Source organism: Emticicia sp. SJ17W-69 (assembly GCF_051209875.1).
GTDB lineage: Bacteria > Bacteroidota > Bacteroidia > Cytophagales > Spirosomataceae > Emticicia.
Map to the genome: position 1 here is coordinate 3,979,330 of NZ_JBNTQY010000001.1, position 57,671 is coordinate 4,037,000.

Genomic DNA, 57,671 nt, shown 5'->3' on the forward strand with positions numbered 1-57,671 from the left:
TTGAAACATTTATAATTGTTTTTAAAAAAAATTGTGTAGAGATGCGTTTAAACAAAGAAAGAATAGCAGCGATACTCATTCGTATGCGACTATTCACAAGAAGTTCTGTAATAGAGCTATAAATCCAATATTTATTCAACAAAGTCATTTCTTTGTCTTAATATTTATGTTTTATTAGTAGAAAGCAAAAACGTTACCGCTTAATAATTTTTACACTGCAATCATTATGCCAAAAAAGAAATATCGCTCGATAATTCTTTTTTAGGGCACATTTTTGAGCATTTATTACTTAGTTTTCACTATATTGGTAGGAGGTTCGCAGTAACTGACTGGGCAGACGCCACATTGTTTTACAATTGTTAAGGTTCTATCAATTGTACAATTTTCGGCATTTTTAATTCTTACGGTATAACTAATACTGGTACCTGGGTCTGAAATTCCAGTTAGAAGTTCTCCATTCGTCGGAATTGAAGTAAAAGCAGTGGCAGAACTTGAGTTATAAGTTGAGCCAACGTTATATGAAAATAAATCAGATCCTTCAAATTTATTGAGTAGCAATTTCCCATTACTAACTGACTGCATACCCAAGCAAGTAGGGTTGACACTTGATAATTCAGCTTGTGGAATAGGATTGATGGTTGCAACGCCATAATTTCGACTTGTACTAACACACCCATTTGAATTAGTACATGCGGCGAAATAAACAGTGCTATTTGCCAATGATGCTACACTAAAACTTGTACCTGAGGCTAACAACGTCGTGCCTGTTTGCGATGAATACCATTGAACTGTTCCGCCAGAACAGCCACTTGCTGAAAGTGTAACTGATCCTGTTCCACAATTACTGCCACCTGTAACAGTTGGTGCGGAAGGAATTACATAAACCGTAGCAATTACAGATGCACGTGAACTGGTACATCCAACCGCAGTACATTCAACATAATAAGTTGTAGAACTTGAGATACTTGGTGTAATAAAACTACTTCCAGTAGCAATGGATGCTCCTCCTGTAGAAACATTATACCATGTATAAGTACCTGTACATCCACTCGCTGAAAGCGTAACAGTTCCTGTACCACATCTATTTCCTGCATTGGGTGTAGGCGGAGCAAGTACTAAATCACAAGTACTATTATTTAAATCATAACACTTAAAATAAAGTGAATTTAAACGTCTTTCATCACTTAAAGTTGGGTTTGTATTATCTGCAAAACCAGATGTACTACCATTCCAATCTGCACCATAAGTGATTGTAATACTACTTGTATTGATGTAAGCATAAGAAATCATAGCATCATATGCCAGTTCATTGATTCCTGTATAAGTAGTTAACGGCCCTTTTGCTTTTAAAGAACCACTCAAAGTCAAAGATGTAGGGTTTTGCACTTCATGGCTTTGAAATCCTGACGACTGTATAAATTCTCTTACTTCAGTACCACTACCATCAATATCTAATCCTGTTGCAACAACATTTGGAATAACTTTAGGGGTGGTTGTTCCTGAAACCACAAAATCAATTTTAAAAGTAACTGATCTTTCACCCGAAGCATCAAACGTACCATTACTATTTATCCAGTTATAATCAATTATTGGCTGCATGGCAGCATCATAACCTCCATAAGTGGACGCAGGAATATCTAAATCTACCACTGTAATATCTGAATGTGTCCTACTTACGATCGTCACAATCGCATCAGTTCCACCTGTAACATTACTAAAGCGATATTGAGCATTATCTGCCCCAGCAGTGCCAGAAATAAGTGTAGGGTTTGTAAAAGAGAGTGTTGGAATCAAACTACAATCAATTCCACCAGGGTTATTGCTTGATGAAATTGTCATACTGGTAGTCGCTGTTGCGGTACATCCATTAACGGTTACTGTAACAGTATACGTTCCTTGCATTGAAGCAGTTACTGGAGCAATAGACTCCTCTTGCAAAGTAGAAGTGAAATTATTTGGTCCACTCCAAGAATAAGTATCACCACCAGTAGCAGATAGATTAAGTGTTCCTCCCAAAATTGGATAATTAGAAATAGCAGTCGCAGTTGGTATTATGTTAGCTGTTGCTGTAACAATATTACGTGAGGTACTTACACAACCATTTGTGGAACATTCTACATAGTAACTAACAGAACTTGGAGCCGTTAAAGAAGGTGTTGTATAACTTAAACCTGTTGCAAAAGCACTTCCACCAGTTGCTGAATTATACCAAGAAACAGTTCCACCCACACAGCCAGAAGTCGTTAAAACAACAGTACCAGTGCCACAACGATTAGCTGATGTTGTAACTGGTGCTGATGGAAAGGCATTAACAATTATTGTTGAAGCTGCACTTGTTACACTACCACAACCATTCCCTGTTTGGGTAATAATTACTTTATAATATGTTGTCGAACTTAATGATGAAGTTGTATAGCTTACAGAGGTTGCTCCTGAAATATTAGTAAAACTTACATTATCACTACTTGATTGCCATTGATAAGTCGTTGTACCTGTCCCACCTACTACAGTTGCTGTTAAGACCGAGGTACCACCTGCACAAATGGTTCCATTACTTGCTGTGACACTTACTGTTGGTGCTGCCACTACTGTTATCGTTGAAGCACTACTTGTTACACTACCACATCCATTCCCTGTTTGGGTAATAATTACTTTGTAATATGTCGTTGAACTTAATGTTGAAGTTGTATATGTTACTGAAGTTGCTCCTGAAATATTTGAAAAACTTACATTATCACTACTTGATTGCCATTGGTAAGTCGTTGTACCTGTACCTCCAACCACATTGGCTGTCAAAACTGAAGTACCACTTACACAAATCGTCCCATTACTTGCCGTTACACTTACTGTCGGATCTGGTAATACAGTTATCGTTGAAGCTGTACTTGTTACACTGCCACAACCATTCCCTGTTTGAGTAATAATTACTTTATAATATGTTGTCGAACTTAATGATGGTGTTGTGTATGTTACTGAAGTTGCTCCTGAAATATTAGTAAAACTTACATTATCATTACTTGATTGCCATTGGTAAGTCGTTGTACCTGTACCTCCAACCACATTGGCTGTCAAGACTGAGGTACCACCAATACAAATTGTTCCATTACTTGCTGAAACACTTACTGTTGGTGCTGCCACTACTGTTATCGTTGAAGCTGTACTTGTTACACTGCCACAACCATTCCCTGTTTGGGTAATAATTACTTTGTAATATGTCGTTGAACTTAATGTTGAAGTTGTATATGTTACTGAAGTTGCTCCTGAAATATTTGAAAAACTTATATTATCACTACTTGATTGCCATTGATAAGTCGTTGTACCTGTGCCTCCAACCACATTGGCTGTCAAGATTGAAGTACCACCTGTACAAATTGTTCCATTACTTGCTGTGACACTTACTGTTGGTGCTGCCACTACTGTTATCGTTGAAGCACTACTTGTTACACTGCCACAACCATTCCCTGTTTGGGTAATAATTACTTTATAATATGTTGTCGAACTTAATGATGGTGTTGTGTATGTTACTGAAGTTGCTCCTGAAATATTAGTAAAACTTACATTATCATTACTTGATTGCCATTGGTAAGTCGTTGTACCTGTACCTCCTACTACAGTTGCTGTTAAGACCGAGGTACCACCTGCACAAATGGTTCCATTACTTGCTGATACACTTACTGTTGGTGCTGCCACTACTGTTATCGTTGAAGCTGTACTTGTTACACTACCACATCCATTCCCTGTTTGGGTAATAATTACTTTGTAATATGTCGTTGAACTTAATGCTGAAGTTGTATATGTTACTGAGGTTGCTCCTGAAATATTTGAAAAACTTACATTATCACTACTTGATTGCCATTGATAAGTCGTTGTACCTGTCCCACCAACCACATTGGCTGTCAAAACTGAAGTACCACCTGCACAAATGGTCCCATTACTCGCTGATACACTTACTGTTGGTGCTGCCACTACTGTTATCGTTGAAGCTGTACTTGTTACACTACCACATCCATTCCCTGTTTGGGTAATAATTACTTTGTAATATGTCGTTGAACTTAATGTTGAAGTTGTATATGTTACTGAGGTTGCTCCTGAAATATTTGAAAAACTTACATTATCACTACTTGATTGCCATTGGTAAGTCGTTGTACCTGTCCCACCAACCACATTGGCTGTCAAGACTGAGGTACCACTTACACAAATCGTCCCATTACTTGCCGTTACACTTACTGTCGGATCTGGTAATACAGTTATCGTTGAAGCTGTACTTGTTACACTGCCACAACCATTCCCTGTTTGAGTAATAATTACTTTATAATATGTTGTCGAACTTAATGATGGTGTTGTGTATGTTACTGAAGTTGCTCCTGAAATATTAGTAAAACTTACATTATCATTACTTGATTGCCATTGGTAAGTCGTTGTACCTGTACCTCCAACCACATTGGCTGTCAAGATTGAAGTACCACCTGTACAAATGGTTCCATTGCTTACTGTGACACTTACTGTCGGGTCTGGTAATACTGTTATCGTTGAGGCACTGGATGTAACTGAACCACAACCGCTACCTGTTTGGGTAATAATAACTTTATAGTAAGTCGTCGAACTTAATACTGGGGTTATATATGTTACTGATGTCGCCCCTGATATATTTGAAAAACTTACATTATCACTACTTGATTGCCATTGATAAGTCGTTGTACCTGTCCCACCTACTACAGTTGCTGTTAAGACCGAGGTACCACCTGCACAAATGGTTCCATTACTTGCTGTGACACTTACTGTTGGTGCTGCCACTACTGTTATCGTTGAAGCACTACTTGTTACACTACCACATCCATTCCCTGTTTGGGTAATAATTACTTTGTAATATGTCGTTGAACTTAATGTTGAAGTTGTATATGTTACTGAAGTTGCTCCTGAAATATTTGAAAAACTTATATTATCACTACTTGATTGCCATTGATAAGTCGTTGTACCTGAACCACCAACTACATTGGCTGTCAAGATTGAAGTACCACCTGTACAAATGGTTCCATTGCTTACTGTGACACTTACTGTTGGTGCTGGTAATACAGTTATCGTTGAAGCTGCACTTGTTACACTGCCACAACCATTTCCTGTTTGAGTAATAATTACTTTATAATATGTCGTTGAACTTAATGCTGAAGTTGTATATGTTACAGATGTCGCCCCTGATATATTAGTAAAACTTACATTATCACTACTTGATTGCCATTGATAAGTCGTTGTACCTGAACCACCAACTACATTGGCTGTCAAGATTGAAGTACCACCAATACAAATCGTCCCATTACTTGCTGAAACACTCACTGTTGGTGGTGCCACTACAGTTATCGTTGACGCTGTACTTGTTACACTGCCACAACCATTCCCTGTTTGGGTAATAATTACTTTATAATATGTTGTCGAACTTAATGATGGTGTTGTATATGTTACTGAAGTTGCTCCTGAAATATTAGTAAAACTTATATTATCACTACTTAATTGCCATTGATAACTTGTCGTGCCTGTACCTCCAACCACATTGGCTGTCAAGATTGAGGTACCACCTGTACAAATTGCTCCATTACTTGCTGTGACACTTACTGTTGGTGCGGCTACTACGGTTATTGTTGAAGCACTACTTGTTACACTACCACATCCATTTCCTGTTTGAGTAATAATTACTTTATAATATGTCGTTGAACTTAATGCTGAAGTTGTATATGTTACTGAGGTTGCTCCTGAAATATTAGTAAAACTTATATTATCACTACTTAATTGCCATTGATAACTTGTCGTGCCTGTACCTCCAACCACATTGGCTGTCAAAACTGAAGTACCACCTGTACAAATCGTCCCATTACTCGCTGATACACTTACTGTTGGTGCTGCCACTACTGTTATAGTTGAAGCACTACTTGTTACACTGCCACAACCATTTCCTGTTTGAGTAATAATTACTTTATAATATGTCGTTGAACTTAATGCTGAAGTTGTATATGTTACTGAAGTCGCTCCTGATATATTTGAAAAATTTACATTATCACTACTTAATTGCCATTGATAACTTGTCGTGCCTGTGCCTCCAACCACATTGGCTGTCAAGATTGAAGTACCACCTGTACAAATGGTTCCATTGCTTGCTGATACACTTATTGTTGGTGCGGCTACTACGGTGATCGTTGAGGCTGTACTTGTTACACTGCCACAACCATTTCCTGTTTGGGTAATAATTACTTTATAATATGTCGTTGAACTTAATGCGGGAGTTGTATAGCTTACTGAGGTTGCTCCTGAAATATTAGTAAAACTTATATTATCACTACTTAATTGCCATTGATAACTTGTCGTGCCTGTACCTCCAACCACATTGGCTGTCAAGATTGAAGTACCGCCTGCACAAATCGTCCCATTACTTGCCGTTACACTTACTGTTGGTGCGGCAATGATATTAACTATTGCGACTGAACTTGTTACACTCGAGCAACCAGTGCTACTTGCACTAACTATAACTTTATAATAGTTTGTTCCTGCACTTGATGAAGATGGGACATAAACTGTTGATGTTTGCCCAGAAATATTTGTAAAAGTAACATTATCCGAACTTGATTGCCATTGATAGGTCAAACTTGGGCTTCCACCAGAAGCAATTACGCTTAGAGAACCGGTACCTCCAATACATTCTGAAAAACTTGTAGGAGAAGTATTTATAGAAATAGCTGATGCCACGGTAGCAATAGCTGTACTACGAGTAGAACTTGAGCAATTATTCACTGTACAATCTACATAATAATTAGTAGTTGTCGAAATACTTGGTGTCGTATATGTTGCTCCTGTGCCTAAGTTTGTTCCACCAGTAGCAGCACTATACCAAGTATAAGTACCACTGCAACCACTTGCTGATAAAGTTACAGTTCCTGTTCCACATCGACCATTACTGGTTGTAGTTGGTGCTGATGGTATTGTATTTACGATTACATTTGTAGTTATGGTAGCAGTACAGCCACTTGCATTTGTTACAGTGAGGGTATAAATACCTGCCATCGCAGTGGTGGCATTCGTAATTATAGGATTTTGTAACGCAGAAGAAAACGCATTTGGCCCACTCCAAGCATAAGTCCCTCCACCAGTCGAGGCAAGATTAATTGTACCACCAACACACTCTGTATCACCTGTGACAGTAAGAGTTGGTAAACTATTTACTATTACATTGGTTGTAGCCGTTGTAGTACAAGCATTAGCATTTGTTACAGTCAGCGTATAAACTCCAGCCATTGATGCAATAGCATTGGTAAGTATCGGATTTTGTACTGATGAAGTAAATGAATTTGGCCCACTCCAAGAATATGTTCCCCCACCAGTTGACGCAAGATTGATTGTTTTTCCAACACACTCTGTATCACCAGTAATTGTTACAACAGGATTTGCGTTGACAGTAGCAACGGCCGAGGTACGAGGGCTTGTACAACCAACCGCATTACATTCTACATAATAAGTAGTAGTTGTAGATAAACTTGGAGTTGTGAAACTGCTGCCAATACCAACAGCTAAGCCCCCTGTACTGGCAGTATACCAATAATAATTTCCTGTGCAACCACTTGCTGTAAGTGTTACTGTTCCATTTCCACAACGAGTTGCTCCCGTAGTTGTCGGTGCTGCTAATGGTAACGCACACACCGTTGTATTAAAGTTATAACATTTAAAATATAGTGAGTTTAAACGTTTTTCATCACTATTTCCAGGGGCAGTATCCCCAAAGCCAGCGGTACTACCATTCCAATCACCACCATAAGTAACTGTTATACTTGATGAGTTGATATAGCCATAAGAAATCATGGCATCAAGAGCTAACTCATTGATACCTGTATAAGTTGTCAAAGGTCCTTTTGCCTTCAAAGCACCACTTAAAGTCAATGAAGACGGTGTTTGTACTTGATAGCTTTGGTAGCCACCTGCTTGTATAAACTCTCTTACCTCATCAGTACTTCCATCAATATCTAATCCTGTGGCAAGAAGGTTGGGAATTGATTTTGGTGTATTTGTTCCAGCTACGACAAAATCAAATTTAAAAGTTATTGACTTTTCACCTGGAGTATCAAAAGTACCATTACTATTTATCCAGTTATAATCAATCATTGGCTGAAAAGCTGCATCATATCCTCCATAACTTGCTGCTGGAATATCGAAATCAACAATCGCTATATCTGAATGCGTTCTACTTACAATTGTAACAATTGCATCGGTTCCTGAGGTAACATTACTGAAACGATACTTTGCATTATCGGCTAAAGCAGTCCCTGAGATAAGAGTCGGATTAGCAAAATTTAATGTCGATACTAAGCTACAATCAATATCACCTGGATCATAATTATTCATTACAACACTTGTGGTTGCTGTAGCTGAACAACCATTAGAAGTAACTGTCACACTATAAATACCAGCCATTGTACTCACGACTGATTCCATAGAAATATTTTGCTGAACAGAGTAAAAGCTATTTGGTCCAGACCAAGCGTAGGTATCTCCACCATCTGAAAACAAATTCAGTGTTCCTCCAACAATAATTGGACTATTTGATGAGGCTGTTGCTGTAGGGACAGGATTAATTGTTGCTGTAGCCACCACACGATTACCTGTACAACTACCAATTGTACAAGAAACATAGTAGTTTGTAGTGGTCGACAAACTTGGAGTTGTATAAGTAGCACTCGACCCTAAACTTGTACCTCCTGATGCTACATTATACCAATTGTATGTTCCTGAACAGCCACTTCCTGTAAGTACAACTGTTCCAATACCACAACGACTGCCTCCTCCAGTGGGGTCGATTTGAGTATTAATTGTAGCAACTGCCGATGCTCGTGAGCTGATACATCCACTTACATTACAATCTACATAGTAAGTTGTCGTAGCCGAAATACTTGGTGTTGTATAAGTCGTTCCTGTACCAAGGCTTGTTCCTCCAGTGGAAGCAGCGTACCAGTTATAAGTTCCTGCACAGCCAGATGCTGACAATGATACTGTTCCTGTACCACAGCGACTTCCTCCTGTACCTGTTGGTACTGATGGGGTGACATTGACAGTAGCTACAACTGATGTTCGAGTACTTAAACAAGCACCTACTGTACAATCAACATAATAAGTTGTTGTAGATGAAATATTAGGTGTTGAGTATGTTGAACCAGTACCAAGACTTGTTCCTCCTGTTGAGGCTGAATACCAATTGTAGGTGCCTGTACATCCTGATGCTGATAATGTTGCTGTTCCTGTTCCACAAAGACTTGTTCCTGTACCTGTTGGTGCTGATGGTGTGGTATTGATAGTCGCTACCACTGATGCTCTTGTACTTATACAAGTACTTACAGTACAATCAACATAATATGTAGTTGTAGATGAAATACTTGGAGTTGTATATGTTGAACCAGTACCAAGACTTGTCCCTCCTGTTGAGGCTGAATACCAGTTATAAGTTCCTGTACAGCCAGATGCTGATAATGTCACCGTTCCTGTTCCACAAAGACTTCCTCCTGTACCTATTGGGGCCGACGGCGGCGTATTGATAGTCGCCACTACGGATGCACGAGTGCCTGTACAAGTACTTACAGTACAATCTACATAGTATGTTGTCGTAGCCGAAATACTTGGTGTTGTATAAGTCGTTCCTGTACCAAGGCTTGTTCCTCCAGTGGAAGTAGCGTACCAGTTATAAGTTCCTGGACAGCCAGATGCTGACAATGATACTGTTCCTGTACCACAACGACTTGCTCCTGTACCTGTTGGGGCTGATGGGGTGGCATTGATAGTCGCTATTACGGATGCACGAGTACTTATACATGTACTTACTGTACAATCAACGTAGTAAGTTGTTGTAGCTGAAATACTTGGTGTTGTGTATGTTGAACCAGTACCAAGACTTGTTCCTCCTGTAGTTGCCGAGTACCAATTGTAAGTACCAGTACAACCCGAAGCAGATAAAGTCAATGTTCCTGTGCCACAACGGCTCGCTCCAGTACCTGTTGGTGCTGTAATACCACCAGTAACAGCCAAAGTAATTGAAGTAGTAGCTGTACAACCTCCTGCATCTTGAATTGTAACTGTATATGTTCCAGCCGATAAGCCAGTAAAAGTATTACTTGTTTGGAAAGCTCCGCTATTCAGTTTGTATTGATAGACTGGAGTAGTTGTCGAACTTGCAATATTCGGTCTGAGGTATTTACCTGGTATAACTTCACTCGGAGCAGTTGTTGCTTCACCAGGCTTTGACCAACCTAATGAGATATTATCACCGCCACCGCCTTCTTTATACAAAACCTCAAAATAATAAATTTGCCCTGCATTAAGGCTAACCGCTACTGATTTTTGAGAGGCATATTTATTCCATTCTCTATAACCTGTATATCCAGAAACACTTGCTAACAGTGTTTTATTAGCAGGATTGGCATCTCCACTTCCCCAAAATTCGCTATAATCGTCAGAAGCTACCCAAAAATAATATGTTCCTGTTGTTGGTGGAACAATATAACCTGAGATTTTTCCACCAAAATTATCAATTGAATTTTCATATCCTTCTGCAATACCTACAAATGTTGACAGTGAAGGGCTATTCGGATAATTAGCATTTGATGTTAAATTTGAAACACTAGTACCAGTAATCCCATACCATAGTTGATAAGTTGCATCACCTAAGCCTGTAGTTCCTCCACTACCAGTTACTGTGATGCTCCCAGTTGTCGAACAAGTAGGGTCAGTTTTAGCCAAACTCAATAAAGGATTGTCAGTAGAAGTTGCAACCGTAAAGTTAGCATAGATATTACACCCTCCTCCTTGATAGCCAATTGAATATGTTCCTGCAGCTAAATCAACATAGCTATTTTTATATTGTGTCCATGCACCACCATTGATATTTGTGGAATATCCATCTGGCAAATTTGTTACTGTTATACTTCCCGTTGAACCTGTACAACCAGTACTTACTACCGTAGCTGTTGGTGTAGTTCCACTATTAATTATAACATTTGCTGTTGCCGAAGCTGTACAACCATTGGCAGCAGTAACAGTAACCGTATAAATTCCCGCCATTCCCGAAGTCGCTGATGCTCTGGTGGGGTTCTGAAGAGTCGAAGTGAAAGAAGCTGGGCCAACCCACGAGTACGTACCACCGCCTGTTGTACCTAAAGTAATCGTTCCTCCAACACACTCTGTATCACCAGTAGCTGTGATTGTTGGGGCTGTATTGACTGTTACAGTTGCAGTAGCAGTCGTAACATCTGAACTTTTAATTAAGGTAAAATTATCAATGTACAGTATTGTCGAAGGGTCTGTCCAAGCATAAATCTGTACAGTAGTTGTTCCAGCCGGAGCAGTATTGTTTACTGTAAACTCTTGAAATGTTGTAGTATTTACTTCAGTGCTTACGTCAGATAGGCTTGTTCCTGAAGAGTTAAGAAATTTAACACCAAACCCAGACCAAGGTGTAGTACTACTCACTTTTGCCCAGGCTTTCAGTGTAAAGCTTTCTCCAGCAACAGCCGAATAATTTTGAGCAAAACCACCTCCAGCCGATGAAGCAGTTATTTTTGCACCATAAGTTCCATTATATTTTTCGCTTGCTGTCGAGGTAATAGTTGTATAGTTCCAGTTAGTCCAAGACGATAAACTACCTGTCTCAAATCCTGGGTTTGTAAGTAAGTTTGTCGTATTATTACAAGTTGCAGTATAGGTTGTCGTTGTGGTTGGATTAACCGTAATAGTTGTCCCAGTTGCTCCTGTATTCCATGTAACAGTTCCTGTACAATTACTAACTGTAAGTGTCGCACTTTGGCCAACACAAATGCTTGATGATGCTGGCGTCATTAAAAAACAAGTTGTACACCCAACAAGACTCAAATTGTCAAATTTTAGAGCATTATTTTGTGTCCAACCAACAATACGAATCTTAGTTGTATTAGCAGGTGTATTTCCTTCAAAACTTGCAAGCTGGAAAGTCCCATCATAATTTTTTGTAACATTAAAATCAGCCGTTTTAGAGAGATATGTTGTTCCATTATAAAACTCTAAATACATTTTTGGCAAGTTATTCACACCATGTTTTGCAACATAAGCAGTAAATTTATAAGGTGCATTAGCACCGAAGGCAACATCTTGATAGGCAGTATATGTTCCTGTCAAATCTCCAACATTCACTTCCAAAAAATCACCATATGTTCCACCACCACCAATTGTTAATTGTCCATTTGATGCTGTCCAACCACTCATATCATTTTCAAAATGAGAGTTTACTACCATATTTGAAGAGGTACAACCACCCGAACAACTAAAAGCTACATTAACAACAACATTAGTTGTAGCGGTTGACGTACAACCACTATTTGTTACAGTCACAGTATATACCCCTGCCATTGCAGTTGTTGCACTTGAAAGACTTGGGTTTTGTTGGGTTGAAGTAAAACTTGATGGCCCCGACCAAGCATAAGTTCCTCCACCAATTGATGTTAAATTGATTGTGCCACCAGCTGTTATTGGAGAATTAGAACTCGCAGTTGCTGCATTACTTGAAACGATTGTTACAGTTATCGTATTTGAAGTAGCTCCATATGTTGTACAAGTGCTACTCATTGCTTTTCTTCTGTATTGTGTAGTTATTGTAACTGTGTTAGGTTCGTCATAAGTAGCACTTGTAGCACCTACAATATCTACCCACGTTATACCACCATCAATACTTTTTTCCCATTGATATTGAATAGTACCCGAACCACCAGAGGCAGCAACTGAACTTGTAAATGCAGCTGGATTTCCAGAAGTACAAATCGTCTGATTTGAGCCAATTGTACCTCCAGCTGTTACGTTAGAGCAGACGATACAAGTTTGAGTAATACAAAAACCATCAAGTGCAATACCATTGTAGGGATTTCCTGAAGAATTATAAATTTTTAAACGAGAAATATCAACATAAGCAGTAAAATTTAAACAGATCTGTTGCCAATTAAGCGTCTTCCAATCAACAACTTGCCCGGCAGCACCTGTATAGGTAACCCCTGTAGTAGTTTTTACATTGGTTGATGCTGGAAGATTCCAAGAAATAGAATTAAATGAACCACTTTCGGAAATGGAACTTGGAGTAATTGAATAATTGGACGTAATACCAGGGTCTGTACTTCCATAGCTATCTTCATACTCAAAACGATATTCTGAAGATACATTGGCATTCGGATTAGTTGGGTCAAATTGTGCCACCCACAAGCAAACTCTATAACAACTATTGGTTGCATGGGTAAAGCCCATTCCTGAATTAGGAAACAAACACCTTCCTTCACCTGCATCGGATGGAAAAGCAAACAAACGATTGCCATCTTTAGCTCCCAAGCCACCATTTGTTGTGGCATCAACCCAATATCCTGTATCAAAAGTATAGTTGGGTAATGGCAAATTAGGGATATTATTTCCACCTGGGTCTCCTGTTAAATATACTGCCTGACTCCCGCCATAAGTTGTTAAAACACCATTAATATTAGTATTGGATGTTGTGAAATTAGCAAAAATCCCATTTTCAAAACTTGAATTAGCTGTTAAACAAACACCAGTCGTTGAACTTGAAACCGTTACACTCGTAGTTGCTGTTGCTGTACAACCACCTGTCACCGACACAGTTACGGTATAAATACCACTCATGGCAGTAGTAGCACTCGAAAGAGTTGGGTTTTGAGAAGCAGACGTAAAACTCGAAGGCCCTGTCCAAGCATAAGAGGTGCCAGAATTTGAACCTGAAACTAAATTAAGAGGACTTCCTGTCACTACGGGTGAGTTTGAGCTTGCTGCAATTATAGGTGCTACACAACTCAGGTTTCCTTCAAACTGATAATTATGAATTTCTCCTGTTCCTAACTGTGCCGTTTTAGCAATCAAATTCCCATCAATATCTCCTGTACCTGTTTTGATGACATTCATATTTGGTGCGAACACTGTTCCCACCACTAAAGATGCCTGATTAATTGTTAAATTATAACTTGTAGTACCATAAAAATTCCAAAGAATATATGGACCATTAGTTGAACCACCTAAGCCAGTCATATTTACATTATTCCACGTATAATTTGCTGAAATCGGTACGCTTATGATAAGTATTTGCGATGCACTTGGTTGTTCATTAAAAACTAATTCTGAAATATTCGTTAATGAAGTAGTAGTTAAATCCAAATAATTTATCCCAGTTATCAATGAGTTTATCCTAACACTTTGTGAGGAAGTAACATTGTTGCCTGAAATTGCAACATTACTTGTATTGTAAAGTTGAACATTATTTGCACTCGCTGCCATTGTTGAAGCTTTAGTGCGATAAGTATTAAATAAAGTAGTAAAATCAAATCCAATGGTCTGAAAAACTGCGGGGCTTGGAGTTTGGTCTATTGTACCTTCTATCCGTTTAGCATTATTATATGCTGTACTCGTAGGATATACCTGAGTGGCACTATTGGTACCGTTATCTCCTGAAAGCGAACCAGTGCTACTTCCTATATGAATATATTTACTGTTTAACACTCTGAGATACCCAGCAGTCCATGTAATACCGCCCTTTACTAACAAACCTGTTGTAGTAGAGCCATCGCCTGGAAAAACATAACTTCCAGTTGCATCCATGTTTATTTCACCAACACTCGAATTTATAACCAAATTTCCTCCAACTGCCAATGGTCCATGAATATGATGAGACCCCGTTGAGGTAAAATTCCCTTCGGTAAGTACCTGAAAACCTTGATTTCCAGTAATTGGATTTTGAGAAAATACTTGATATTTTATTAAAAATAAGACAAAAAATAAAGGAGCCTTGACAAACTTATGTGAATAAGTAAGCCAAGTAAAACATCTTTTTGCAGCAAAAAAAATGTGAGATGTGTAGGTATTTATGGTAAAAAAGTACACCTATTTTCGATATAAGATCCATTAAAATTGGGACAAACAAACACGATAATCTAAAAACTCCGATTATACTTTAATATATTAAAAGCAAATTTGATGCCAAAAGTTATTGAGAGGTATCATCGAAAAGCTAAGGCATTGATTCTATTGGTATTAAACAAAGAAGGAGTTAAAACATTAAAACTTATAATAATTTGAACTTTTGATAATGTTTTTTGAAAAAAAAGCACTATTTCTTTCTAAAATTCCAAAGAAAACTGAAGCTTGTTTGACCGTTGCCAGAAGCGAAGGTGGCACGTGAAATGGAAATATTGTATTGCTTGTTCCTAAGCATTGCACCAAATGATAAACCTGCTGCTCCACCTAAAGACGCAGCAAGTAACTCTTTCCTACGAAGATGATGATAGCCTAAGAAAAGATTGACATTTCTATGAATCAAGATGGTTGTACCAACAGTAAAATGTCGAAGGATTTTATCAGTGATAGAGATATTTTTAGCAATTTTATTGCCTTGATTATCAAAGGTATAATTGATAGATGGGTCATTATAAGCAATATCAAAAGCATACAAATGATGTGCCGTTAACGAAAAACGGACTGGCATATATTTGGGTTTAAAAGAAGCCCCAATCTGTAAATCAAAAGGAATTTCTGGACGAATATTTCCGTAACTTTTCAGGACAAACCCTACGTTTTTTGCTACTATCCCAAAGCTTAAATCATGTTTTGGGTGCGTAAAAGTTCCACCCCAATCGGTAAGGAAGGCTACCGAACTATAAGATTCAAGCAGCGAACCAACCAATTTTGCAGTAATTCCAAACGAAATATGATTAATTTTTCGAGCGTGTGTCAATCCTAACGAAAAATCATTAGCAGTAAAATCGTTGGTTACATTTCCAACCGCATCTGTTCCTTGAAAAGTCCCATAATTGAGGTTTTGAAGAGCAACACCCCAAGTACCATTCTTGAAATTAGGTGCATAATTCAATGAAATAAACTTACTCGAAGCCAGATAAGGCGAAAAATTAATCCCTAATTGTCCTTGCTGAGAAGAATCTAATAATGCAGGATTGGATGTAAAAAGATTGACATCAGTATCAATAAGCGAAACATTTACCCCACCCAGTGCATTGATTCGGGCATTATTTGCAATATTTAGAAATGAAAAACTGTTCTGAGCATTTGAAGAAAATGCAGCAATACAACTAATAATTATGAAAACTAAGATTCGCATATTGTCAGGTCTGTCCAAAATTTTCATTCTCGGACAGACCCTTTCTGTTTTTTATTTTTTCTTTAAAAAAGCAATCACTGCCTTACGTATATCATTTCTCACATCTCCATCTGGAAAAGTTTCTATAACTGACTGAATATCAGGATTTTGTTTGGTAAAAAAACTTAAATTACGTTCTTTACCTGTCAACAAGAAATCACTTGTGACAATGGTATAATCTTGGTTTATATCAAGCAGTTTCCCATTGACTTTCCATTCTTTTTTTGCTTCATCATAAGCAATATTTTTCCATTGCAAATATCCGCCACTTCCTTTATTTACTAAGCCTGTTTCCAAGATTCTTTCCAATAGTCTTCCACGCATTTTTATCTCCACTAATTTCCCACCAAATGGCAAAATTCTTAATACATCTAATTGCGTAATTTTTCCTGAAACATTATCATCAATACGGATAGAGCCTCCATTAAAAAAAGCACAATCTACATTTGTCGAAGAAGCGGAAAGCATGGCACTCGCAATCATTGCTCCCATATTTCCTTGCATATTCCGTACGACTGTTTCATGACCATCAAGCGGCTCTTTTAAATCAGCAATTATCTCATTTTTGTTCAATCCTAAAGCTTTAAAAGCTCCATCTTCAATATCTTCCCATTTCTTTACAACACCTGCAACTTCTTGATTATCAACAATTTGTTCGTTTATTTTTTTCAATTCAGAACTAACTTTGACTTCTTTAGTATCTTTGTTAAATACAATTTTATGGATGTATGCACTTTTGGCATTTGCATCTGCTTTTGCGAGCGTAACATTGCCAATTTTCTGTATCATGTTATCGTGGTCATGACCACCCATTATCAGCTTTAAATCAGGAATCATCTCAGCTAATTTTGCATCATCAACTTTATTGAGATGAGTTAGTCCAACAACAAAATCGCATTGAGGTTTTAACTCGTTAAATGCCTTTTTTGCCGATTCAAAGAAATCATCATACCACACATAATCTTTTGGGTTTGAAGGTAAAACAACGCCAAACATTCCCACCTTCACGGCATCGCCTTGTGCATTTTTGAAAGTAAAAATAGTTGTTTTTACAAAAGGATTTTTAGCTCCATTTATTACTTTCCCAAATGGCAGAAGTTCACCATTTATTTTCTCTAAAGCATTAGTATTCAACCAATTAAACTTAGATTCATTGATACGTTCTTGCAAATCTTTTTCATCTAAATCAAACTCATGATTGCCAAAACATACCCAATCTACACCAACTGCATTCATCACGTCAACCATCTGGCGGCCTTTGATACCTTTGCCTTCATAGCGAAGCGTACCAATAACCGATGGACTCAAAAAATCGCCTGCAAGCACTGTAATTGTATTGGGGTTTTCTTGCAATAAACCTTGTCGGACAGTAGCCACACGAGCCATCCCTCCTACTTTTCCATTATCCAATGGTGAAATTTCATAGACATCATTCAAATGAAGGAACGTAATATTTATTTCATTTTGGGAATTTTTAGCGTTTTTTGTCGTTTTACAAGCTCCAAAAACTAGTGTAATTGCAAAAAAAATGATTAGTTTTTTCATGGGTAATTTTAAAGTGTTAAAATAGGAGTCAAATCAGTTTGCAAAAGTAATTTAAAATATAATTAATTAAAATCAATACCTTTATTAAGGTCAGTAAGATTTTATATTTTAAGGTCGGCAAGGTTTTTAACCTTGCCGACAATTGATTACAATTTCATCAAACTAATCGCACATCCACCACCTTTTGCTAATTTCAACTCAATTATATCTTTATTACTAACGATTCTTTTCTCAATTTTATATGCTTCTGGATTTGTTTGCCAATCAGCATTTGTAGCATCTTGATAAATCGTAGCTTCGTATTTAGCATTTCCTTCTAAAAAGTCTAATTTCACTGTACTTTTTCGAGCATTTTCATCTGTTATTGCCCCTAAAAACCAATTTTCTTTACCTTTTTGCTTACGTGCGATTGTGATAAAATCCCCTGGTTCGGCCTCTAAAACTTTGGTGTCGTCCCAATCTACTGGAACATCTTTGATAAATTGAAAAGCATCCAAATGTTGATTAAAATTTTCGGGGAAATCTCCTGCCATTTGTAGCGGGCTATATACTGTTACATACAAAGCCAACTGCTTTGCTAAAGTTGTTTTGACCCTCGTTTTTCGTGAAGCATCATATTGATTTAACTGAAAATGAAAAAATCCAGGTGTATAATCCATTGGCCCACCCATGAGCCTTGTAAATGGCAGGATTGTTTCATGTTCAGGCACAAGTCCTAAATTTGGAGCGTTATTAAATTCATTCCCACGAGCCGCTTCATTGGCAAGCCAATTTGGATAAGTACGGTGCAAACCAGTTGGATGCACAGGTTCGTGAGCCTCTACCATAATTTTGTACTCAGCCGCTTTTTCAGCAACTCTTTGATAATGATTGACCATCCACTGGCTATCGTGGTGTTCTCCTCTCGGAATGATTCGACCAACATAACCAGTTTTTACGGTATTCATATTGTGATCGTTCATAAATTGGTATGCCTTATCAAAATGACGTTCGTAGTTTGTTGCTGAACCCGAAGTTTCGTGGTGCATGATTAGTCGAACACCTCTTTGCTTGGCGTAAGTTGTCAATTCATCAATATTGTAATCGCTATAAGGTGTCACAAAATCAAAAACATCTTCTTTCCAATTTCCAAACCAGTCTTCCCAACCTTCATTCCAACCTTCCACTAAAACGCCATCAAAAGCGTGTTTTGCAGCAAAATCAATATACTTTTTTACATTTTCAGTATTGGCTCCATGCTTCCCTCCTTCTTTATACCAATTAGATTTTCCAACGTGCATTTCCCACCACATGCCGATAAACTTCTGTGGTTTTATCCAAGAAACATCACTTATTTTGGAAGGCTCATTCAAATTTAAAATCGTTTTTGATGCCAAAACATCGGTTGCTTTATCGCTCACAATAATGGTTCGCCAAGGTGTTTGGAAAGGTGCTTGCAAATAGGCTTTATTTCCAACTGCATCAGGGACTAAATGAGAGGTAAGCGTAAAAGTTGACTTCTCAAGTGTCAGATTCATGGCTGGATAATTAATCAAAGCCGCTTCGTGAATATTAATGTAGATTCCATCGGCAGTTTTCATCATTAAAGGGGTTTGAACAGTATTTGCACCAATTACAGCCTGTAAGGCAATATCTGTTTCTTTTTTTGCTGCTTTTACTGCATCAATTTCGCTCAATTTAGTGGTATTATACAAATATTCATTGGTATCATAATCGCCTGGAATCCAGAAAGTTTTATGATTTCCTGCTAAATTAAACTGCGTCAATTCATCTTTAACAATAAAGTGTTTAATAGCAGATTCTTGAGGAAAATCATAACGAAAACCCACACCATCATCAAAAACTCGAAATATAACATTGACTAAATTCTCTGCTTTTGCTTTATCTTTTAACCTGATTATCAACTGTTTATAATTATTGCGAATATTATTTACTTCTCCCCAAACAGGTTTCCATGTTTCATCAAAGTTTGACGAATCAACACCAACTATTTGAAATTTATTAAGTAAAATTTCAGGTCGTTTCAATGAAAACCCAAGGGTTGAAGATTCAATAATAATTTTATTTTTATAAGCTACTTGATAGGAAACATTCCCATTTTCTAAAAGATTGACTTTTAGAGAAACAGCTCTATTTGGAGAAGTAATGGATGTGTTTTTTTGTGCTACGAGAAACAGCGGAAAATAACATAAAATAAGGCTTAAAAAAAGTCTCGAGGCTTTCATAGGTGAAGTCTAATAGGTTAAAAGAAGTATTTTCGCCTTTTATTAATTATAGGAAATAAAAGTCTAACAAACTAAATCCAATTTGTGGAATTATGCAATGATTTTGCATAATTTTCTTATAAATTACAGCTTTATTTACATGCTATTATTTCAAAATATTCAAAGATTATATGAATGAAATAATGAAAATTGAGTCTTTGATTTGATTTTCTTAAAAGGTCTAATAGAATATTTACTATCTTAGCAGAGGTTTTGAAATTGTATTAAAATTGTATGATTTATGTTTAAAAACAAATTTATATTATTTACCATAGTTGTCGTCATTATCGGCATTGTATTTTATTCATTGAGTGGTTCGGAAAGCTATGTTGATATTGTCAAAAAACAAAGAGAGACTTTCGAACAAAATTTAAAGGCAGAAAAAGATTCGCCGATTGCTAATTTAAAGGATTTTTCAGGAATTAAGTATTTTGAAGCTGATAAAAGTTTTATCATTGATGCTGATTTTCAGGCAATTGCCTCCTCTGAAAAAGGGATGATTTTGATGACTGATAGCACTCAAAGCGAAATTGAGAAAGTTGGGAACGCAACGTTTTCGATTGATGGTAAATCATTTACAGTAAGCCTTTTTGATGAGGGTGAATTCTTTTTATTGCCGTTCAGAGATTTAACAAGCAGCAAGGAAACTTATGGTGGTGGGCGATTTATCAATATTCCAAAAGATAAATTAAAAGAGAATACAATCGAAATTGATTTTAATAATGCTCATAATTTTTACTGTGCTTATAATGAAAGTTTCATTTGTCCAATTCCTCCGAAAGAAAATTTTATTGCGGCAGAAATCAGGGCTGGAGAAAAAAAATATAAAGAATAAATTATTTCAGTCAGTCTGTGATTGAAATCACCGACTAAGGTAACAAAGGAATGCTTATTATTAGTAACTGTCTGACTTAAGTCAGACAATTAAAAAGTATTTATTCCTTTGTTACCTTAGTCGGCGAATTTATTCGCTGAACTGAGCATAGACGTATTTTTATTGTGTTTAATTTGTAAAAAATGAAACGTAATTACATTGCTCTGCATATTCATTTGATTTGGACAACTAAAAATAGGCAGCCATTATTAGAAGCAAAGATTCGCTATCCGTTGTTAGAGCATATTCGAGAGATTGCGATTGTCAAGGGGATAAAAATAAGAATTATTATTGGAGTAATATCAGTGATTGAAATCACCGACTAAGGGAACAAAGGAATGATTTATTTATGATTTAAAGCATAAATAAATATCCTTTTCTGCCTTAATTGAAAATATAGTACCAATCATTTTCATCAAACTAAAAACCATAAAAGCAAATGAAAAAACACTTTATCAAAACTTTTATCTTACTATTTATCACCACTTTAACTTTTTCGCAAGAGTTAAAGACCATCGAAGCCTTTACAGCAGGAATGGAAAAAAAAGAGGGATTCTTAAACTATTATTGGAATGCCAAAGAAGGAAAAATATGGCTTGAAATTGATAAATTCGATACTGAATTATTATATTATCCATCGTTGGCTCAAGGCGTAGGTTCAAATGATATTGGACTTGATCGAGGTCGTTTGGGACAAGAACATGTGGTGAAATTTCAGCGTTCAGGCAATAAAGTTTTAATGATTGAGCCAAATTATGCTTATCGAGCTATTTCAAATGACCCTTTAGAAAAACGTGCAGTTGAAGAATCTTTTGCTAAGTCTGTTCATTTTGGATTTGAAATAAAAGCCGAAAGTAATAGTAAAGTTTTGGTTGATTTGACGCCTTTTTTATTGCAAGATGCCGTGGGTGCAGCACAAGATATCGCTCGTACTCGACAAGGTTCCTATCGTTTGGATGCTTCAAGAAGTGTGGTTTATTTGCCACATTCTAAAAGTTTTCCTAAAAATACTGAGTTCGAAACAATCATTACACTCACTGGCGAAAATGCAGGACAATATTTGAGAGAAGTAGTGCCTACACCTTCGATTGTGACAATGCACCAACATCATTCTTTTGTAGAATTACCAGATTTAACAAAAAATGAGTTCAAAGCCAGAGAATTTGACCCAAGAATTGGCTATGGTGGCATTGAATATTTCGATTATGCAACGCCTATCAGTGAGCCAATTATGAAGCGTTATATCTCTCGTCATCGTTTGAAGAAAAAAGACCCAACTTCAATCATGAGCGAAGCTGTTCAACCGATTATTTATTACATGGACCCAGGTGCTCCCGAACCTATTCGTTCAGCATTAATGGAAGGAGCTTCATGGTGGAATCAGGCTTATGAAGCTGCTGGTTATAAAAATGCTTTTCAGGTAAAATTATTACCTGCTGATGCCGACCCTATGGATATTCGTTATAACCTCATTCAATGGGTACATCGCAGCACACGTGGATGGTCGTATGGGGCAAGTATTATTGACCCACGCACAGGAGAAATTTTGAAAGGAAAGGTTACTTTAGGTTCATTAAGGGTTCGTCAAGATTTTTTGATTGCTCAAGGTTTTCTTGGAAATTATGAAACAGATTCATCAAAAGTAAAGGAAATTACCCAAATGTCGATTGACCGATTGAAGCAATTAGCTGCTCATGAAGTGGGTCATACCTTAGGTCTGCCACATAATTACATTTCGAGTACCGAAGGCCGAGCTTCTGTAATGGATTATCCACACCCTTTGGTTGATTATGCTAATGGTAAATTTGATCTTTCTCGTGCCTATGCTATGGGAATAGGCGATTATGATAAAGCGTCAATCACTTGGGGTTACCAAGATTTCCCTTCAAGTGTCAATGAAAAAGCAGAATTAGAAAAAATTGTACAAAATACGCTCCGCAAAGGTTTACGCTTTTTGACCGATCAAGATGCTCGTCCAGAAGGTTCTGTAAGTCCAACAACACACTTATGGGATAATGGAGCTGACCCAATTGCTGAGTTAAAAAGAGTAATGGAATTACGTAGAATTGCCTTGAAAGAATTTACAGAAAAGAGAATTACAAAGGCTACGCCAATGGCCAATTTGGAAGAAGTTTTAGTGCCAATGTATATGTTTCATCGTTTTCAAACTGAAGCTACTGCCAAAGTCTTAGGTGGAGCAGATTATAATTTTGCATTGCGTGGGGATGGACAAATGGTCTATGAACCTGTACCAGCAATTAAACAACGTGAAGCTTTTAATACACTTATGAGTACGCTTTCTCCTGAGTTTTTGGCCGTTCCTGACCATATTTTAAAATTGATTCCACCAAGAGCATTCCGATATGACCCTAATCCAAGAGAAACTTTTAAACGTCATACTGGGCTTGCTTTTGACCCATTGGCTCCTGCTGAAGCAGCAGCAGGTTTGACTTTGAGATTAATCTTAAATCCTGAACGTTGTTCGAGGTTGATTAGCCAAAAAGTATTAAAAGCTGATTTGCCAACTTTTGCTGAAATTTCGAGTGAAATGACCAAAAGATTATGGAAAAAAGCAGCAATGTTTAGCAATAACAGCTATTATGCTCAAATTGATAGAATGGTAGCTATGCAGTATCTTGACCATTTAATGAAACTCGCTAATAATAAAGAAGTAACAATGGATGTGAGATCTAATGCGTATGGAGCGATTGATGATATTAAAAATTGGATAAAATCTTCAAATGTTGATGGTGCGGGCTTCGCTCGTTTGACTTTGTTGAAAATAACACAATTTGAAGAAAATCCTGAAGCAACAATTTCTTCTAATGCACTTACACCGCCAGACGGTCAGCCAATTGACTCTGGTTATGATTGGTTAGAGGTTGATTGTGAATGGTAAGTCTCAAAAACGAAAAAGCGTTCAGAACAAAATTCTGAACGCTTTTTCGTTTCAATTCCAATTTACCTAATTTCTTTCTTTGCAATTGCTCCTAATTCTTCCCAAGTTAAATCAAATGAAATCGGGCCAAGTGCGTAAGCCGCTGCCTCATAAGGATTATACATAAACAATAAACCTGTTTTTGTTACTGCAATATTGGCGGGTAAGAAAAATGGATTACCCCAAAAATAATCCGATTTGTTAAATTCAAAGTCATTGTCTTTAGCGAATATTTTTTGTGTTTTTTCAAATTTTAACTCAGCTATTTTCTTCAAAGCTGTTGTATCCGAAACAATATCTGTTAGTTTCAATAAATCTCCCGTTTGTGCATTGAAATTCAAGTACGAAATATTTGAATTACCATGAGCTCCGCCAGTAAATGAATAAACTTGGTAATAAATAGAAATAACTTTTGGCGAAATCAAAAGAGTATCACCTGACCCATCAAATTCCCACCCCATTGATGGCATATCTTCATTTTCTTTGGTAAAGTCTTCGTATTCTTTTAAAAATCCTTGAGCAAGTGACTCCACCGAGCCAGATTTTGTTGTGGCGACGGTATCCTCCATACTAAACATTTGATTTTTAACTAATTGTTCAATCTGAGCATTGATTTTTGTCATCACGGCCTCATCACCACCTGAAAGTTTTGGATAGTTGATGGAAATCTTGGAAATTGTAGTATCACCTTCTTTCGAAATTTGGGGTTGAGTTGCCAGTTTATAAGTAACACTATCGACTTTAATAATTGCAGCAGTTTGTGTCTCTTTGTTGCTTTGGCAAGCCATAAAAACACTTGAGCATAAAAATAATAGGAGGAGTTTTTTCATTATTATCTGTTTAATTGGGTTTAAATCCAAAAGTATTATTTTTTTGTGTGATTTAGGAAATAATTGTAGCACAATTTTCCAAATTGTGTTCCATAAAATGGCAGAATTTAGAAAATTGTGCTACAAAATCTCTAACGAGAGTATCAATCAGGCACATTAAATAATTCTACTTTTGAAATAATTGGTTTAGCCAAAGCCTCTTCAAAAACGATTCTCAGTTCTTTAGAAGTTGTTTTTTCAAAATAAACAATTCTTTTGTGACTAATCGTAGTGGCTGTGGCGATATTTTTCCATGAGCCATCTTCTTTTACTTGTACTGAAAACTTCTTCACTCTCTGTCCATATTTGATGTCCTCTTGTATAACCACACAATTGAAAGTCTGAGGTTTTGTGAGTGTAATATCATAAGAATCTTGGCTTAAACGCATGGTAAAAGTACCCGCTGTCAATAAATTTTTCTTGAAGTATTCATTTCTTAGTTTTTTAAAATCCATCAAGGCTTTTTCATCATTTTCATGAATCAAACCACGATAATCAACAGGAATATTCAACAAAAGATTAGAACCACGTCCAACTGATTTATTCCAAATATTCATCAAATCTTTATCAGATTTTACTTTATTATCTTCATTTTTATGATAAAACCAACCTGGACGAATCGAAACATCGCATTCCGCAGGAATCCAATGTGTACCGTTTTCATCTCCTACATTGAGATGGGCAGGTTTATCATAAGCAGGAAAAAGTTGATTTCCATTAATAGTTGCCCAACAAGTTTCACCTGCAAAACCATTTTCATTGCCTACCCAACGAATATCAGGCCCCGCATCGCTAAAAATCAAAGCATGAGGTTGGTAAGTTTTGACAGTTTTATTGAAAAGTGGAAAATCATATACTTGTTTTTTGCCATTTGGGCCTTCTCCATTAGCTCCATCAAACCAAACTTCAAATAAGTCACCATACTGCGTAGTTACTTCTTTCAGCATATTCACATATACTTGATTATATTCGGGCGTGCCATAAGCTGGATGATTTCTATCCCAAGGAGATATATAAATCCCCATTTTTAAACCATACTCCTTACAAGCTGCTGAAAGCTCTTTCAAAACATCTCCTTTACCATCTTTCCATTTCGATTCTCTCACGGTATGTTTTGAATATTTACTGGGGTACAATGCAAAACCATCGTGGTGTTTTGCAGTAATGATGATCCCTTTCATACCCGCTGCTTTACAAATTCTCGCCCATTGACGACAGTCCAATTGCGTAGGATTAAAAATTTCTTCCTTTTCTGTGCCATCACCCCATTCTTTATCTGTAAACGCATTAGGGCCGAAGTGAATAAAAGCATAATATTCCATATTGTGCCATTTTACTTGGTCGGCTGTGGGAGTTGCTCCATAAGGTTTTGGTGTTTGGGCAAAAGCTAAATTTGCTAAAAAGCAAAAGAGAATGATTCTTTTCATGAATGAATTTATTGTTTTGTTCTATTTAGATGCTGAAAAGCCAATCAAAGGTGGATCGTTAAAAAAAACGTCCCAATAGTCTGTTTCTCTTACTTTTTCGTCCAAAAATGGGCCTTCCCATTGGAAATTTTTGAACCCTGCTGCTAAAAAGCAAGCTTCGTAAGTTTGAGGACTTAGGTAATAATTATTAAAACTAAACTCTTTACCATCTGGATTATAAATAATATACTTCACAAAGTCACCCTCTTCTCGGTTTATGGTACTCTCTTTGATAAAACCATACTCTTTGTAAGTAGCATAATTTTCCAAATTATTCATTGGGTTATCATTAAATCCGAAGAGTTTTCCCTTAGGTTTTAAATTGATGTATATAGATTCACACATCTGCAATAATTCTTCCTTATTACGAGCATAATTCAAAAGATACATACACATTACCATATCAAAGTCTCCAATTTTTCCCAAATTTAGAGCATCATTTACTAAATATTGGCATCCAATTGGATTTTTTCTTTCCTCAGCTTCTGCCAATTTTATCATTTCTGAGGATAAATCAACACCAACAATGGCTGATGCACCTAATTGCTTTATTTTTCGTGTGTAAATACCTTCTCCACAAGCCAAGTCTAATACTTGTTTACCAGAAACATCGCCTGCTAATTTTAAAAGAGTAAATTCTTCAACATATTTTCTAAAACCCAATTGTTTCGATTTTTTGTATTGCTCGGCAATTTTGTCGTAAGAATTATCGTCGTTCATAGCTTTTGTAATTTATGAATATGAAAAATGAGCTAATTATCTATCTACTAATGCCAACCATTGGTTGATAATGTTTCGCAAGCTTTGCTCCTTAGATTTGACATCAGCCATATCTTTGAAGATTACCAATCTTCTTCCATCACTATAATCACCCTCCAAAAAACCTGAGATATCATTTATTTTTGCCCCACTTGGAAAAACCAACATGATTCTGTTTTTGTGAAGATTCAATACAATTATTTCTCTCTTATATTCTTTCGGGTTAAATGGTTTCATTTCTCCGGTATAGTAAAAACTTGGATTATTCCACTTGATTCTTTCGCCAATTTCGGTATTTGTGCTTAAAATAATTTGTCTAATGGCTTCGATGATTTTACCGAATTCAGGTTGAAGTTTAGCAATGTGTTGGCTTACTTGTTCTAGGTCAGAGAGTTTTGTTGAGGTTGCCATGTTTTATTATTTTTAATATTTTAAAACATAGATAATGTTTTTTTGATTGATTATCAAATTTCAAATCGTTTATGGGTAGAGACGCAATGCATTGCGTCTATTGTCGCACCTATTTTCCTATTTGAATTTCCGCCCCAAATTTTAATAAATTGATTTGTTTCATCGTTGGTAGAGACGCAATGCATTGCGTCTATTGTCGCACCTATTTTCCTATTTGAATTTCCGCCCCAAATTTTAATAAAATTGATTTGTTTCATCGTTGGAGGAGACGCAATACATTGCGTCTCTACGGTACGTATATGTTGTGTTTTTTTATAAAAAAACATTAAACTGCAACCACATCTACTTCAACGCTTACTTTGTGTTCGCCCGAACTAAAAATGATTCCTTTCAAAGGTGCAACATCGGCATAATCTCTTCCATAAGCAGTAATAATATGTCTTTCTTGTGGAATTATATTATTGGTTGGGTCAAATTCACACCAACCCATATTAGGAATATAGACTGAAATCCAAGCATGAGAGGCATCCGAGCCTTGTAGTTTTTGCTTTCCTTTTGGAGGAATTGTTTCGAGATAACCACTCATATAACGTGCAGCCAAACCCATACTACGTAAACAAGCAATAGCTAAATGTGAGAAGTCTTGACAAACACCTTTCCTTTCTTTCAGTACAGTTTTGAGCGGGGTATTGACACTTGTAAAACCAGATTTGAATTGAAATTCAGTAAAAATTTTGGTTGATAATTGCTTGACCCCCTCAAAAAGTGATGTATTAGGTTGGAGACAGGTTTGGGCAAATGACCTTATTTCTTCATCCCAATCTATAAAATGACTGGGCAATTGGTATTGCAATAATTCTATTTTTAAATCTTGATTTGTACTGAATAATTTGGCAGCGTCACCACAAGAAATTGTGCTAATTGGTGGTAAGACTTTAGGTAATACTTCTATATCACTAGTTGCCACAACTTTCAAAATATTGTGAGATTCATGTAAAGAAAAATAGCATTGAGTATTCCCAAAATAATCAACTCTGGAATAAACTTTGGTTGGACTTGGCTCAATTGTCAAATCAAAACTGTGACAAATTTGCGTAGGTAACGTTCGAGGTTGCAAACATAGCACACTCTGGTAATTATCAACAGAATTGACATAAGTATAGATGGTTTGATGCCTTAGCTTATATCTCATCAGAATTTATTTTTTCTATTGTGTCTAAAAAAGAATGCTGAATAACTGAATGATTAAAATACAAACTTGTAAGATTACTCGTGACATTTGCAATAAGACCAAAAACTTGTTCTAATGTTTGGTCTAATTCAGCTCTATATTGATTTTCTTCGTCTGCTTTTATTAAATTTTCAGCATCCATTAATTTTATTTTAGTACTTGCTTCTAAAACAGTTTTTTCTGCTAAATTCAAACGATTTGGATCAATACTTTTTGGCAATTTAGATAAACAATTGGACAAAGTATCTAATAAGTATGAAAGTGTATAAGGTAGGTTTTTCTCTAAGAAAATCATGTTTAAAACTGCCACCAAATTCAAATGTGACTTGTAAATATTACGATACTGAGCCAATAAATGGTGGTTTTCTAATACAGCCTCCATCAATACATTTTCTACCTCATCATTGTTTTTGAAGCTAAATGATGAGCGTAAAATTGAAATGAGCGATAAAATTCGTTCGATATTTTTTCCTGCTTCCCAAAGATAAAATCCATTGTCACGAGGTAATGTTTCGAAGATATTTCCATAAAAAGCAAAGAGTCGAGTATAAAGCATGTCAAGTCCATGATTGACATGATTGAGGCTGCTTGAATTAGAATCTTTGAGTGTATGAAGGCTATCTTCTAATAAATTAATGATGCGGCGAGTATCGTGATTCCATTTTTCACTTATTTGGTTGATCGTATTGACTAATGACCTAATATTATAGGCTACTGAACCTCTTTTCTTGGAATCACTGATTAATGTCAAAAGTTCGGCATTTGGATTTTCAAAAATTAATTCATCATTTTCTTCAGTAAATCCAGGATAGGTCAAAGTAAGGTGCGTAAGCGATTTGAGTAAAACAATTAAATATTCAGGTTGCTTATGACCTTTATAATTGACATTTTCATTGAGGCGATTCAAAATGATTTTCAAAAAACTCGTCAATGCCATTGTTCGCTCGCCCAGCCTACCTACCCAAAAAAGATTCTCAGCATTGCGACTGGTTAGTGAATTACTGTGTTGGTTATTTGTACTTTTACGTACAACAATTCGCTCATAATACTCATTGGGCGTATCAGTTACAATCCAAGTATCTTTTGATAATCCACCTAATTGATTAGAAATGACAAATTTGTCTTTTACTGGTGAACTGCGTGTAAGTCCGCCTTGCATCACTTTGTAATCATTTCCATCTGAAACCAAGAAAGCTCTAATAGCTGCAAATCTTGGCACCAATTTCCCATCAATAAGCGAAGGTGTGGTTGATAAACTCACTTCCTGTTGAGCCACAAAATCCTTTGGACTTCTACGAATGATATTTTGTAGTTCTACAATTTGTTCTCTATTGAGCATTCGTCCATAGATGGAGCGAAAACCTTGTTTACGATTAGCTTTTTTGATGATTAATTTGGGTAAATTATTCAAAACATAGTCTAATTCTTTTGCTTGTCCACACCACCAAGTTGCTACTGAATTCATCAATAATGGTTCATCCAACAAAAATTTACACGCATTTTGCATGAATGCCATCAAACCATAGTTTTCGACAACGCTTGTACCTGGGGGATTTAATACTGCTACATTTCCCAATCGCATCACTTGCAATAAGCCTGGTACTCCCAAAAGTGAGTCTTCTTTGAGTTCGAGTGGGTCGCACCATTCATCATCTACACGTCTGATAATTACATCAACTCGCTCTAATTGGTCAATTGATTTTAGCCAAACAAAGCCATCTCTTACTAATAGATCACTCCCTTGAACAAGTGTATAGCCTAAATAAGAAGACAAATAGACATGCTCAAAATAAGTTTCATTTCCTGGGCCAGGGGTTAGGAAAACTACATTGGGATTTTCGTTGGAAATATTGCCAAGTGTCGCAACAGTTTGTTGTAAATGATTAAAATAAGGTGAAAGTTTACTGCGATAAATATTTTTATTGAGTTCTGGAAATACTTTTGCCATCACGGTTCTATTTTCGAGAGCATAGCCCGAACCAGAAGGAGATTGGGTACGGTTATCCAAAAGCCACATTTTTCCATCAGGGCCTCGTGCCATATCACAAGCATACAAAAGTAATTGATTTTGTAATTTTTGTTTAATATCAGTACAAGGAAGAGAAAAACCAGCGTTATCAAATACTAATTCGGCAGGAATAATTGATTTTTTGATTAATAACTGAGGGCCGTAAATATCTTTTAGAATCAAATCTAACAAATGAGCTCTTTGTTTGAGACCTTTTTCAATACTTTGCCATTCTTTTTGATGAATCAAGAACGGAATTGGGTCGAGTTTCCAAGGCCGATTCATGGCATTGTTCGACTCATAAACATTATAAGTTACACCATTTTCTTTAAGCTTATTGATAATTTCTTGATTTCTCAATTCTAATTCAGTCATCCCGACTGACTCTAGCGTATCAAAAAGGCTTTGCCAATAAGGTTTTACCTGACCATTTTGGTCGATTACTTCATCATAAGAATTGATAGCTTTTTTGTATGAATCGAGCAGTCTCAAAGATATATCTTTCGTCATTTGTTGATTTTATAGGGGAATAGCTCCTGTTTAGCAAAAATAGTTGTTTTTAACTGGAAAAACCCAATAAAATCTTGAATTTAGCTTAAAACTTAATGGTCAAGTGGTCTAAGTATTTCTACTCAAAACCACTTGACATCATTTTTATTTTTTTGCAACCCAATAATGCCGTAAATCAAGTGTACTCGGATATTCAGGATTGACCAATTCAATTGGTGTATCTGGCTTGAGGTCTGATTTATTTTGAGCCACAAATCTCGAAACTGTTGGCGTATTAATCACTGGTGCTGTTTGCTCAATTGTACTCGATGGCGTATGTCCAAAATCCCAGAAACGGCTAATTTTTCGAGACTCCGCTTCATAACTATTGACAGGATAAGTATCAAAACTTCTACCACCGGGGTGTGAAACAAAATAAGTACAACCACCTAAAACTCTGTCATTCCAGGTATCAACAATATCAAAAACTAAAGGAACATCAACTCCAATATTAGGATGTAATGCAGAAGGTGGATTCCATGCTTTGTAACGAATTCCTGCTACATATTCGCCTTTTGTCCCAGTACTTCGGAGCGGAATTCGACAACCTTTACATAATAAAATATGGCGTTCAGGAATGATTCCAGAAACTTTTACTTGTAATCTTTCGAGCGATGAATCAACAAATCGAGCTGTTCCAGAATTAGATAATTCTTCACCCAAAACGTGCCACGGTTCAATGCCCAGACGAATTTCTAATTGGATATTATCAACAGTAATACCTCCATGATGCGGGAATCTAAACTCAAAGAATGGATCGAACCATGAAATATCAAAGTCATAACCTGCATCTTTTAAGTCATTCACCACATCAACCATATCTAAATAAGCAAAATGCGGCAGCAAAAACTTATCATGCAGCTCAGTTCCCCATCTAATCAGTTTTTTCTTGTAAGGATTTTTCCAGAATTTAGCTACTAATGCACGCACCAATAAAGTTTGCACCAAATTCATGTGCTTGTGAGGTGGCATATCAAATGCCCTCAGCTCCAAAATCCCCAAACGCCCTGTTGACGAATCAGGTGAATATAATTTGTCTATACAAAATTCGGTACGGTGTGTATTTCCTGTAATATCTGTTAATAAATTTCTGAAAATTCTATCAACCATCCAGAAAGGCACTTCTTTATCTTCTGGAATTTGCTCGAAAGCGATTTCCATTTCATAAAGACGTTCATCACGCCCTTCATCAATTCGAGGAGCTTGACTTGTTGGTCCAATAAATGGCCCAGCAAAAAGGTAACTTAAAGCAGGATGATGCTGCCAATAGGTAATCAAACTACGCAATAAGTCTGGTCTTCTTAGAAGGGGACTATCTTCAGGTTTTGATGCTCCAATGGTTACGTGATTACCTCCACCTGTGCCAGTGTGTCTTCCATCTACCATGAATTTATCAGTACCTAAGCGAGCAAAAAATGCTTCTTCATACAAAGCTGTTGTATTATCAACAATTTCTTGCCAAGATTTAGCTGGATGCACATTCACTTCAATTACACCAGGATCAGGTGTAACCATCATTTTTTCAATTCTATAATCAGATTTTGGTTGATACCCTTCGATTCTAACTGGCATTTGTAGCTTTTCAGCCGTAGATTCTACCGAAGCAACCAAATCAAGATAAGTTTCTAAATAATCAGTTGGAGGAAGGAAAACATAAATTATTCCATCTCGTTCTTCAACACAAAGTGCTGTGGCAAAGGTATCAATTTCAAAAAGTAAGTTTTCTTTTTCTTCACTTTCCTCCGCTTCTACTTTTTTCTTTTCTGGAGATTTATATGAAGCAGATACAGAACCATATCTCTCTTCGACCGTTTGAGCATAATCTCCCAAAGGAGGTAATTCTTCAAACAAACTTCTATCAACAGGATGCTCACGTTTGAGTTTTGAAGTTTTAGGTAAAGAGTCTAAAGGCAAACGCAATCCAATTGGTGAATTTCCTGGAATCAAATAACATTGTTGGCGACGGAATTCCCAAACACAACTTGTCCAATTGGCTGATTCATGCACCCATTTCAGAGGCAAAACAAAGCCAGAAGGATTATTTAAGCCTTTTTCTAAGAGTTTTGCTAAAGTATGTCGCTGGATTGAATCTTTTAGATTAACGGCTAAAGGATCAAGATTGACAGGCAATTTACCTTCTTCTAAAGCCCAGTAGATTGGGTCTTCATAGGTCGGTGTTATATTTTTTATGTCAATTCCCAAATACTTAGTTAGTTCAATCGCAAAGCGTTCGGCATCGTGGAATGTAAATTTGGTTTCTCCCTCTTTGGCAACCAATTCATCATTCTTCCATATCGGAAGACCATCTTTTCTCCAATAAAGTGCATATTGCCAACGTGGGAATAATTCACCAGGATACCATTTACCTTGTCCAAAATGTAGTAAGCCACCATGTGCAAAACGTTGTTTTAGGCGAAGTGCCAAATCATAAGCAAGTTTTCTTTTGAGTGGGCCATCGGCAGTTGAATTCCATTCGGGCGATTCAAAATCATCAATCGAAACAAACGTTGGTTCGCCACCCATTGTAAGTCTTACATCGCCTTCGATTAAGTCTTTTTCCACTACATTTCCTACTTCCATCACCTTATACCATTGTTTCTCTGAATATGGTTTAGTCACTCGTGGATCTTCATGGATACGAAAAACACTATTATCAAACTCAAAAGTGACATTACAAACATCTGTTGCTCCTGTAATTGGTGCTGCACTGGCATAATCAGGTGTACAGCTCAGTGGAATATGTCCTTCGCTTGCAAAAAGTCCAGATGTTGGGTCAAGACCTATCCAACCTGCACCTGGCACGTAAGTTTCTACCCAAGCGTGTAAATCAGTGAAGTCTTTTTCAGGACCAGATGGGCCATCTAAAGATTTTACATCAGATGTAAGTTGAACCAAATATCCAGAAACGAATCTGGTAGCTAAACCAAAACTACGTAAAACTTGAACCAATAGCCATGCAAAATCTCGGCAAGAGCCACTCCCAAGTGTCAAAGTTTCTTCGCAATTCTGAACACCGGTTTCTAAACGGATATTATATTTGAGAGCATTATAAACCTGCTGATTGGCATAAACCAAAAAATCAACAGTATTAATGCCTTCCTTGATTGACATTTGTTCAATAAAATGCTTCGTTTTTTCGCCAATATCTTTTGTTTCTAAATACGGCACAAGCTCTTTTTGAAGAGTCGTTTCATATTTAAAAGGAAATTTTTCAGCATACTCTTCTACGAAAAAATCAAAAGGATTAATTACTTGTAATTTAGCAATCACTTCAACTTCGATGCGTAGTTCGGTGGCTTTATCAGGAAAAACAACCCTTGCTTGATAATTACCGAAAGGGTCTTGTTGCCAATTAATAAAATGGTTTTCAGGGAAAATTTTGAAAGAGTAACCCTCAATTTGCGTCCGAGAATGGGCAGCAGGTCTTAATCGAAAGATATGAGGCGACAAACTAACACTCCTATCAAATTTATAGGCTGTTTTATGAGAAATGGCAACTTTTATAGACATAGTGTATTTTAGAAACTTAGAATCAACTATGTAAATATTAAGAAAAAAACAGAAATTTTATAGCAGTTTATAATAAAAATCCAAAAAACCTTGAAAAATAACATTTTTGAATAGATTAATACAAAAATCATTGGTGGCCTGCCTTTCATCTGTTTGTTGTGGTAGAGACGCTATGCATGGCGTCTCTACCGTGCGTTATTGGTATTAAACCTATCATCTTCCCAATTCAATATATTATCGGCAATATAATTTTGTATTCCCTCAAATGATTGCGTATCTCGAATGATAGCGAGTTTGCCAATTAAAATCTCTATTCCCTATTTTTCGTGGGTATGTTGTAACAGATGATTTGAAGCCACGTACAATTGAGGCTAAATTTTTTGACTGTGGAGCAAATTTGTTGCCATTATTGATTGTAGAGACGCCATGCATGGCGTCTCTACGTTGAATTTGATTATTTTTAAATCATGCACCTACTGCCTTTGCCACTGATGCCTTCATTTTTTCGAGGCCGATTTTGGCAGCATCTAAAGGTTTCATTTTCCAGTATTCTTCATTGAAAACTTCCAAAGAAAGCACAATTGGTGTGTTTTTTTTATTCAAAATCTGAAATATTTGGTCCAGTGGAGCCACGCCATCACCAGGGAAAACCCGATAACTGTCATTAATTACCTCTTTTGATACATTTGCAGGATAGTCATTCACATGAAACATCTGCATACATTCTCCATTCAGCATTTTTAAAGCATTAAAATCAGAGCCACCTTTAAATAAATGGTAAACATCGGATAATACAACTGCTTTTGGATGCCCACTTTCAGAAGCTACAAATAAGGCTTCGCCAAAAAGATGGAGATTTGCCGAAAACCCCCACATTTCTAATTGTGGTAAAACACCCATTTCGTCACCTAAATCGAGCATTTGACGATATCTTGCTGCTGCGTTTTGGAGGTTGATTCCTGACTTGTTAGTTGCTCCAAAAGGTGGAGCTGCTATGCGTTTACAACCAATTTCTGCCAACATTCCCATTTCTCGTTTAGTTTGGTCGAGAGCTTTAGCACGTTGATTCGGGTCATCCACTATCCAAGAAGCAAAACCAATAGCATCTTCGATGGTGATACCTAAATCTTTGGCTCTTTGTTTGACATCCTTTAAACTTCCACCCTTTGCAACATATTCTTCTAAAGTATTTATCCAAATTTCGATAGCATCATAACCTGCTTTCGCTGCAGTTTCGATTTCAGCAATCAAACCAATTTTTTGCTTACGAATAGTGCTGGTATTCAAACAAAAAGTAAAATTATGCTTCGCTGTATTTTGTGGCTTAGCTATGACATTTTCGACTCCAAGAGCCAAACCCGCTCCGACTGTCAATGATGATTTTAGAAGATTTCTACGAGAAATATTGGAAGATTTCATGAGGTTTTTGAATAGATTTTAAGATGAGGTTGCTATTTTTTTACTAAAAAACTTTGACTTTTTAAATGCCTTTTACTTTCATTTTAAGTGTATAAACCGATTTTGATGCAGTAATAAATAATGTTTTTCGGTCTTTTCCACCAAAAGTAATGTTGGCTGTCCAAGGTTCATTTACATCAATATGTTCGATTTGTGTACCTGTTTTGTCAAAAACGGTTACGCCTTTGCCTACTAAATAAACATTTCCCTTGCGGTCTATCGTCATACCATCTGACCCCATAGCTGTAAATGGTTTTCTATCGCTTAAAGTACCGTCAGCATTGATTGTATAAGAATAAGTTTTCCTACCACCAATATCAGCTACATATAAAGTTTTTCCATCGGGAGTACCGATTATACCATTAGGAGCTACTAATTCTCGTGCTGCAATTGTCACCGTTTTTTTGTCTGGTGATAAATAATAAACCCGTTTTTCAGGCAATTCCATAGTTGTACGAGTCCAATAGTTTCTTTGATAAAATGGGTCGGTAAAGTAAATACCACCATTAGGAGCAATCCAAAGGTCATTTGGGCCATTAAATTTCTTTCCTTCAAAATCATTCACCAAAACTGTAACTTTTTGGTTTTTATCAATTTTCCAAAGTTGATTTTCTAAATCAGCACAGGCAAGCAGATTGCCTTCACGGTCAAAATAAAGGCCATTCGAGCGGCCGGTTTTTTCCATATAAACAGAAATTGTTCCATCACTTGCTGACCATTTGTAGATTTTGTCATTTGGTTGGTCGGTAAAGAAAACATTTCCAGCCGCATCAGCAGCAGGGCCTTCTGTGAAAGCATATTCGCCTGAAAGTTTAGTTAGCACTGCTCCTTTGGCAATGATTTTGCTTTTTGTTTCTTGGGCAAATCCCGTTAAGGCAAAAAGTAATAAAATAAGCACACTCGTCGTAGTTTTTTTCATTATAAATTGAATAGAGGATATTTAAAAACCGAAAAAAAGGTTATTTCGCATTGCAAAATAACCTTTTTTCAAACATGTCACAAATCTATTTTTAGTGATTGGTTACTGGTGGACTCATTATTGGTATATTCGTTACTTTGATTTGCCCCAGTAACGAATAACTAATTAACCAGTAACTAGTTTTCCAGTAAAAATTAACTCAATCTCAGCGGTAATGAACGCACAGCTTTGCCAGTTAAATCTAAAATTGCACCTGCAATAGCTGGAGCGATAGGTGCAAGTGGAGGCTCACCAACACCGTAAGGAATATCATCTCCTTCAAGTATAAATGACTGAATTTCAGGTACATCTGCTAATGAAACCATAGGATACTGACTAAAATATGCTTGCTCTATTTGCCCGTCTTTTACAGTTGCTTCTTCATAAAGTGCTGCACCAATCCCCATCATGGTTGCTCCTTCAATTTGTTGCTTAATACCTTCAGGATTAATACATATACCAACATCCATTACTTGCGTAACTTTTTTAACTATGACTTTTCCATCAATTACTGCCAATTCAATAGCTGCGGCTGCGATGGTTTTTCGGTCATTCCCGATAGCAATTCCTCTACCAACCCCTTCGGCTTTTGGCGTATTCCACCCACTTTTTTCGATAAGTGTTTCTAATACTTTCTTACTACGTACACTTATTTTATCATCCTTTTGTAATAAACCAATTCTGAAAGCGATAGGGTCTTTTTTTGTTTGATGTGCCAATTCATTCATGAAACTTTCAATGGCAAAAGCATTCGGAAACATTCCAACTCCACGCCAAATACCTATCGGAATTGGTACTTCTGTATTCCAAACAGAAACAGATTTATGTTTGAAATTATACATCAAACTCGCTCCATGACCAGCTGAAATAAAATCTGCTCCCAATATTTTTATTGGTAAGTCTGTGCCCATCAAATTTTTCAGCATATCTGGTGTAGCTTGGTCGTGTGTAATGGCTTCAATCACACCATTTTGACCAATTTTTGCTTGCAAAACATGGTGGGTATTTGGACGATACAAACTATTTTGGAATTCTTGTTGACGAGAATTGTATAATTTTACAGGTTTTCCTACCGCCTTAGAAATCAAGGCAGCTTCAACGTAAAGACCTTTAACAGCTTTTCTCCCAAAACCTCCACCCACAAATGGCGTTTGTACTTCTATCTTATCTTTGTCGATGTCGAGTGCTTTTGAAACTGAATCGATGACAATCTTAGGCCCTTGTGTTCCTGCAATAATTACTACTTTATTGGCTTCAACATGAGCAATAGCTGCATTGACTTCCATTTGGGCGTGTGCAGCCATTGGTGTACGGTATTCTTGTTTGAAAACGGTCGCTTTATTATCTTCAATGATGCTTCGAGCATTGCCTTCTTTCTGAATATTTACTTCCTTACCATTGCCAACTGTTACTGATTTTATCAAATCTGCTTGCTGAACTTTATTTGGGGTATTCCATTCAACTACTATTTTTTTGAAAGCACTATCGGCCGCATAGAATGTTTTGGCAACAACTGCAACTAATTCTCCTTCATGTATAACTTTTACTACACCTACCGATTTTTCAGCTTCTTTTGTATCAATTGTCTTAATCGTGCCATCTAAATAAGGTGATTGTAGCAAAACTGCATAGAGCATATCTGGCAACTCACTATCAAGCGTATATTTAGCAGTTCCCATTACTTTTGCTTTCAAATCGCTACGTTTTACTGGCTTTCCTACTATTTTAAAAGCTGATTTTGGTCTTAATTCGGGCGTCTTTGGTATCTTCCATTCTTTGGTTTCTTTTGCAATTTCGGCATAAGTTATTTTTTTGCTTCCTGAAATTAATGTGCCATTTTCGGTCTTAATTTCGCTTGCCTTTACTCCCCATTTCTTGGCTACAGCTTCTTTCAACATTTCTCTCATGGTAGCTGCCACTTCTCTGATTGGCTCATAAAGGCTTGATGTAGAGCTACTTCCTCCTGTATTCATTTCGTCATACAAGCCACTTTTTGTATTAGAGTGTTCTACTTTTATTTGCTCATAAGGTACATCTAATTCTTCGGCTGCAAGCATCGCAAGTCCAGTAAAAACACCCTGCCCTATTTCTATTTTTGGAGATTTTAGCAAAATAGTATTATCGGGAAGTACCTCAAACCAAAAATCAGGCTGTAATGAACTCAGCATTGCAGGGAAATCCATGCTTTCAACTTTTTGTGCAGTAAAACGTCGCACTGGCGAGCAACTTAAATAGCTTGCCACAACCGAGCCACCCAAAACGATTGCACCTCTTTGTAAAAATTTTCTTCGAGAGAAAGTTTTCTTTGAATTATCTTGTGTCATGTCTTTTTAGATTTTAGAATGTTGAAGTTCGGCTGCTCTTTTGATAGCTTTCATGATGCGTGGATGTGTACCGCAACGGCAGATATTCGTAATGCCATTCTTAATATCTTCATCACTTGGATTAGGATTATCTTTGATAAGTTTGGCGGCGGCCATCATAAATCCTGACTGACAATAACCACATTGTGGCACTTGCTCTTCCATCCATGCTTGCTGAATTGGATGCAACTTTTCCTCACTTTCCGAAAGTCCTTCAAGTGTTGTAATGTCTTTTCCTGCAATAGTTTCTACAGGAACAGAACATGAACGCATTGCTTCACCATCCACATGAAGTGTGCAAGCTCCACACATAGCCATTCCGCAACCAAATTTTGTACCTGTAAGTTTGAGTTCGTCTCTGACAACCCAAAGTAAAGGCATCGCAGGGTCAACGTCAATACTCGTTGGCTTACCATTTATTTTAAAGTCTATTTTCATTCGTTTTATATTTTGTAAGTTTGAAATTGCACAATGTTTTTTAGAAATTACTCTACTTACTCATCACCAAAATATCTCTTACTTCAAAAATTTGTTTAGAGTAACCTTTAATGGAAGTATGAATCATTGCTAAGCCCAATTCTGCCAAAGTGCTGAAATAATCAGGAAATAGACGATGGCCAAGTGGATACATCCATGAAATATATTTATAATAAGAAAGTGTATTTTTCAGGCCTTTAGTCGGCAACATAAAGGCTGGTCGAAAATTATAAACAGCCTTGAAAGGTAATTTCATTAAATCATTTTCTGTTTTGCCTTTTACCCTTGCCCACATACTTTTTCCTTGTTCAGTACTATCAGTTGCCGAACCCGAAATGTAACAAAATGTCATTTCAGGATTGACCGAACTTAATTTTTCTGCAAAATTGAGTGTAAGCGTGTGCGTTAGTTTGAAATATTCAGGTTCTTTCATGCCAACAGACGAAACACCCAAACAAAAATAACAAGTATTATAACCCGATAATTGACCTACAATTGGCGAAATGTCATAAAAATCTGAATGAATGATTTCTTTCAATTTTGAATGATTTACTCCACAAGGTTTTCGACTGATAACCAGTACTTCTTCAACATCAGGGTGTTGTAAAGCCTCGTGAAGTACGCCTTCTCCTACCATGCCTGTTGCCCCTGTAATTATTGCTTTTATTTTCATTTTTTTAATGCGATTAATTCCCAAATCATTTCAAAACCTTGAGTGATAATTGTTTGTTGATGCTCGGTTGGTTGTGTTAAAATATATTGATATATCCCCATGATTTGGCTATTCACCAATGTAAAAATCAAATCGGTAGGCATTATTTTAATTGCTCCACTTGCTTTTGCATGTTCGATAAAATCAAAATGTATCTGTGTTTGCTCGTGTAGGATTTCCGTAGGGATTTGTGCTAAATGAGGCGAAAATTGTACTTGCTGTATGTAATGATACTTTTCTTTATTGTTTAAAGCCCAATTGATTGTATGACTATAGACTTGTTCAAACGCAGGTTTGATCCCACTATTCATGTCAGTTTTACTTACTAAAAGTTGATTTAACTCTGTTTTAATTATGACATACAATGCCCCGATTAAAGCTTCTTTTGTAGGAAAATAGTGAAATAGTGTCCCATTGGCCACACCTGCTTCTTTGGCAATTTTGCTGGTTGGTGTTCCTTGAAAGCCAAATTCAACGAAAAGTTTGAGAGCTGTTTCAAGTATTTTTTGTTCTTTATTCATAATAGATTGACTAATCACTCCACAAAAATATTAAAACAAATGTGATTAACAAACAAATTTTCTAGAAATCAGTTAATTGACTCTTAAATTCATAAAAAATTATGTTCAAAATATGTAAAAATCATGATATCTTTTGTGCTAAACGAGTACAATTTTCAAACCCATGCAAGGTTTTTAAATAAAAAATTTTATTGCTTTTTAAGGTTTTTTTATCACTTTTGTTTTTTACCTCTTACCCAATCAAATGTTTGTAGAATCCTATTATCCTGAGTCAATCAGTAGCGAAGAACTTGATATTTACCTTGCCAATGGGTGGTTTAGAATGGGGCAATCTATATTTACTACAAATTTCCTGAAGTTTAATGATGTTATTCATAGTGCTATCTGGCTACGTATTGATTTATTGACTTTTGAAACAAGCAAATTTCAACAAAAAATGCTTAAAGCCAATGCTAAGTTTGAGGTACAAATTCAGCCATTGACCCTCACTGATGAACAAGAATCATTATTTTATAAATACAAAAATTATGTAGCTTTTGAAGCAGCACCCTCTGTGCAAAGCTTACTTTTTGGAGAAAGACCAACCAAATATATTTATGACACCTATGAAATAAATATATATGACGAAGAAAAACTAATCGCCGTAGGTTTTTTTGATTTGGGCCAAAAAAGTGCTGCGGGCATTTCATGTTTCTATGACCCTGATTATAAAAAATACAGCCTCGGCAAATATTTGATGTATTTAAAAATGGACTTTTGCAAAAAGCAAGGTTGTACTTTTTTTTACCCAGGATACTTTTCACCAGGCTATCGTTTATTTGATTATAAGTTAGATTTAGCAAAATCCTCACTCCAATACCTCGATTTAATCGCCGATGCGTGGCTACCTTTTGAAGCCTATTCTCCAACTCAAATACCCTTAGAGATAATGTGTACAAAATTGCGAGAATTAGGAGATCAATTAGATAAAAGAAATATCCATTACCAATTTCTATATTACGACTTTTTTGATGCTGATATGATTAGTAGTTTGAACGGTTTGGATCTTTTCGATTATCCAGTTTTTTTATTTTGTTCTCAGCTCGACGATTCTCTATTTATTCCGATGCTTATTTATGATGTGTGTGAAAATCAATATCACCTCATTCTCTGTTCCCGTATTTATGAATCAATCTTCAAAGAAAGCAAACCTGAACATTATAATGCTTATTTAATAAAAATCGCCAAATACCTATATACGGGCGATTCAGTAGAAGAAATGGCGGATGTGGTTGAGATGTGTGGAAGGAATATTGAATTGAGAATTGAGAATTAAGAATTATTAATGACAATTCCATTGTTTTCATTCTCAATTCTACATTCTTAATTTTTAATTGTCCATAAGCACCGTATCTTTGCACCTCATTTTAAAAAAAGTAGGATGATTTCAGTAGATAACGTAGCAGTTGAGTTCAGCGGAAGAACGCTGTTTAGTGATATAACATTCAATATCAACGAAAAAGACAAAATAGCCCTTATGGGCAAAAATGGAGCAGGAAAATCGACTTTATTGAAAATTATAGCGGGTGTCGATAAGCCTACTCGTGGTAAAATTTCAGCTCCAAACGATGCCGTCATTGCTTACCTTCCCCAGCATTTACTCACCGAAGATGATAGTACGGTTTTTGAAGAAGCATCAAAGGCTTTTTCGGTGGTTTTGGATATGAAAAAAGAGATGGAAGAACTGAATCATCAGCTCGAAACTCGTACCGATTATGAATCGGATGCCTACATGAATATCATTGAAAGAGTATCCGAGCTAAGTGAAAAATACTATTCTGTTGAAGAAGTAAATTATGATGCAGAAGTAGAAAAAACGCTTTTGGGTATGGGTTTTTTACGTTCTGATTTTACTCGTTCCACCAGTGAATTTAGTGGAGGATGGCGTATGAGAATTGAATTATGCAAAATTTTATTGCAAAGTCCAGATTTGATATTGCTTGATGAGCCAACTAACCACTTAGATATTGAATCAATTCAGTGGTTAGAGGATTTCTTGAAAAACAATGCTAAAGCCGTAATTGTTATTTCGCACGATAGAGCTTTTGTAGATAGTATAACCAATCGCACCATAGAAGTAACAATGGGTCGTATTTATGACTACAAAGTAAATTATACACAATACCAACAACTTAGAAAAGAACGCCAAGAACAACAGCAAAAGCAATATAATGACCAACAAAAAATGATTGCTGAAACGCAAGAATTTATTGACCGCTTTAAAGGCACTTACTCAAAAACTTTGCAAGTGCAATCGAGGGTGAAAATGTTGGAGAAATTGGATATTGTTGAAGTAGATGAAATTGATACATCAGCTTTAAGTTTGAAATTTCCGCCTGCACCCCGTTCAGGAAATTATCCAGTAATTATCGAAAATGTAAGTAAAAGCTACGATGATTATGTAGTTTTTAAAGATGTTTCGCTGACCATTGAACGTGGACAAAAAGTGGCTTTTGTAGGTCGAAATGGTGAAGGAAAATCGACGTTAGTTAAAGCAATTATGTCAGAAATCGAATTTCAAGGTGATTTGAAATTAGGGCATAATTCAATGATTGGTTATTTTGCACAAAACCAAGCCTCACTATTAGATGAAGATTTGACAGTTTTTCAGACGATTGATAATATTGCGGTAGGTGATGTCAGAACTAAAATCAAAGATATTTTAGGAGCATTCATGTTTCGAGGTGAAGAAATCAACAAGAAAGTGAGGGTGTTATCGGGAGGAGAAAAAACTCGATTGGCAATGGTGAAATTACTACTCGAACCCGTCAATTTGTTGATATTAGATGAGCCTACCAATCATTTAGATTTAAAAACCAAAGATATTTTAAAAGATGCTCTTCGAGCATTTGAAGGTACAATTATCTTGATTTCTCACGACCGTGATTTCTTGGAAGGCTTAGCAACCAAAGTTTTTGAGTTTGGCAATAAGCGTGTAAAAGAACATTTTGAGGACATTACAGGCTTTTTACGCAATAAAAAGATGGAGAATTTGAGGGAAATTGAGAGAAAAGGAAAATAGTATCAACTGAGATTTAACATTTTTCTAATTGCCAAATTCCTATCTAAAATAAAAGTCTAAACATTTTACTTTGTTTGACTTCTCAGCAAAAAAGAAACTTCGGAGAAGTCAAACAAATCAACTCAGCAGGTTACATTGCGTAAACTATTTTCCGCACAATTGAGAGGTAATAAATTAGATTTATATTTACGTTTGGCTCTCATTTTGCGTCTAAAAAGAACGTTTTTAAACTCGTTTGAAATTTCAAACTTTTCAATTTTTCGTTGATTATCAAACTTTACTTGGGGAGATTTTTCTATTGAAAATTCGCTTTTTTCTAAGCTATCCTTGGTAATAATATTTTGAGCAACGATATTGCTTACCTGTAAAAACAAAAACACAAAAGTGAATAGTAGTTTTTTCATCGGAGTTTTAAATTTGTATCCAAAATTGAAAAAAACTTTTTTAAAAATAAAAAAAAATCGATAAGCGGTAGCATTGCGTATTTTTTCTGCAAAAAATACTGTTTTTTGTGCAATAAAAAATCCCCCAAGATTACTCAAGGGGGATTTTTTATTGTATAAATATTGAGTTTTATGATGGATAGAAAAGTATATTCACTCATTCAACCAATCACTCATTCAAAATTAATTTTACGCATAAACTGTTTCTGCAATTTTGTTAAATTCTTCAACAGGAATACTTTGTTTTTCAATAGTGATATTTGCTTTCAAAAACTCACGAATTTTCTTGCCATAAGCACGATCAGTATAACGACGAACAGCATTGTCTTTGTTTTCTTTCAAAGTCTTGCGAGCCATTTGATCAATCATTTCTTCTAAACCTTCGTAAGAATAAGCTCCAAAATAATTACGCATTTCAGCTTTTACTTCTTCAACGATGTCATTATATTCTAATTTTACATCATTTTGAGCTGAAACTTCATTACGGATCAAATCCATACGTAAACCTTTCGCAAAAGCATCAAAATCTTTTTCGATGTCTTCTTGTGTAAATTTACCTTCATTGATATTGAATAACCATTTTTTCAAGAACTCATTTGGCAATTCAATATGTATATTATCTAAAAGTGTTTTTTCTACTTCAAAATCAAGCAAATAATCACTTTCACGAGCGTAGTTTTCCTTGATAATTTTGCTAATTTCAGTTCTAAATTCTTCTTCGTTGCTTGCTTTCCCTTCTCCAAGAGCTTTATCAAACAATTCTTGTCCGATTTCTAATGGTGTAGTACGTGTGATTTTCTCAACAGTCAATTCAAATTCACCACTCAAAGCCGCTGCCTCTTCTTCTGTTTTACCAGTAGCAAAGCCCAAGTCTTTTGCATTTGTAAAAATTGTTTGAATATCAAACTTCACACTACTGCCTTTCTCCAAACCTTTGAAAATATGAAAAGCTTCTTCTGCAACACGTCCAGTAGGAATTGACGCATCTTTTACTTCAAATTCGCTTGATTCTTGCTTCAAAGTACCAAAAATCATATCTTCTTTTTCTACTTCTTCAACTTCAGTATCTTTTCCAAAACGCTTACGAACATCTTCAATCGCCTCAGTAACTTTATCTTCCGAAGGTTGAATATCGTAGGTTTTAATAGCAGGAATACTTGATAAATCTACTGAAAAATCAGAAGCTGTACCAATTTCGTATTCAAACGAAAACTCTTTTTGATTATCCCAATCAATATCTTTTGCTGCTTCGTTGTCGGGCAATGGGTCGCCAACTACACGTAATTTATTAGTAGTGATGTAATCATTAACAGTTTTTGAAACCATGTTGATAACCTCATCGACCAAAATACTTTTGCCGTGTAATTTTTGAATATATTCTTTTGGAACCATTCCTGGGCGGAAGCCTTTTACTTGAGCGGTTTTGCTGTATTGTTTGATTTTCTTATCAACTTCGGGCTTGTAGTCTGCCTCAGTAAGTGTTACTTTTAATCTGCCTTCGGTAGAAGAAATTCTATCTAATGTAGTTTCCATTTAGGATAATTTGATTTTGAAGCTTTTAGCACTTAGCTAATAGCTTTTAGCTTAAAAAAACGAGAATTTTTACTTTGTAAGCGGTTAGCACTTAGCTATTAGCTGTTAGCTTTTTGTTGAGAATTTAAGAAAGGTTCTTAAAAAAACAAACCTCCATTCTATTTAAGCTAATTGCTAGACACTAATAGCTAAAAGCTATAACTTAAAAAACCCCCTAACCAAGCAAGGTTCAGAGGGTTTTTTCGTACGGGCGAAGGGACTCGAACCCCCACACCTTGCGGCACCAGATCCTAAGTCTGGCACGTCTACCAATTTCGCCACGCCCGCATTTCAATTTTGTAGTATTTTAACTAACGCTGAAATTCTGTTAATGCAAATAACTACTAATTGGGCTGCAAAGGTAATGAGTTTTTCTTTATCTGTCAATCGAAAAACGAAAAATATTTTATTTGCATTCTGGTTTCTTTGTCTTTTACCTTATCTTTCACCTAAAAGCCGATTTTTAAATTTTATTTTTGTTTTTATCCAGTAAAAATATTTGTTCCTCCAACCGCTTTTATTAACTTAGTGTTAAGAATACAACAAAATATAGTCTATACAAACAAGATACAGTGGAAGCAGCGATTGAGCAAATTGGAAGTACGGCGGAAGAACGCCACCCGAAAGAATCAATGATTGATTTAGAAAAAGAAAAAGCAGAGATTTTGGCAAAATATCGGCAATTACTCAAAGCAGCAAAACCTGTTTTGAAGGATAACGATGCCAAATTGATAAAAAAAGCCTTTGAGATTTCGATGGAAGCCCATAAAGATATGAGGCGAAAATCGGGCGAACCTTATATTTTTCATCCATTAGAAGTCGCTCAGATTTGTGTGGAAGAAATCGGTTTGGGAGCTACTTCTGTGATTTGTGCCTTATTGCATGATGTGGTGGAAGATACGGATATGACTCTCAAAGATATTGAGCAAGATTTTGGACCAAAAGTTTCTCGAATCATTGATGGTTTAACTAAAATTGGAGGAAATTTTGAACAAGGAACTTCTGCCCAAGCAGAAAATTTCAGAAAAATGTTGCTCACCTTGTCGGAAGATGTACGTGTGATATTGATTAAACTTGCCGATCGTTTGCATAATATGCGTACTTTGGGTAGTATGGCTCGTAATTCACAACTCAAAATTGCTCACGAAACTATCTTTATCTATGCCCCTCTTGCTCACCGTTTGGGACTATATAAAATAAAATCTGAACTCGAAGACCTTTACCTTAAATATACTGAGCCTGAAGTTTATAAGGATATTGCCCATAAACTTAAAAGTACCAAAGCTACCCGTGACCGCTTCATTGATAATTTTATTAAACCCCTTCAAAAGAAACTCAATGATGCCGGCTTGAACTTTATTATCAAAGGTCGTCCTAAACACATTTATTCAATTTGGAATAAAGTTAAAGTACAACATACTGCCTTTGAAGATATTTTCGATTTGTTTGCTATTCGGGTAATTTTACAAGGAATTTCCCCAGAAAAGGAAAAATCTGCTTGCTGGCAAGCTTATTCGATTGTCACAGACGAATATAAACCCAATCCTGACAGATTGAAGGATTGGATTTCGATTCCTAAAGCAAATGGTTATGAGTCTTTGCACACCACAGTCATGAGTCAAACTGGACAATGGGTAGAAGTGCAAATTCGAACTGAACGCATGGACGAAATTTCGGAGAGAGGTTATGCTGCTCACTTCAAGTACAAAGGCAATGATACTTCGATGGAAGCCCCACTTGACCGTTGGATCAATCAAGTACGAGAAACCCTCGAATCAGGAGATAAGTCAGCCATTGAGTTTTTAGAAGATTTCAGAGGAAATTTTTATAACGAAGAAGTTTTTGTTTTTACACCTAAAGGTGATTTGAAAGTATTACGAAAAGGTGCAACAGTGCTAGATTTTGCTTTTGAAATTCATACCGATATAGGTAAACGCTGTACCGCTGGTAAAGTAAATAATCAGTTAGTGCCTATTAGTTATGTCATGCAAAATGGCGACCAAGTAGAAATCCTAACAACCAAAAACCAAAAACCTTCGGAAGATTGGCTAAGATTTGTAACAACTTCTAAAGCCAAAGCTCGTATCAAAGACCTTTTAAAAGAAGAAAATAAGGTTTATTTCAGTGATGGTAAAGAAATCATTGCCAAACGTTTCAAGATTTTAGGTCTGGATAATAATCTTGAAACACTAAATCAGCTTAGAGCTTATTTCAATAAGAAAGATTATAATGACCTTTATTATAGTTTCGGCAAAGGTTATATTCATTCTGATGAAATCAAAAAGTTTAAATCTGACCGTGATGCAAGAATCAATAAACAAGCTAAAATTGAGATTGATAACAAAGCTTTTATAGATGCTAAAAGTTTTGAAAAAGCGATCAAAAAAGTCAAGGGTGTTGACACACTTTTTATTGGAGATGATTTACAGGAAATTGATTTTACTTTGGCAAGATGTTGTAGTCCAATTCCAGGTGATGATGTTTTTGGCTTTTTGACAGTCAATGAAGGCATCAAAATTCATCGAAATTCATGTCCAAACGCCCAACAATTACTTTCTCAATACGGCAATCGTGTGATCAAAGCTCGTTGGTCGTCGCAAGTAGCAAAAGCTTTTGTAGCCAGCATTCACCTTGATGGACTCGACAGAATGGGTATGATTCAAGATATTTCAAAAGTCATTTCCAGCGAACTACATATTAACATGCGTTCTTTGGCAGTTGATACAAATGATGGTATCTTTACGGGCGATATAAAATTATATGTAATGGATACCAGACATTTGGAAACCCTAATGCTTCAGTTGGAAGCCATCGAGGGCATGAACCAAGTGATTCGTGTAGATTCGGAACAGTAAACAATTATTTACGGGCGTTGTTCCGTTGAAAAATTTTCAAATGAAGCAATATCTATTCTTTTTGATTATCCTATTATTTAGTTTTAATTACTCTTTTGCCCAAAAAAATGATTCTTTGCACGCAAAACGAGTGTTTATTTCTACATATATTTATAAAGATGGCTTAAAATTAACGAATAGTAAAGTAACAATACTTTATAAAAATAGTGAACAGTCACAAATTAAATATAAATGGTCTAATATATTGAAACCAATTGGTCCAGTCGTAATTATTGGAGGGATTGGATTAGCCGCAATTGCTCTTAAAGGTGTAAATGCAACAGCCATAATAGATGGACAAACGATTGATTATAAAATAAGAAGCTTACCTAAGTTATTAATGGGTTTGGGTCTTGTGGTGGGAGGTCTGAGTATGATTGAATCCTCTAATGAACTTGCTCAACATTCAGTTGATATATATAATTCAATGTCAAAAACTACTAAAAAAGTAGGTTATGTTGATAAAATAAAATTTGGAATAACACAGAGCAATGCCATCGGTTTTTCTGTCTCGTTAAAATAATAAAACATTATTTTGGATCAATTCGCCATAAAACCTGTAAGGTCTTTACAGACCTTGCAGGTTTTGTAGGTTTAAAATAAATTGGTACTTAGCTTTTTTCTTCGTAATTTTACTCGAAAATCATAGTGAAACCCAGCAAATAAAATGGTTCCAAACGCATCAAACTTTGATTCGGCAAAAAGTATTTTTACTGCATATTTAGAGACCAAGCAGCTCCGAAAAACACCAGAAAGATATGCCATTTTAGAAGAAATATATTCTCGTGACGACCATTTCGAGGTTGAAGACTTGTATATTTCAATGAAAAATAAGAAATATCAAGTAAGTAGAGCAACTGTTTATAATACCTTAGATTTATTAACAGAATGTGATTTAGTGACCAAACATCAATTTGGTAAAAACCTAGCTCAATACGAAAAATCTTATGGCAATCGTCAACATGACCACCTGATATGTGTTGATTGTCATAAAGTATCAGAGTTTTGTGACCCTCGTGTGCAGAATATTCAATCAATGGTTGGTGATATGCTCAAATTTAAAGTAATGCACCATTCTTTGATTTTTTATGGCTCATGCCAACGTGAAAATTGTGAGAATAAATTAGTACAATAAAATAAAATATTTTTGAATGATAATTGCCAATAGCTTAAAAACTTATGGCTCAACTTTAATAAATAGATGATTGATATTCTTTTAGGTTTACAATGGGGTGATGAAGGCAAAGGCAAAATTGTAGATGTACTTGCTCCTGATTATCAAGTAGTTGCACGTTTTCAAGGCGGGCCAAATGCAGGTCATACACTTGAGTTTAATGGCAATAAGCATGTTTTACATCAAATCCCATCAGGTATTTTTCGTTCTGATTGCTTAAATATTATTGGAAATGGCGTAGTGCTTGACCCAATTATTTTCAGAAAAGAAATTGATGCTTTAGCTAAGTATAATCTCGAATTACACAAAAACTTAGTTATTTCTAAGAAAACTGCGGTGATTATTCCTACGCACCGTTTGTTAGATGCAGCTTATGAAAAAGCCAAAGGAGATGCAAAAATTGGCTCAACATTGAAAGGAATTGGCCCAGCTTATTCAGACAAAGTGGCTCGTCAGGGTTTACGTTTAGGAGATATTTTATCACCAAATTTCAAGACAAAATACCAAGAATTGGTTGCTAAACATAAACAAATCTTAGATTTTTATCATTTTGAATATGATTTAACTGAAGCTGAAAAAGAATTTTTCTCGGCCATTGAATTTATCAAAGAATTTGATTTAGAAGATACTGAATATGTTGTCAATGCTTCACTTAAAAGTGGACAAAGAGTATTAGCTGAAGGAGCTCAAGGTTCTTTGCTTGATATAGATTTTGGTTCTTATCCATTCGTAACAAGTTCTAATACCACAGCAGCAGGTGTTTGTTCAGGTCTTGGTGTTGCACCTAATACTGTAGGCGAAGTCTTTGGTATTTTTAAAGCCTATTGCACTCGTGTAGGAAGTGGTCCTTTTCCAACTGAGTTGAATAATGACTTAGGCGAAAAAATCCGCCAAGAAGGTCGTGAGTTTGGTGCTACAACAGGTCGCCCACGTCGCACGGGTTGGTTAGATTTACCAGCTTTGAAATATAGCATCATGCTCAACGGTGTTACTCAGTTGATTATGATGAAAGTGGACGTTTTAAACTTCTTGGATGAAGTTAAAATTTGTACCCACTATCGATTGCCAGATGGAACAATTACTGAACAAATGCCTTTTGATTTGACTGATACTGATGTTGAACCAATCTATCAATCTTTCAAAGGTTGGGAATGTTCATTGGAAGGTATGCGTACTTTCGACCAAATTCCAGCGGAATTGGCAACTTACGTAAATTATTTAGAAGAAGTACTCGAAGTGCCGATTAGCTTTATTTCAACAGGTCCAGACCGTGAAGCAGTGATTCTGCGTGAAGCGGTTGTAATCTAATTGAAAATGTGGCACACCTCTTAGGTGTGCCACATTTATTTTGCATAAACTCATGAATGTCAATTTAGCCAACTATCTTTTTGAGAAAGAAACACTCTATTTAAATCCTATAATTCAGGAGAAAAGAGAGATTGAAGAAAAGCAAGTAATTGTTACCAAAAAGCCATTGGTAGTTCATGAAAATACGCCAATCTCAAAGGATAAAATAGTACCATTGCCTTCTCCATTAAGGCTCAAACATAAAGTCTTGATTCTAACGGAATCTATCTCTGAAAATGAAAAAGCTTTTCTATCCAAGATACTTAATGCAGTAGGTTTGACTTTATCACAAGTAGATTTGGTAGAATTGAATAAAGTACAAACAATTGATTATCAGTTTTTTATCGCACAAAAAGTCACCAAAAAATTTATCAGTTTTGGCGTAGGCTTAGGTAAATTAAACTGGAATATATTATTAAATCTATATCAAGTCAAAAATGTTGATCAAATAGATTATCTACTTTCCGATGAACTTAGAATCGTTGAAGCTGATCTCAATTTAAAAAGAAGCCTATGGGTAGCCTTAAAATTGATGTTTGACAACTAAACTAATTGGAATAACTCGATAAAATGGCCATCTGGATCATTTAAAAATAATTGGATTGCTCCATCAGGGCGTAATTTGATTGGCAAATGTTTAATGTTTTTTTCTTTTAAATATTGTTCAACAATTGTCATTTCAATCACTTCTAAGGCAAAATGATTGCTTCGAATGGGAGTCCAAGCAGACTCTGCTTCTCGCCCAATCAAATGTAGTTCACGCCCTTCTCCCAAATCAAACCAAAGAACAGGATAATCGAATGCAGGAGGTTTAATCTCTTGTAAACCAAGTATTTGTGAATAAAACGCTCTGCTCCTCTCAATATCAGTTATTTGTAAAGCTACGTGATTGAGGTTTTTTATGCCTAATTTATTTTTCATTGAAATTCAAAATCTGTTGCCACAAAGCTAAACAAATCATACGAATCTGTAAATGAATAAAGGCAATATTCTATTTTTTTTGTAACTTGCGTCATGGAAAAATTTGTGGTTTCAGCACGAAAATACCGCCCAATTACCTTTGATACTGTAGTAGGGCAATCACACATCACGACTACACTTCAAAATGCTATCCGTACCAATCATTTGGCTCAAGCATTTTTATTTTGTGGCCCTCGTGGTGTGGGTAAAACAACTTGTGCAAGGATTTTAGCCAAAACAATTAACTGTCAAAATCTTGCTGAAGATATTTCACCTTGTAATGAATGTGAATCTTGCAAAAGTTTTAATAACAATGCGTCATTTAACATTCATGAATTAGATGCAGCATCCAACAACTCAGTTGAAGACATTAGGAATTTGACCGACCAAGTTAGATTTCCACCTCAGCATGGCAAATATAAAGTTTATATCATTGATGAGGTTCACATGTTATCACAAGCGGCATTCAATGCCTTTTTGAAGACTTTAGAAGAGCCTCCAAGTTATGCAGTTTTTATTTTAGCAACCACAGAAAAACACAAGATTTTACCTACGATTCTAAGCCGTTGTCAAATTTTTGATTTTAATCGAATTCAGATAAAAGACATTGCTGATCACTTAGCAAATGTGGCTCAAAAAGAAGGTGTAAGTGTTGATTATCAAGCACTTGAACTCATCGCTCAGAAAGCTGATGGGGGGTTGCGTGATGCCCTTTCAATGTTTGATTTAAATGTTACGTTTTCGTCGGGTACGGGCATCACTTATCAAGCAGTCTTAGAAAATTTACATATTCTTGATTATGATTATTATTTCCGAATGGTAGATTCATTATTTGCAGGAAATGTTTCGGAAGCGTTTTTATTATACGATGAAATCTTAGAAAAAGGCTTTGATGGGCATCAGTTTGCTGTTGGGTTGAATGAACATTTCAGAAATTTGATGGTAAGTAAAGACCCCCAAACGGTTAAATTACTACAAGTAGCCGAATCAATTCAGAAACGATATTTAGAACAAGCCTCAAAGTTATCTTTAGCTTATATTTTTTCATCATTAAGTATTGGAAGCCAACTTGATATTAACTATAAATCGGCTAAAAATCAGCGATTACATATTGAAATTGGCTTGATGAAACTTTCCCAAATTGAACAAGTACTGCATTTGAGTGAGCTACCCAATAATGGGGATGAAAAAAAAAAGAATTATGAAATAAGCGATAAAAGTAGCTCAATTGACAAAAATGATGCTACTCAAAATACAACTCCAGTTGTAACAAAAACGACAGCCGTCTATACACCACAGGCTGCTACAAATGTACTGCAAGCAAAAGAAAATCCCGTTTCAATTCTGCAGCCTGTCGCTCGTCCAGCTTTGAGTTCTTCTAAACTAAGATCTACAGTTGGTTTGGAAACTTCAGTACTAAATCCTAAAGAGGATGTAGCACAAAGTGTTGATAATCAAGCAATCTTACCAAATTATAGTGAATCTTTTACCTTCGATGCATTACAACAAGAATTGCATTATTTTGCCGATTCTCGTGACAATGAAACACTAAAAGTAATGCTTAAACGTGATTTTGAATTGGAGGGAACAACTTTAAAGTTGCAATTAGATAATCAGATACAATTGGACACATTGAACCAAATCAAACAAGATTTGGCAGCTTATATTAGACAAAAGCTACGCAATTCGAATATTCAGATTGTGGCAACTATAGTCGAATCAGCCACCGAACGTCGTCCATATACAGCCCAAGAAAAATTTGAATATTTGGCAAACAAAAATCCTGCTTTATTAGAATTAAGAGAAAAACTGGGTTTGGAGTTGGTATTTTAAATTTGGGAAAATCATCTTGCTACTTCAATAAACTTTCCATCTTGATACCTGATAATAGGAACAATTTTATTTTCATTAGAACCGTTGGTATAATCAAAACCATCAAGAACATATCCTTGTGTGTATTCGATAGCATCCAAATTATTACGAAATTTGGTTTTACCTGCATTCAGCATTCTTGCATAAAAAAGTAACATATCATAGCCCCAACAGCCATAATATGAGGGAGCAATATTCTGACTATTGAAATAACTACTCCTGAAGTTTTTCACTTCATCTTTTTCTCGGTTAATATAATCTAATTGGATGAGATACAATTGACGATTGAAAATGCCAAGCGATGACCCTTCAAAATCAAATGCAGAAGAAGCGGCCATTATAGGTGCAGATACTTTCTTTTTATCTAAAGCATTGATTACTTTTGAACCAAATGTATTATCGCTACCCGAAAGAAAAATATGTCCTGGCTTACGTTTTGTATCAATATCTTCTATCGTTGAAAACCGTTTAATGGTTGTAACTTCTATCCCACTTTCAAGAGCTTTATCACGATAAATATAGGCAAAAGTCGAATCTTTACGCGTATTTCCGAAATAAATAGCCACAGAACGAGGAGCGTTTTGTGAATTAATATAGTCTAATGCTTTTGAAGCTTGTATTTCATAAGATGGTGATGCCAAAAAAGTAGTTTTATCATTAACAATCAATTGACGATTATTTGATAGCGGATGTACTTGTACTACTTCATTTGATTTGACAAAGGTATTAACAACTTTATTGGCTTCTGGATATAAAGGGCCAATCAATAAATCTATTTGTGAAAAAGTACCATTATTTATCAATTCTGAAATTAACCGGGCATCTCTGTCTATATCAAAAGTATATAAATTGATATTAATTTGTTCTGTTTCTAACTTTTCCTTTGCCAATTTCATACCAGCATACATATCATAAATGTACTGATTGGCACGAGAACTTTTGGAAGGGTCAAATTCAAAAAGGCGAAAAGGCAGGAGAACGGCCACGTCTATCGCTCCATTATTTTCTTTTTTGATTGTAGTTGTTCGTTTTGGAGAGCCACTTATTTCGCCCAAATTGAACTGATTAGTAAGGCGGTCTGATAATTCTAAATCTTCCTTACTGGCGTACTTATTTTTTTGAATATTATCTACCAATAATTGAGCAATAATAGCATTATTGGGGAATTTCTGATTGAGAACTTTAAGTTGAGTTGGGTCTTTGTATTTGCTGAAATAAAAATACTCCATATTTTCAACATCTTGTCTCGAAACACCTGCTGAAATCCGATTGATATATTGCATTCCTTCATCAATGTAATTTTCAAAAAAACAAACATTGGCGAATAAATAGTAAGCCTCATCAATTTTTTTCCAATCAGGGAAACGTTCAAAAAGTTGGCGGAGCGAATTGCGTGATTCAAAATTACGCAGCAACTTGAATGAACATAAGGCATGATAATAAAGCACATAAGGCACCATCGAATTTTGATATTTTCGACTGGTTAGAGGGGTAAGTTCATCTTTTGCTTCAAAATACTTTTGGTCGGCATAGAGTTGAACCGCTTTTTTGTATTTTAGTGCATAGTCTTTTTCACTCAGGGCAACTTGTTGTGCTACTGATGCGTATGATAACAACAAAAGAATAAGAAGATTAGAATACCTTCGGGCAAGTGGTTTTCCACTGGCGTTCCTCTTCATGGGTTTAGTTTAAGGTTAGTAAACCCGTCCATAAGCCTTTAAAAAGTCTTATGGACGGTGTTGAATTATTTTTTCTTTTTCTTATCGTTATTTTGCAACTGACGATTTTCCTCAGCCAACTTCACTTGTTTTTCCATGAATTGAGCAAACTTACCTTTTTTAGCAGCTTGCGGATTAGCATGGTATTTCACTTTATTGTCGTCCAAAATCTTACGAATCTTATCTTCATCAACGAAACGACGCACAATTTGTTGTTGAGCGATGGTCACAACATTTGAAACCAAATAATAAAAACTCAATGCCGCTGGAAAACTATTTAACACAAAGAAGAAAACGATTGGAAATACATAACTCATTTTCTTCATATCAATCGGCCCTGGTTGGTCAGGGGTGATTTGATTATTGTAATAAGTAAACGCTAGACTGGATAATGTCATCAATACCACAAATAAACTAATGTGATTACCAACAATTGGTAAATTTGTTGCCCAACTGATAGGGTAATCGTAGGTTGAAAGGTCAGAAGCCCATAAAAAGTTTTTCTGACGGAACATAATCATATTAGGAAACAAGAAGAAAACCGACATTAAGATAGGCATTTGTAACAACATTGGCACACAACCACTCAGCGGGTTTACTCCTACTTGTTGATACAATTTCATTTGTTCTTGTTGCATTTTTACTTGGTCGTCACCTACTTTTTCTTTCAATTCAGCAAGCTCAGGTGCCATTACACGCATTTTAGCAGAACTAATATACGACTTATAAATCAACGGAGTAAGCAATGTTTTTAAAACAATTACCACCACAATGATTAGTAATCCATAATTACTAATGAATGATTCTGCCAAATTGAATAAAGGCACAAAAACAAATCGGTTGATTGGCTTTACAAAATCATACCCTAAATAAACGTTTCTATGAAAGCCATCAGTGACATTTTTAACCAAATTATAATCATTTGGACCAAAATAAAAACGAAAATTTCCTTTACCTGTTTTCAAGTCAGAAATGGCTAAGTTAGCATTCACTTCTACTGTTTTTACAATACTACTATCAGTTTCAGGAGTAGCCAATTTCAAATTAACCGTGCTCAAAGGCTGATTTTTAGCCACAAATCCTGTTACAAAGTATTTTTGTTTGAATGAAAACCATTTAACTGGGTCTGCCACATTCAAATCTTCATTACCAGATTTATTTGCTCCTAAATCATCAAATTCATCATCTTTAGCATTCCAAAAGTTGATTTGAGCAGATTTCCTATTTTCAGCAATATCGTGTTCCAATACTTTCAGATTATCTTGCCAATAAAAATGTGCAGGTTGGTTCTGCACAATAGCATCCATTCCGACTAAATTAACATCATAATCAACTGTATAGCCTTTGCTTTGAATCGTGTAGATTTGCTCAATATATTGATTATCTGCCAAAGCTAATTTAAAAATCACTTTAGTAGAATCACCTTCTTTGATGATAGTTGACTGATTGGTAGTAGTATAATAAAGTTTTTTCAAGTCAACTTTACCTTTGTTTGTCTGAATCTCAAGATTCATTGATGAGTTTTTAT

33 protein-coding genes and 1 tRNA gene (1 of these 34 running past the window's edge) are annotated in these 57,671 nt (G+C 35.9%); 11 read left to right on the forward strand and 23 right to left on the reverse strand.

The genetic code is table 11. The annotated features are described in order from the left end of the window. Window positions 1-285: 285 nt before the first annotated feature. The 4 genes from ACQUQZ_RS16065 to ACQUQZ_RS16080 form a co-directional block, all read right to left on the reverse strand. Window positions 286-14,919 (reverse strand): PA14 domain-containing protein, encoded by a 14,634-nt coding sequence (locus ACQUQZ_RS16065; protein WP_435356044.1) that lies wholly within the window; start codon window positions 14,917-14,919, stop codon window positions 286-288. Window positions 14,920-15,145: 226 nt separating this feature from the next. After that, a complete protein-coding gene (gene porQ / locus ACQUQZ_RS16070) occupies window positions 15,146-16,177 on the reverse strand; it encodes a type IX secretion system protein PorQ (RefSeq protein WP_435356045.1) in 1,032 nt (343 codons plus the stop codon). Window positions 16,178-16,201: 24 nt separating this feature from the next. Then, window positions 16,202-17,734 carry a bifunctional metallophosphatase/5'-nucleotidase gene (locus ACQUQZ_RS16075; protein ID WP_435356046.1) on the reverse strand — a complete coding sequence of 511 codons (1,533 nt, stop codon included), beginning with the start codon at window positions 17,732-17,734 and terminating at the stop codon, window positions 16,202-16,204. A 146-nt stretch (window positions 17,735-17,880) separates the two neighbouring features. Then, entirely contained in the window at window positions 17,881-19,959 is a 2,079-nt protein-coding gene (locus ACQUQZ_RS16080) for a glycoside hydrolase family 97 protein (protein ID WP_435356047.1), read from the reverse strand. A 280-nt stretch (window positions 19,960-20,239) separates the two neighbouring features. On the opposite strand from ACQUQZ_RS16080, the gene ACQUQZ_RS16085 reads away from it, so the two are divergent. The 3 genes from ACQUQZ_RS16085 (at window position 20,240) to ACQUQZ_RS16095 (ending at window position 23,771) form a co-directional block, all read left to right on the forward strand. Then, the gene (locus ACQUQZ_RS16085; protein WP_435356048.1) at window positions 20,240-20,833 is read left to right on the forward strand and encodes a DUF1684 domain-containing protein; all 594 of its coding nucleotides are present in this window, start codon (window positions 20,240-20,242) and stop codon (window positions 20,831-20,833) included. A gap of 182 nt (window positions 20,834-21,015) precedes the next feature. Continuing rightward, window positions 21,016-21,198 (forward strand): transposase, encoded by a 183-nt coding sequence (locus ACQUQZ_RS16090; protein WP_435356049.1) that lies wholly within the window; start codon window positions 21,016-21,018, stop codon window positions 21,196-21,198. 113 nt (window positions 21,199-21,311) lie between these two features. Next, window positions 21,312-23,771 carry a zinc-dependent metalloprotease gene (locus ACQUQZ_RS16095; RefSeq protein ID WP_435356050.1) on the forward strand — a complete coding sequence of 820 codons (2,460 nt, stop codon included), beginning with the start codon at window positions 21,312-21,314 and terminating at the stop codon, window positions 23,769-23,771. 62 nt (window positions 23,772-23,833) lie between these two features. Here ACQUQZ_RS16095 and ACQUQZ_RS16100 read toward each other — a convergent pair whose 3' ends face one another. The 13 genes from ACQUQZ_RS16100 to ACQUQZ_RS16160 all read right to left on the reverse strand — a co-directional run bounded on the left by ACQUQZ_RS16100 (window position 23,834) and on the right by ACQUQZ_RS16160 (window position 41,102). Continuing rightward, window positions 23,834-24,640 (reverse strand): DUF3298 and DUF4163 domain-containing protein, encoded by an 807-nt coding sequence (locus ACQUQZ_RS16100; RefSeq protein WP_435356051.1) that lies wholly within the window; start codon window positions 24,638-24,640, stop codon window positions 23,834-23,836. Window positions 24,641-24,783: 143 nt separating this feature from the next. Next, window positions 24,784-26,106 carry an alpha-L-fucosidase gene (locus ACQUQZ_RS16105; RefSeq protein WP_435356052.1) on the reverse strand — a complete coding sequence of 441 codons (1,323 nt, stop codon included), beginning with the start codon at window positions 26,104-26,106 and terminating at the stop codon, window positions 24,784-24,786. Window positions 26,107-26,127: 21 nt separating this feature from the next. Beyond that, complete coding sequence (locus ACQUQZ_RS16110) at window positions 26,128-26,865, reverse strand: class I SAM-dependent methyltransferase (RefSeq protein ID WP_435356053.1); 738 nt, start codon at window positions 26,863-26,865, stop codon at window positions 26,128-26,130. Window positions 26,866-26,901: 36 nt separating this feature from the next. Then, window positions 26,902-27,315 (reverse strand): DUF1801 domain-containing protein, encoded by a 414-nt coding sequence (locus ACQUQZ_RS16115; protein WP_435356054.1) that lies wholly within the window; start codon window positions 27,313-27,315, stop codon window positions 26,902-26,904. Window positions 27,316-27,640: 325 nt separating this feature from the next. Next, window positions 27,641-28,507: a transglutaminase family protein gene (locus ACQUQZ_RS16120; protein WP_435356055.1), complete on the reverse strand. Its 867-nt coding sequence runs from the start codon at window positions 28,505-28,507 to the stop codon at window positions 27,641-27,643. Further along, window positions 28,497-31,064 carry a circularly permuted type 2 ATP-grasp protein gene (locus ACQUQZ_RS16125; RefSeq protein ID WP_435356056.1) on the reverse strand — a complete coding sequence of 856 codons (2,568 nt, stop codon included), beginning with the start codon at window positions 31,062-31,064 and terminating at the stop codon, window positions 28,497-28,499. The genes ACQUQZ_RS16120 and ACQUQZ_RS16125 overlap by 11 nt, the downstream gene beginning before the upstream one ends. Window positions 31,065-31,208: 144 nt before the next feature. Further along, a complete protein-coding gene (locus ACQUQZ_RS16130) occupies window positions 31,209-34,613 on the reverse strand; it encodes a DUF2126 domain-containing protein (protein WP_435356057.1) in 3,405 nt (1,134 codons plus the stop codon). 465 nt (window positions 34,614-35,078) lie between these two features. Continuing rightward, a complete protein-coding gene (locus ACQUQZ_RS16135) occupies window positions 35,079-36,032 on the reverse strand; it encodes a TIM barrel protein (protein ID WP_435356058.1) in 954 nt (317 codons plus the stop codon). 61 nt (window positions 36,033-36,093) lie between these two features. Then, window positions 36,094-36,990, reverse strand: a complete 897-nt coding sequence (locus tag ACQUQZ_RS16140; RefSeq protein ID WP_435356059.1) for an SMP-30/gluconolactonase/LRE family protein — start codon at window positions 36,988-36,990, stop codon at window positions 36,094-36,096. Between the two features lie 194 nt (window positions 36,991-37,184). Then, window positions 37,185-39,353: a molybdopterin cofactor-binding domain-containing protein gene (locus ACQUQZ_RS16145; protein WP_435356060.1), complete on the reverse strand. Its 2,169-nt coding sequence runs from the start codon at window positions 39,351-39,353 to the stop codon at window positions 37,185-37,187. Window positions 39,354-39,359: 6 nt separating this feature from the next. Continuing rightward, entirely contained in the window at window positions 39,360-39,830 is a 471-nt protein-coding gene (locus tag ACQUQZ_RS16150; protein ID WP_435356061.1) for a (2Fe-2S)-binding protein, read from the reverse strand. A 52-nt stretch (window positions 39,831-39,882) separates the two neighbouring features. After that, the gene (locus ACQUQZ_RS16155) at window positions 39,883-40,542 is read right to left on the reverse strand and encodes an NAD-dependent epimerase/dehydratase family protein (RefSeq protein WP_435356062.1); all 660 of its coding nucleotides are present in this window, start codon (window positions 40,540-40,542) and stop codon (window positions 39,883-39,885) included. Beyond that, complete coding sequence (locus tag ACQUQZ_RS16160; protein WP_435356063.1) at window positions 40,539-41,102, reverse strand: TetR/AcrR family transcriptional regulator; 564 nt, start codon at window positions 41,100-41,102, stop codon at window positions 40,539-40,541. The genes ACQUQZ_RS16155 and ACQUQZ_RS16160 overlap by 4 nt, the downstream gene beginning before the upstream one ends. Window positions 41,103-41,346: 244 nt before the next feature. On the opposite strand from ACQUQZ_RS16160, the gene ACQUQZ_RS16165 reads away from it, so the two are divergent. Then, window positions 41,347-42,417 carry an arginyl-tRNA--protein arginylyltransferase gene (locus tag ACQUQZ_RS16165; RefSeq protein WP_435356064.1) on the forward strand — a complete coding sequence of 357 codons (1,071 nt, stop codon included), beginning with the start codon at window positions 41,347-41,349 and terminating at the stop codon, window positions 42,415-42,417. A gap of 105 nt (window positions 42,418-42,522) precedes the next feature. After that, entirely contained in the window at window positions 42,523-44,163 is a 1,641-nt protein-coding gene (locus ACQUQZ_RS16170; protein WP_435356065.1) for an ABC-F family ATP-binding cassette domain-containing protein, read from the forward strand. Between the two features lie 122 nt (window positions 44,164-44,285). On the opposite strand, the gene ACQUQZ_RS16175 is transcribed toward ACQUQZ_RS16170, so the two are convergent. The 3 genes from ACQUQZ_RS16175 to ACQUQZ_RS16185 all read right to left on the reverse strand — a co-directional run bounded on the left by ACQUQZ_RS16175 (window position 44,286) and on the right by ACQUQZ_RS16185 (window position 46,466). Then, window positions 44,286-44,567: a hypothetical protein gene (locus ACQUQZ_RS16175; protein WP_435356066.1), complete on the reverse strand. Its 282-nt coding sequence runs from the start codon at window positions 44,565-44,567 to the stop codon at window positions 44,286-44,288. Window positions 44,568-44,795: 228 nt separating this feature from the next. After that, window positions 44,796-46,139: a trigger factor gene (locus ACQUQZ_RS16180; RefSeq protein WP_435356067.1), complete on the reverse strand. Its 1,344-nt coding sequence runs from the start codon at window positions 46,137-46,139 to the stop codon at window positions 44,796-44,798. Window positions 46,140-46,384: 245 nt separating this feature from the next. Then, a tRNA-Leu gene (locus ACQUQZ_RS16185) sits at window positions 46,385-46,466 on the reverse strand. Between the two features lie 344 nt (window positions 46,467-46,810). On the opposite strand from ACQUQZ_RS16185, the gene ACQUQZ_RS16190 reads away from it, so the two are divergent. From ACQUQZ_RS16190 to ACQUQZ_RS16210, 5 genes are all read left to right on the forward strand, one after another. Next, the gene (locus ACQUQZ_RS16190; protein WP_435357663.1) at window positions 46,811-49,033 is read left to right on the forward strand and encodes a RelA/SpoT family protein; all 2,223 of its coding nucleotides are present in this window, start codon (window positions 46,811-46,813) and stop codon (window positions 49,031-49,033) included. Window positions 49,034-49,073: 40 nt separating this feature from the next. Further along, complete coding sequence (locus tag ACQUQZ_RS16195; protein ID WP_435356068.1) at window positions 49,074-49,595, forward strand: hypothetical protein; 522 nt, start codon at window positions 49,074-49,076, stop codon at window positions 49,593-49,595. Between the two features lie 144 nt (window positions 49,596-49,739). Then, entirely contained in the window at window positions 49,740-50,207 is a 468-nt protein-coding gene (locus ACQUQZ_RS16200; protein WP_435356069.1) for a Fur family transcriptional regulator, read from the forward strand. A gap of 66 nt (window positions 50,208-50,273) precedes the next feature. After that, complete coding sequence (locus ACQUQZ_RS16205; protein ID WP_435356070.1) at window positions 50,274-51,554, forward strand: adenylosuccinate synthase; 1,281 nt, start codon at window positions 50,274-50,276, stop codon at window positions 51,552-51,554. Between the two features lie 52 nt (window positions 51,555-51,606). After that, on the forward strand, window positions 51,607-52,140 hold the full coding sequence (locus ACQUQZ_RS16210; protein WP_435356071.1) for a hypothetical protein: 534 nt from the start codon (window positions 51,607-51,609) through the stop codon (window positions 52,138-52,140). On the opposite strand, the gene ACQUQZ_RS16215 is transcribed toward ACQUQZ_RS16210, so the two are convergent. After that, window positions 52,137-52,514, reverse strand: coding sequence for a VOC family protein (locus ACQUQZ_RS16215; protein WP_435356072.1), 378 nt, complete (start codon window positions 52,512-52,514; stop codon window positions 52,137-52,139). The genes ACQUQZ_RS16210 and ACQUQZ_RS16215 overlap by 4 nt on opposite strands. Window positions 52,515-52,607: 93 nt before the next feature. Here ACQUQZ_RS16215 and ACQUQZ_RS16220 point away from each other — a divergent pair, with 93 nt between their 5' ends. Next, a complete protein-coding gene (locus tag ACQUQZ_RS16220; RefSeq protein ID WP_435356073.1) occupies window positions 52,608-54,386 on the forward strand; it encodes a DNA polymerase III subunit gamma/tau in 1,779 nt (592 codons plus the stop codon). A gap of 11 nt (window positions 54,387-54,397) precedes the next feature. Here ACQUQZ_RS16220 and ACQUQZ_RS16225 read toward each other — a convergent pair whose 3' ends face one another. Both ACQUQZ_RS16225 and yidC read right to left on the reverse strand, forming a co-directional pair. Next, window positions 54,398-56,104, reverse strand: coding sequence for a hypothetical protein (locus tag ACQUQZ_RS16225; protein ID WP_435356074.1), 1,707 nt, complete (start codon window positions 56,102-56,104; stop codon window positions 54,398-54,400). 65 nt (window positions 56,105-56,169) lie between these two features. Continuing rightward, a protein-coding gene (yidC, locus tag ACQUQZ_RS16230) for a membrane protein insertase YidC (protein ID WP_435356075.1) crosses the window boundary here: on the reverse strand, window positions 56,170-57,671 show its 3' portion. Its footprint extends 364 nt past the window's final position; 1,502 of the gene's 1,866 nt are visible here — the last part of the coding sequence; its start codon lies beyond the right edge, outside the window; its stop codon occupies window positions 56,170-56,172.

Excerpts from the sequence above, each read along its gene's own strand:
- ACQUQZ_RS16180 (WP_435356067.1), bottom strand. The coding sequence starts at position 46,139 with ATGGAAACTACATTAGATAGAATTTCTTCTACCGAAGGCAGATTAAAA.
- ACQUQZ_RS16215 (WP_435356072.1), bottom strand. The coding sequence starts at position 52,514 with ATGAAAAATAAATTAGGCATAAAAAACCTCAATCACGTAGCTTTACAA.
- ACQUQZ_RS16135 (WP_435356058.1), bottom strand. The coding sequence starts at position 36,032 with ATGAAATCTTCCAATATTTCTCGTAGAAATCTTCTAAAATCATCATTG.
- ACQUQZ_RS16210 (WP_435356071.1), top strand. The coding sequence starts at position 51,607 with ATGAATGTCAATTTAGCCAACTATCTTTTTGAGAAAGAAACACTCTAT.
- ACQUQZ_RS16170 (WP_435356065.1), top strand. The coding sequence starts at position 42,523 with ATGATTTCAGTAGATAACGTAGCAGTTGAGTTCAGCGGAAGAACGCTG.
- ACQUQZ_RS16085 (WP_435356048.1), top strand. The coding sequence starts at position 20,240 with ATGTTTAAAAACAAATTTATATTATTTACCATAGTTGTCGTCATTATC.
- ACQUQZ_RS16100 (WP_435356051.1), bottom strand. The coding sequence starts at position 24,640 with ATGAAAAAACTCCTCCTATTATTTTTATGCTCAAGTGTTTTTATGGCT.
- ACQUQZ_RS16090 (WP_435356049.1), top strand. The coding sequence starts at position 21,016 with ATGAAACGTAATTACATTGCTCTGCATATTCATTTGATTTGGACAACT.
- ACQUQZ_RS16095 (WP_435356050.1), top strand. The coding sequence starts at position 21,312 with ATGAAAAAACACTTTATCAAAACTTTTATCTTACTATTTATCACCACT.
- ACQUQZ_RS16110 (WP_435356053.1), bottom strand. The coding sequence starts at position 26,865 with ATGAACGACGATAATTCTTACGACAAAATTGCCGAGCAATACAAAAAA.
- ACQUQZ_RS16080 (WP_435356047.1), bottom strand. The coding sequence starts at position 19,959 with ATGAAAGCCTCGAGACTTTTTTTAAGCCTTATTTTATGTTATTTTCCG.
- ACQUQZ_RS16130 (WP_435356057.1), bottom strand. The coding sequence starts at position 34,613 with ATGTCTATAAAAGTTGCCATTTCTCATAAAACAGCCTATAAATTTGAT.
- porQ (WP_435356045.1), bottom strand. The coding sequence starts at position 16,177 with ATGAAAATTTTGGACAGACCTGACAATATGCGAATCTTAGTTTTCATA.
- ACQUQZ_RS16125 (WP_435356056.1), bottom strand. The coding sequence starts at position 31,064 with ATGACGAAAGATATATCTTTGAGACTGCTCGATTCATACAAAAAAGCT.
- ACQUQZ_RS16115 (WP_435356054.1), bottom strand. The coding sequence starts at position 27,315 with ATGGCAACCTCAACAAAACTCTCTGACCTAGAACAAGTAAGCCAACAC.
- ACQUQZ_RS16225 (WP_435356074.1), bottom strand. The coding sequence starts at position 56,104 with ATGAAGAGGAACGCCAGTGGAAAACCACTTGCCCGAAGGTATTCTAAT.
- ACQUQZ_RS16155 (WP_435356062.1), bottom strand. The coding sequence starts at position 40,542 with ATGAAAATAAAAGCAATAATTACAGGGGCAACAGGCATGGTAGGAGAA.
- ACQUQZ_RS16145 (WP_435356060.1), bottom strand. The coding sequence starts at position 39,353 with ATGACACAAGATAATTCAAAGAAAACTTTCTCTCGAAGAAAATTTTTA.
- ACQUQZ_RS16140 (WP_435356059.1), bottom strand. The coding sequence starts at position 36,990 with ATGAAAAAAACTACGACGAGTGTGCTTATTTTATTACTTTTTGCCTTA.
- ACQUQZ_RS16105 (WP_435356052.1), bottom strand. The coding sequence starts at position 26,106 with ATGAAAAGAATCATTCTCTTTTGCTTTTTAGCAAATTTAGCTTTTGCC.
- ACQUQZ_RS16195 (WP_435356068.1), top strand. The coding sequence starts at position 49,074 with ATGAAGCAATATCTATTCTTTTTGATTATCCTATTATTTAGTTTTAAT.
- ACQUQZ_RS16220 (WP_435356073.1), top strand. The coding sequence starts at position 52,608 with ATGGAAAAATTTGTGGTTTCAGCACGAAAATACCGCCCAATTACCTTT.
- ACQUQZ_RS16205 (WP_435356070.1), top strand. The coding sequence starts at position 50,274 with ATGATTGATATTCTTTTAGGTTTACAATGGGGTGATGAAGGCAAAGGC.
- ACQUQZ_RS16160 (WP_435356063.1), bottom strand. The coding sequence starts at position 41,102 with ATGAATAAAGAACAAAAAATACTTGAAACAGCTCTCAAACTTTTCGTT.
- ACQUQZ_RS16150 (WP_435356061.1), bottom strand. The coding sequence starts at position 39,830 with ATGAAAATAGACTTTAAAATAAATGGTAAGCCAACGAGTATTGACGTT.
- ACQUQZ_RS16165 (WP_435356064.1), top strand. The coding sequence starts at position 41,347 with ATGTTTGTAGAATCCTATTATCCTGAGTCAATCAGTAGCGAAGAACTT.
- ACQUQZ_RS16075 (WP_435356046.1), bottom strand. The coding sequence starts at position 17,734 with ATGAAAAAACTAATCATTTTTTTTGCAATTACACTAGTTTTTGGAGCT.
- ACQUQZ_RS16175 (WP_435356066.1), bottom strand. The coding sequence starts at position 44,567 with ATGAAAAAACTACTATTCACTTTTGTGTTTTTGTTTTTACAGGTAAGC.
- ACQUQZ_RS16190 (WP_435357663.1), top strand. The coding sequence starts at position 46,811 with ATGATTGATTTAGAAAAAGAAAAAGCAGAGATTTTGGCAAAATATCGG.
- ACQUQZ_RS16200 (WP_435356069.1), top strand. The coding sequence starts at position 49,740 with ATGGTTCCAAACGCATCAAACTTTGATTCGGCAAAAAGTATTTTTACT.
- ACQUQZ_RS16120 (WP_435356055.1), bottom strand. The coding sequence starts at position 28,507 with ATGAGATATAAGCTAAGGCATCAAACCATCTATACTTATGTCAATTCT.